We start from the raw sequence: 57,671 nt of genomic DNA on the forward strand, positions 1-57,671 counted from the left end.
CGGCGCATTTCATACCAGCCCTGCTCCAGTATTGAGCGGTTTAAACCAGATTTAGCTTTTACGTTCCGTCCATGCCGTTCTGTCGTACCTTTTGCCGATTTAGACATGTTACTGACCTTTAAGTCCTCAATGACAATCATTGCGTGGTTTTTGCTGATTTCGCTGGTGACTTTATGAAGGTAGTCTTTCCTGATATTGCCCAACGTTATTACTACAAGGGGGTTCTTTGGTCGCCGAGTTATTTCGCGGGGAGTTGTGGTGGCGCACCAATATCCATTATCCGCCAGTACATTGAGCAATAGGAAACACCTAGTTAGTTAAAAAACCGCGCCTTATATCCCCGACCTGAAGGACGGGGTTTTACGGTGCTTTGGATAAATCCACTACCAAATTCTGGTTTACTTCAACTCGAGGCGTTAAATTAACGCGTATATTAGCAGCACCATCACCGACAATTTGTCCCGTTGAAGCGACTTTACAAGTAAATGATAGTACTGGGTTTGAAAATAAACCGAAGCTTAAATACAATAAAAAACGCATTGTTTTTTTATAGCTTATCATAATGTTTTTTCTATAATTTAATTAAATAACAATTACATAAATACATAGGTAACATTAATTATTGCCTGTACTGATCCCTGTGTAGGTCTACCATTCACAGAGATGGCTCTTACTCGTAAAGGAAAAATTGCAGCAAACGAATACTCACCAACTTCAACCACTTTTTTCGAACCGTTTCTTAATTTATTACCTGCAGTATCTTGTAATTCTAAATGAAGATTTTTAGCTGAGCCCTGATTTCTATAGTATCCAGTACTATCATCAAGACCGGTGAATGTCGCTTCAATAGAAGTTGTACCAATAGGACAATTTCTTAACTCCAAATCAACGGGATACCATTTAGAGGTAGATCCAGGGATCATAAAATCGAATGTATATAGGTCGCCCATGTCCACATTGGCTGTTTTTGTGATTGTTTCACAAGGCCTTGCTATTACACTTCCATTAACAGTAATTGTTGCATCTGCAGCCATAGCGAATGAAGTATTGCAGCATAAAATAGCAAATATTACGTTTTTTACTCCTCGCCATTTATATTTCATCATTGATTCTCTTTATCTCTATTGGTACTCGAGTGTAAAAGTGGCACTGGCTTTAATTTTTCCAGCTAAGACAGGCATATCAGATGCCATTAATCGACTATAGAAAAAAACGGTGTTACTTTTTCCTGCAACTAAGGGGATCCATTTAAGTTGGTCACTACTTGGATTAATAGGAATGGGTGACCTTTCACTATCTAATATTTGTATTCCAACACCAGAAGCAGATGTTGCTATCGGATCTAACGCTAATAATGAAGGATTATTTCTATCTGAAATACCATTAAAATAGAATTTCACAGCAATCACTGATTCTCCACAAGGCTCCAGTATTATATGAAAAGGAATAAAGGGTGTTGTTTCTCCCACTTTATATAACCGCTTAACTTCATTATTTAATAAATCAATAGTTTGGTATTGTGATTCTGGTGCAACTGCACAGGTGTTATCTCTCATATAACCTGTTATTTGAATAATGCTATCGGCAGAATATGCAACATTAGGTGATAATGATAAGAAAAATAACCATAGTGTTGTCAAAATACCCTTAATATTATTAGTCATTATTTATTCCTTAATAGGATGGCACTCTGCACTATATTCAACATAAAGTTTATCTGGATCTTGTGGTGGTAATGTGTAATTTACTAAGCATTGTTGCTCTTTCTTACTACCCCAATTCACTTTTAATTGCCCTGAAGGTGATAACCCTGTTAAATAAACTTTTCCTTCATCTGCCACAATCCCAGTATTATTACCTGAATCAACGATAGCCCCGAAAGGTACTGGCTTCCCTTTATGGGTTAATGTCGTAATTGCTTTTATCCCAACATTAGGCTCAAATGTGATCGCACTAATGGCCCCACGAGTAGGAACTACGCTTTTCACCGCATTATCTATTTCAATATTGTTAGAGAATGAATTGGTATCCAATGCAATACGGTTTTCTTTATATTCAGAAACATAAGGTAAAACCGCATAACCATTACTGTCTGTCGTGATGCCACTATTGTTTTCTAATTTTATATTTTTAACTTCAGGTACTTTAACTAACACCGCTGTTTGATATATAGGCTGACTAAGTGTTATACCACCTGAGTGAGCTAAAATACTGCCACTCATACCATAATTTATTTGATGTGATGTATCGGTATAGTTATAACCTATATTGCTATTCATATAAGAACCGTTATAACTTAATGAGGCATATCCTGTTGAGTCCGATTCTTCTTCATGAGAATAACCTGTTTGAATATTGTAACTTAAGTTTTTATCTTCCAATAATGTACCGTTTAATCCGATAGTATTGTTAAAACGTTTCTTCATGTTATGCGAGGAGTTAGTACTTAAACTCGCATTTTGCCATATAGAATCATTATCAGAACGCATAAAGTTACTAAAAGGAATACTAGTATTAAATGCTAACATCTGATCTTTACTATCATTCCATGATGTTTTAGATAAGCTATAATTTAGACCTAAATTAATACCTTTAATAATAGTATTAAGGCCTATCTGTAATTGATTATCTTGTTTTTTAGAATTCCAATAACGCTGATTAGTACCAATAATATATAACGTAGATTGATCACCTATTTTTTGAGTAATATTGAGTTGTATCCTTTGCCTTTTATTATAAATAAGATCGTAGTAACTTTGTGGCAATCCACTAACTTCAACAACACCATCCTCCGTTTGTATATAATTCCCTCTCATTTTTTTATAAGTAGTCTCTGCTAAAGTATAAAAACCACTCGTCGCATATTTATAACCGGCAAGTTGCACCCTTGTGCCTAATTCATTGATAGATTTATTATAAAGAATACGTATCGATTGCCCACGGTGTGTAGAATCATCGGGTAGTATTGATCTCGCTTCGGTAATATCAAATGATAAAGCCCCAAAACGTCCAATATTTTTACCTACCCCAATACTTGCCGCTTGGTAATTTTTGGATAACTGGGTTCCTCCATAAATGGTCCAACCCGCAGGTAAGCCGTGGATCACTGATCCTTGTAAAAAATAAGGTCGCTCCTGCTCATCATTACCCGAACGGTAACTACCTACAGTCACTGAATATTTGGTATGTCCTTCCCTTTGTAATAAAGGGACTGATGAATATGGCACAGTAAAGGTTTGTGTTGAACCATCAGACTCAGTAATGGTTACCTCTAAATCGCCACTGTTACTTGTTGAATAGAGATCATCAATAACAAAAGGACCCGGTGGAAAAGAGTTACGGTAAATCACATAACCATTTTGCTGTATAGTAACCTCGGCATTAGTCCGGGCAACACCTCGAATAATCGGAGCAAAACCTCTTTGGCTATCCGGTAACATAACTTCATCAGATGACAGCTGAAAGCCTCTAAAGTTGATACTGTCGAAAACTTCACTTTGTGTGTAGCTATCACCAATAATAAGACGAGAATATAATTTATTAATACCACGTTCTATATAAGTATTCAGATGTTTCCAACTTGATTTATTAATAGAATCATAAGAATAAATAGAGTTATCGCGAAGACGCCATGGCCCAAGATTGATCCCACTTTGTAAATTGAGATGAGTAAAATGAGTATCTGGACTACCATCATTGCGAGTTTTACTACCATTTAAAATATAGGTAATAAATCCAGCCACAATACCATCATCCCATAACTCTGGTGGAATAAAGCCTCGAGACTGATTGACTAAATATACTTGAGGTATAGTGAGATTGAGCTTTTGTGAACCAACATCAAAATTTGCTGTGGCTTGATCAATTAATGAAGTAAGTGACTGACAATGTTCATCGAGCCCATTTTTCTGTTCAACATTATTTTTATCTTTATTTTGTTCATCCGTTATGAGATTTAAATTAACATTCCAACTTTTTAGCTCTGCTTTTGTGATACATGGTGATAGCTGCCCTTTATTCTCAATAAAATTGATATATTGGGTTTTTAAGAATATGTCATTTAAGTAAATATCAACCAGATAATTACCTTCAGGTACTTCTAATCCTTTCTCAAAAGAAGATAGATCAGCGACAGACTCCGGGTTATCTGATAAGAAATAGGGGTTATAATAAAACTCCTCCTCAGACTTTGAGTCAACTGAAAATAGTAGCGCAAGCATAAAAATAAATAATTTTACGTTATTTATTTTTATGCCGCTTAAGCTATTTATACCTGTTGAAAATGACATAATATCACTCTTTCAATTCTACAATATCAAATAATGATTATCTAACGTCGACGATTGTTTTTGGTGTGATGGCCCCATAATCATTAATAGTTTGAAACGAGAGTTTCCCATAAGCTGATGTTGGAATAGAGATAGACTTATCTTCAAAAGGTGGAACCATAGTGTTCTCTAATTTTTTACCACCAAGTTCTAATTCAGTCATCGTAATAAAATAAGGTGTCGGATTTTTTATAATAAGAGTGCCATTATTACGTTTAAATTGTAGTTTTTTATAATTTTCATCTGGAGATATGGTGAGATCTTTTGGTCTATAAAAGAATTTTATTTTACTAATAATCGCAAGTTGTAACATATTCTCATTAGCAAGTGATTTTTCTACAGCGGGGATAGATTTTACACTCAACCAAAATAAAGTTTCTCTATCTTTCGGTAATTTATTGTTAGTTGCATCTATAATTCTTAACGTATTCTCTTTTTTACCCTGCATAGAAAATAGAGGAGGCGTAATAACAAAAGAGTTATCTTTCTTTCCTTCGCTATTTTCTATCCAAGACTGTATTAAATAACGTTTTTCATCATTATTAATTACTGGTAATTTTGCTTGCTTTTCACCTGCAAAATAAATGACTCTAGTTGCCCCTAATGATACAGCAGCATATGCTTGGTTAATGACACATAGAGTTAAGAGCATTAAAAAAAGAAGCTTTATTTTAGAAAAAGTTAGAATACTATTCATTTTTATAATCCACTATAGCTAATCTTGGTGTATGTCTTATTAAAATAACCCACAAAAAAGTAAAAAAGCCTTATACTAAAAAATAGTATAAGGCTATATCTTATTCGTATTGGACAGCAAAGGTTGCGTTAGCGTTTGCGATACCAGGTTCAGTTGCACCTAAAGCATAATATCTTGCTTGGAATGGAATAATATTTTTTCCATCATGTAATTTAGTTGCATTACCGAATCCAGCGCCGTCAAAAGACATTGGTGCACTCTTACTATCTAAAATTTGAATACCGACATTTTTAGCACCACCAGCAGAAGAAGAAGATACTGCTAATACGTCATCTTGTCCTTCAGCAGAAACCCCTGTAAAAGCAACTTTTGCAGTACTAGCTACTTTAGAGTCACAATCATTTAATTGGATAGTAAAATTAGTATTTTCGCTAAAATCACCAGCTTTCGCTAATCTTGCAGTTCTCACTTGACCTAATTTAACTATTTGGCCATCAGATGAAGAGTCAACAGCACATGCTGCATTTACTAATTCACCTTTAAAAAATATTTCGCCACCATTTACGGTTACAGGTCCATTTCCTACAGGATCTTCAGCTGAAACAGCAAAAACAGAACCTACAGATAATGCAGAGATCACAAAAAGTTTCAAATAATTAAGTTTCATATAAATTACCTTAATTCCTAGAAAATAATAAACACATTTAATTACGATTTTTCATAGAATTTTATCTTATTTAGATAATAAGATAAAAGTTACTAAGAAATTAAATTGACATCGATATAATAATACTTAATTAAAATTTAACAATTAATTTTTTAAAATTTTTATTCTTACTTTAATTGAATGTTTTATTTTGATTATTTAATTTAGCCCTTCTAAATTAAATTTATTATAATAAGATTGGTTTATTTTAATTAAGTGTCATTACTAGTTTTTATATAATTGTTTGTTTTTTATGTTTATATAAAAAGAAATTAATTTATTTTTTATATATTAAGATAAGGAAAAGCACTTAAAATAGTTCAAATTAATTATTATAACAATAACATTAATTATTTAAGATTATTAAAAACATTATTATTAAGATAATATTTTTAGATATAGATTGCATAAAAGTAAAATAATTTAAACAAATTTTTGTTATTAATAGACTATTATAGAAAATTTACACTGAAATAAAAAAGACGGGATAACTTTTCAGTAATCCCGTCCTATTTACCTAGCATATTACAGATATTATTTACTTTGAACGGTGGTAATGTCTCGCCCAATGCTTAAATTGATGAGTAATTTCCCTTAACTCACCATTGCGCAACATACCCACTAACACCCCCAAAATGGTATATATCACGCCTAAAACCAGCATCATCACGATATCCCCTAGGATGCTTTGGAATGATAATCCCATCTGGTTAATTCCGGCCATAGCATTTACAGCCCATGTAGAAGGTAATGCAGAGGATATTGCCAATACCCAATCCGGCATAGCTTGTAATGGCCAAATAGTTCCCGAAATATAGAATACTGGTGTCGTCACAAATGCCAATGTTAAGTAAATCATCTCAACACTACGCAAGCATTCAGTGATCAACTTACCTAATCCTAATACCGCTAATAAGAATGGGAAGGTCAACATCCAAATTTGATAAAGTGGTGCTTCTTGACGATAGCCTAATACCCACGGCCATAGAGCAAAGAACACCGAAGATAAAAAGAGCCAAATCGGTATAAGTGCAGATAGCGCGCCTAAATATACCGCTAACGGAGGCTTCCCTTTTGGCGTTCCTCTGACGGCGATACTCACTCGTACACAAGCAATTAATAATGAGTGTTGCAATAACATCACTAACAAGCCTGGGAAAATAATGGCGGCAAAACTGACCCCAGGGTTATACATGGCGATAGTTTCACTTTGGATCGGTTTTAATAATATTTTTGACTGTGTCGCACTAAAACCCGCATTTTGTAAGATACGGCCGTTATAGTTATCTAATAATTGCTGATACGCCTGCATTAATTCTTGCTGAATTTGTCCACTAGCAAGGCGGTTGGTCGCATCCCCATACACAGGAACGGTAACATTTTTGCCATTAAGCAGTTTTTTTTCAAAATCTGTTGGAATGATAATAATGGCAAACAGTTCACGCATGATCATGTCATGACGAGCTTCATCTAAATTATCATATCCCTTTAAGCTTAATTTAGGTGTGGCATCTAATGAGCGGATAAGGGCATAACTGGCGGGACTATGATCTTGATTGATCACCGCCACAGGCAGATCCCACAATACAGGTTTAGCGTAGACTAAACTCATAATGCAAAGAGAAACCAATAATAACATCCACATCGGTTTTTCTAACATGCCTAATAAAACACGCTTAAATGTTTGGAAATACATCTGCATCATACGACACCTACCTGTAATTCCAATCTTTTAAAGATGCGTTTGCGAACTAAAAGCGCAATCGCAAAAGGATAAATCAACAAAAGCGTGCACACATAAAGAATACCTTGTAACGAAACTTCTCTTAAGAAGATATCAAACATAGCATTTAAGGCGTGCGTTAATGGCTCTAGATTAGAAATGATTCGAGCAGGTAATATCATCGACAGTTCAGGCACCGCCATCCCTGAAAAAGCTAAAGCGATACTCACTAGCATACCTATCATACTGTATGCGGTTATCGCACTATTGGTAAATGTAAACAACAGCAACCCAATACTTTGTGCCGCGATGATATAAAAGAACCCCACCAATATCATATAAAGCGGATTACCATTGACTTTTGCCCCTGAAAAATGCACTAACGCCGCTAACTCAATCATTAATAATGTTAAGAAAAACAGCGTATAAGGTGCCAATTTACCTATTAGGGCAAAAGTGAAAGGTTTTAGGTTTAATAGCATATTACCCCGTGATAAGGAGTAAATCGTGCAGGTGACAACAAAGAGTTGCAACATATGAATGGTTGCAGCAAATTGTTGATAGTAGATATAACTACCACTGGCATTAAACAGGCTGTCATAAGAGAGTGTTACTTTGGCTAAAGGCGGCACTGGCTTATTCATCTCTTGCGCTAAAACAGTGCGATATTGTGCATTAAGCTCGGCAATTAACCCGCTAAAATCCTGTATAGCATAGCTACCCGCAGCATAATACAACCCATTGTAATACATTCGGGTTGTCGGCTGTTTGCCTGCTAATACATCTTTTTCAAAATGGCGGGGGATCATTAAAATAGCGTAATCTTTTGCACTTCCTAGCTGCTCTAAGGCGGTTCGCGGATTTGTATCTAATGCACTTAATTTGGCATGAGAGCCTGCATTTAAATCTCGGATCAACGTTTTTGATAGTGGACTATTATCATTATTGATAACGGAAACTGGCAAGTTCAGCAAAGTACCTTCTGAAAAGTTAGCACTAATTAATGTGAATAACATTAATGGAAACAGCCAGCTTAGCCAGTGGAACACTGGGCTTCGCACTGCCATATGGGTTTCTCGTGAGAATGCGCTATTAAAACCACGCCAAGCTGCCTTTACTCTCATTATTCGCCCTTACTTATCCCAACGCCATAATGCGCTCATACCAGGACGTAGTCCTTCAATTTGTGCCGTTGGATACAGTCGAACTTCAAAGGTTTTTAAGTCGAAATCTCCTGTTGCACGCGTCGCTCTTTTCGTTGCGTAATCTCCCATAGGAGCAATATAGCGAACTTCTGCTTCCACTTCTTTATTGCCTAACGCAGGAACAGTGATGGTGATGCGATCGCCTTTGCGGATATCGGCTAAAATATCTTCACGCAAGTTATATACAAAATAGGCTTCAGGGAGACGAATTAACGTAGCTAATGGGCTATTGGCATTAAAAAGCTCACCCACTTCCGCAGGAATAGGCCCCACTTCGCCGTCAACCGGAGCTTTTACCTGTAAATCTTGCTGCTGAACTTTCAGCTCAATTAATTGCTGCTCTGCTTGTTGTAGTGCGGCTCGGTATTTCTCACGTAATTCAATACGATCACCGTTTTTCGCTTCATCTAACTCAGCTTGTGCTGCTTTGGCTTGCTGCACGGCAACATCTCGACGACTACGAGCACTATCAAGCTCATTGGCAGAGACATAACCTTTATTGGCGACCGCACTAAGACGTTGGTAATCTTTCGTTGCATTGGTGGCTTGTGCTTGCGCCTGAGATAAGATCGCTTGTAAATTACGAATGCTTTCTTCTCTTGTACCGTGAATAGAGAGATCTAATTGCGCTTGAGCTTGGGCTTTTGCCGCTTCCAGTGCAGCCACTTGAGCATTGAGTTCCGGGCTATCTAAGGTGATCATCAATTGCCCCGCTTTAACATCATCACCCCGCTCAATATGACGCTCTATAACACGTCCTTTGGCTTTAGAGGCCACAATAACTTCAGGTGCATCCACTTCACCTTGCAGTAATAAATATTGATTATGCGCGCGGAAAAGAACGGCTAATGCAATAAGTATTAGCATTAATAAAATAAGATAGATGGCTCTTTTTTTCATATAACGATTAGACCTTAATAGTGAAGTAGAACACTCACTGATAGCGTTATCTTACACAATAACTGGCTATTTCTTTAAGAATTTTGTGCGCTAGATCACTGACTCAGAGGAAGATTTTCTTTGATAGTGCGATTAAGTTATTCTTATACCAAATTTTATTACTCCATGAATAGCCTCATTTTATCTACGTTTTTTTAATTTATTAAATAAACACAGAAAGTGGTACACACAACTTATGTACGAATTTGATTTAATTTTGCTGTTATTACAGCAAATGTGCGTTTATCTCATTATTGCGTGGTTTCTCAGCAAAACGCCGCTATTTACGCCTCTTTTACAAGTGACTATCAAACTTCCACATAAATTAATGTGCTATGTGATTTTCTCCATTTTCTGCATTATGGGCACCTATTTTGGATTGCATATTAATGACTCTATTGCTAATACCCGTGCTATTGGCTCCGTATTAGGTGGATTATTAGGTGGCCCATATGTAGGCTTTCTCGTTGGCTTCACGGGTGGCTTACACCGCTATTCCCTCGGCGGAATGACAGCGTTAAGTTGTATGGTATCCACTATCGCAGAAGGATTAATTGGTGGATTAGTTCATCGTTATTATGTAAAACATGGACAAATGCACCGCATATTTAATCCTTGGACAGCGGCTACCGTCACCTTTTTTGCCGAAATAATACAGATGAGTATTATTTTATTACTCGCTCGTCCTTTTGATGAAGCACTTTCTTTAGTAAAAAATATTGCCGCTCCTATGATTGTAGCAAATACAATAGGTGCTGCGATGTTTATTAGGATATTACAAGATAGACGTGCCATTTTTGAAAAATATACCAGTGCCTTCTCCGCTCAAGCATTAAAAATTGCGGTTTGCACTGAAGGTATTTTACGTAAAGGCTTTAACCAAGATAATAGTACTCGTGTTGCAAAAGTTATCTACCAAGAATTAAAAGTCAGTGCTGTCGCCATTACGGATAGAGATAAACTACTCGCTTTTATTGGTATTGGCGCTGATCATCATTTGCCGGGTACACCGATTTCCTCAGAACAATCTAAACAAGCCATTAATAATAACGAAGTCGTGTATGCGGACGGCAATGAGACACCTTATCGATGTACCCTTTCTCCACATTGTAAATTAGGGTCGACACTGGTTATTCCTTTACGAGGAGAAAATAATCGCGTTATTGGCACCATAAAGCTCTATGAAGCAAAGAATCGCTTATTTAGCTCCATTAATAGAACCTTAGGAGAAGGGATCGCCAGTCTATTATCAGCACAAATTCTTGCCGGACAATACGAAAGAAATAAACAATCACTATTAGAATCAGAAATTAAATTACTACACGCACAAGTCAATCCCCACTTTTTATTTAATGCATTAAATACATTACAAGCCGTTATTCGTCGTGATAGTGATCAAGCAAAACAGTTAGTGCAATTTCTGTCAGCTTTTTTTCGTAAGAATTTAAAAAGACCCGAAGCGATAGTGACACTCAGTGATGAAATTGAACACGTCACGGCTTATTTACAAATTGAAAAAGCGCGCTTTCAAGAAAGTTTACAGATAGATATTCAGATACCTGAACATTTAGCCACTGCGCGCCTTCCTGCATTTTCGCTTCAGCCTATGGTTGAGAATGCAATTAAACATGGAACATCACAGTTATTAGGTATCGGAAAGATTACAATTAGAGCGCATCAAGAAGACCACTTAATAGTGATCGAAATTAGTGATAATGCAGGGCTTTATCATTCGCAAGGCGCATCACATCAGCTCGGTTTAGGAATGAGACTTGTCGATAAGCGGATTAAATTACGCTATGGTGATCTATATGGTGTACTTGTGGAGTGTCAGCCTGATAACTATACCAAAATAAAAATCTGTTTACCCTTAGAAAAAAATATGGATAACGCAGCATAACAATGAATATATTAATCGTTGATGATGAGCCGCTTGCTCGTGAAAATTTACGTTGTTTACTCGAAGAAGAAAAAGATATTCATATTATTGGTGAATGCAGTAATGCTATTGAGGCGATAGGAGAAATACATCGTAAAAAACCTGATGTGGTTTTTCTTGATATTCAAATGCCACGTATTACTGGCTTAGAAATGGTCTCAATGCTTGATCCTGAACATCGCCCTTATATTGTCTTTTTAACCGCATTTGAAGAATATGCTATTCAAGCATTCGAAGAGCACGCTTTTGATTATTTGCTCAAACCATTAGAGCAAGAGCGTTTAGCCAAAACATTAAGTCGTTTACGCCAAGGCAATAAACAAAATATTGATTTATTATCACCACCAGAAGAACGCTTAAAGTGCATTCCTTGTACTGGGCATAGCCGTATTTGGCTAATGCCAATCGATGAAGCCGTGTTTGCTACATCACGATTAAGCGGTGTCTATGTCACCAATAATCAAGGGCAAGAAGGTTTTACTGAGCTTACATTACGTACTTTAGAAACACGCACTCCGCTGGTACGTTGCCATCGTCAATATTTAGTGAATATGGATTATGTCAATGAAATTGTTTTTGGTGATAATGGACAAGCAGAACTTATTTTACATAATAATAAACAAATTCCGGTCAGTCGACGTTACCTTAAACCCTTAAAAGAAGCGATTGGCTTAATTTAATCAGTAAAAAGGAATAAGCTTGATGGAACCCATTTATATTAAAGTTTATATTAATCGCATCGAAGTTCGTGATCTTCACACCAAAAAAGAATTTTCTGTAGAACGTCATTTTACTCATAGTCGAATGTTAATTGGCGATTTTTACCCTGCTATTGAAGCGATACGAACAGCACTTACTCAAATAGGTATTAACCCATTATCCTTTTTTTGTCGAAAAAGAAATGTGGTAATTCATCCTTTAGAACGTACCGAAGATGGATTATCCCAAGTAGAAATTCGATTATTCAATGAAGTCATTGCCGGTGGGTTGAATAACAAATACAAAAAAATCGTTATTAGTGCAAAACTCACACCACTTATGGATGCAGAGGTGATTGAATTAATCAATAAATCATAACCCTACATAAAATCAGTATTTAACCATTTACAAATAAGTGTCTAAATACTTATTAAAAACCTGCTGATATTGTTTTCTAGAAAATATAATGAGTATAAACAGGTTTAATACCTAAACATTGTTCGGCTTTACTGTAAATTATTTTATTATGACTTCATTTTTAGCCATTACCAACTTATTTATATAATACTTTTTATTTAGTACTATCAAATTTAAAAACTTCACATATTATTTTTAATAATTAATTATAATCACTAAATTAACCATTAAATAAAAAGTTAATTATGGTAATTAAAATTATAAGTAGACAAATTAAAAGTTTAATTTTAGCCTAATGTAAAATTAATTTTTAAATATTATATATAGGAGATCATTATGAAAGAGAAAAATTCAGATGGAATAACACAAAAAGATGAACTCTATTCGCTAGATAAAGCTGGTATTAATTATATAGGACTTAATATAACTAAAAGCCATTTCTATGATTTAAATAATAATTTTCATCAATTAGAATCCTTTGTAAACTGGGATAATGGAAATAGCACATTGATTACTGATATTTTATTGCATCAAAAACCTAATACTGATAATAATAAAATTCCTCAACAATTAATGAACCATATTATCAATGAAAATATTTAATATATTATTTTTTGGTTTATTAATTATTAGTAATTCCTCAATAGGTGATGAATACCCTATTATCACCGATAAAATGTTAAGCTCAGGATATAACAAATTAGAGTTACAGTATGATCCTCAATTACCTTTGATTACACCTTACCCTGAAAATAAAGAGCTTGTTTATCCTCTTATTGAAAAGGCTAAAAAAAATAACAATTCTAATGATAGCTATCTTATTGCTTCCATTTTCTTTGTTGGTTGTACTAATTTAAAATATAAAATTACTCATGAAAGTGATAAAAACCAGTGCGAATTATCACGTAATTTCTTAAAAAAAACATTAGCATTGAACCCTAAACATGGAGCAGCTCTATTCTATCAAGCCGTTATTTTTGAAAATGGTTATGGTGTTGAAAAAGATATAAGCAAAGCAATTAAATACTATGACAAAGCATGTCGAATAAAAGGAAACAAAGTGATTATTGCTTGTGAAAATCTTTTTTCTATCTATTTGCATGGTAACAAAGGTGTTCCTCAAGATTTAAACAAGGCCAAAGAATATGCAAAATGGATTGCTGAAAATGGGAGCCAAAAATATCAAGAATATATAAAACGTTGGGATTACATTTTATTTTCTCTTGAATTAAGTTTAAAACTAAAAGAATGTAAAAAAAGTGGGATAAATGCATCTATATGTATCCGCAAAAGCAATAATGCACTCTTGGAATATGCCAATAAAATGTACCCAATTGAGTAATTATTTATTTCTACTTTATATAGAAAAAACCAGCCAATTTTCGTTGACTGGTTTTTCAATTTATATCATCAACTCAATTGAATACTGAGTGAATTATATTCTTATTGATTATGAGTACTACTACGGCGACGTGGTGCGTTTTCGTTATTACCGCCCTCGCTCACCATTTACCTGAACAATTTGCTTAATCCATTAGAGCAAGAGCGTTTAGCCAAAACATTAAGTCGTTTACGCCAAGGCAATAAACAAAATATTGATTTATTATCGCCACCAGAAGAACGCTTAAAGTGCATTCCTTGTACTAGGTATAGCCGTATTTAGCTAATGCCAATCGATGAAGCAGTGTTTGCTAGATCACAATTAAGCGGTGTCTATTTTTAAGCTATATTTAAAGTGTTATTTATCATTTTAATACGCTTAGCTAATATGGTTGCACAAATAAAACCAAGCAAACTAAAAGTGACCATAATACTAAATACATAGTTATATCCTTGAATGCCCTCAAAATTATCTAATAATGACCCATAGAGAGCATAAGCAAACATGGAAGGCATATAACCAATAATACATCCAAACGCCATCGCTGAACCTGCATATTGTCTTGGTGTTCCAATTTCATCCATTGGTGCAAAGAAAATAGCTCTTTGCGAGAAAATGATTGCACCGAAACCTAATGTTGCAGTCATACCTAAATAGACATTCATTGAGTCATGAGGCAACATAATGAAAATAGCCATTGCAATCGCAGATAATAAAAATGTCCATTTCAGATATATTGTTGGCGATTTTGCAACTTTGTCAGCTAAAAATCCGCCTAATGGACCACCTATCATTTTTAGTGCATATTGATTAATAATGCCATAGGCACCGATAAGGGCTATTGGTAGTGCGTAAATATCTTTTAAAAAAGGAATAAAATAAGTTAACCCACAGTAAGCAGAATAAACAAAGAAGATACTCATTGATGCTAACCATAAGTTAGGACATTTTACGACATTTTTAATCCCTTCCAAAACTTGGCGATTAGCTTCACTTGCTGAGGAGGTTTCCTTCTTATCGTCATTATCCACAATAAAATATGTAATTATACCTACTATTATTGTAGCAAGCGTATAATAAATTAATCCTGCTTGCATACCTGTTTTACCTTCACCAAATAAAACAAATATATAAAGAGCTCCCGAAGCTACTAGAACATCAACAACCCCTCGCCCAGCTTCTAGAAAACCAAACATACGTCCTTGTTCTTCTTTATTTCCTAATAAACGTACCGATTTTAGTAAAACAGGCCAATAAACAACCTCGCCGAAAAATGCCATTGCACCAAATGCAATTAAATAACCCGTAAAAGGAGGCAATGTGCTTAAATAAGCACCACATAAACCTACCCCAATTAAGCCCGCTGGTAATAAAATTTTCTTAGAGAAGCGATCGGCAATATACAATGATGAAAATAATCCGATTGTTTGAATAATGGCATAAATAGTAAAGCCAAAACCAATTTGGGTGTTAGATAATCCCCAATCTTGTTGCATTGGCACATAAAATACATCTTTCATGCTGGATAGTTTGAATATAGTCCCACCACCCAAAATAAGAAAACATAATTTTCCCCATTTATTCATGATCATATTTCCTATTTTTTATAAGCGATAGCTTCTATTTCAATTAAAACATCTTTAGGTAGACGTGAAACTTCCACACATGAACGAGCTGGGTATTTTCCTGATGTAAAAAAAGAAGAATAAATATTATTAAAAATAGGAAAATCTTTTATATCTTTAATAAAACAAGTCGTTTTAACAATATCATCCATTGATGCACCGGCAGCTTCTATAATAGCTTTTAAATTATTCATAGCTTTTAATGTTTGTATTTCAATATCATTTCCCATAACAGAACCATCATGAGTATTGAATGGGCAACAACCTGAAATATAAATATGATTTTCAACTTTAATTGCTTGTGAATAAGGACCAATAGCTTCTGGTGCTGATGTAGTATTAATAATCATGAGATCACTCCAATATTTGATAACTATTTTTATATATTAATAACAATATTTTTTTCTTAGTTCTTTTAATTTATTAACAGAAACTTGTACACAACGCTCTTGTGCGTCCATTAATGTTTTTAATGCAACAGGAGAAATTTTAGCTGGATAATAATATTCCAAGGGGTTAATTAATTGCGTATCAAAAGGTGGTGATTTAACTTCAAAGCTTCCACTTAATTCAAATACTCCCCCCGTTCCTTTATCTCTAGCAAAATGAGATGTATAGGGAAAACAGTTTTCTAAGTTAATACGTGTTACAGGCGAATGTTCAACTAATAAACGAAAACATTCATCGATATCAATACTCCCTTCACCAAGAGGCATTCCTGTAATTACCAGTGTTTCATCATCATGTGTAACAATATGATCTTTAAAATGAGTGCTATATGTATAAGGTGCTAATTTGCTCACTGTTACTATAGGATCTTCCCACGCCATCATGCCATTACCAATATCACAATGTGCACCAACCCAAATAGAATCAATATCTTTTACAATATTTAAGATTTCATCAGCCGTTTCATCTTCATGATTTTCTATTGCAAGACGTATACGATATTTTTTTAATAATGGAACAATAGACTTAATATCTTGAATAATTTTAGGGTATTGTTTCGGATTGTATTGTCCTCGACGAAACATATAAGTACGTATCACATCAGCACCAATTCCTCGAGCGATATCAATTGCTTTTGTTAATGCCTTTGGTGTTGTAAAACGTGTATCTAATTCACAATAAAGATTTTTATCTTCAATTGCCTGACGTACTTTTGCTAAATATTCAGGGCTATCACTTGTTAACACACCAAATTCTGGGTGTAATCCTTCATCAGGAATGATATTTAATTCGACCCCATCCAGCCCTAATTCAGTTGCTTTATTTATAAAATCAAAAACATCCATTACACCCTGCTGAAAAAATAGGTGATAGGACTCTGTTTCAATACCTAGTTTCATAATTTCTTCCTCGAATTCCTATACCCGTATTTAGCCATATTAAGAAAATAAAGTATGTGCTTAGGATCATAAAACTTAACTTAGTATAAAAATATTTTACTCAGTATTATCCGAGTATACTAAATATGGATTTCGACAACTTTTAACGTTAGAATTATTTAACTGTAATTATGGGTAAAATTTCTTATGGACCTTCCTACAAACCAAAAGATTACTGAAGAAGATCGGCATCTACTCCGCTCTTATATTCCTTTTCTCGATAATTTGGGGCAATTTCTCGGTGATTATTGTGAAATAGTGCTACATAGTTTTGAGGATTTACGCCATTCCGTTATCCACATAGTTAATGGACATGTTACTGGTCGTGGATTAGGTGCCCCCGTAACAAATATTGCTTTAGAAAAACTCTCAAAATTTAATCGAACAGATCAAATGTGGGAGGTTTATTTCAATACAAAAAGTGTTCGGCCATTTAAATCATCATCTACTTTAATTGTAAATAATGCAGGTACACCTATTGGTATGATTTGTATGAACTTTGCTCTCGATATGCCATTAAATGCATTAATAGATAGTTTTACTGATACAAATAATTTAAAACATGAAAATTTTTCACAAGATGTGAATAATCTTGTACAGAATCATCTAGAACCAATTAAAAAGAGAGTTTACGGAAATAAAAATATTCCAAGTAAATACAAGAATTTAGAGATAATTAAAGAATTAAATGAAAGTGGACTTTTTGAATTTTCAGCAACACATAAAATAGTATCCGCCGAATTAGGCATAAGCTCAGCAACAATTTATAAGCATTTAAGAAATTTAAGTAAGAAATAATAATAAGATTTACTTATTGTCTAGTAGGAGATGGGAGCACTCCTGTCGTCCTCTAACAGCGCCCTACTTACGGCTGCATATAAGGCGCCAAACACCATGCTCAGCATACTATAAAAAAACCAGTCCATTGTATGGACTGGTTTTTATCAATTCAGCTTAAAATTGAATAAACTTTAAGTTTCTTATTGATTATGAGTACTACTACGGCGACGTGGTGCGTTTTCGTTATTACCGCGACCACGGAAGTTACCACGCTCGCCATTACCACGGCGTGGTGGTTGATCGCCTTTACTAAAGCGACGACCACCTTGTGGCTGACCATCACGACGGCTGCTATTACGGCGCTCACGGTAAGGTTGTGCATCACCCACTAACTGCATATTCAATGGTTTATTCATAATGCGAGTACGAGTGAAGTGGCTTAATAAATCGCCTGGCATCCCTTTTGGTAACTCAATGGTTGAGTGAGAACCATATAATTTGATATTACCAATATAACGGCTACTGATATCGCCTTCGTTGGCAATAGCACCAACAATATGACGAACCTCAACCCCATCATCACGACCCACTTCAATACGATAGAGATCCATTTCACCCGCATCACGGCGCTCACGACGTGGAGAACGTTCGCGATCGTTACGGCGATCGTCACGATCGTTAAATTCACGACGAGGACGACGTACTGGATCAGGTGGCAGAATAAGTGCACGCTCACCTTGAGCCATTTTCAGTAATACCGCCGCCAATGTTTCCATATCTAACGCTTCTTCACCTTGTGGCGCTAATTTTGGTAACAATGCACGATATTGGTCAAGGTTACTTGTTTCTAACTGTTGAGCGATTTGCTGAGCAAATTTTTCCTGACGACGCTGACTAATCAACTCTGCGTTTGGTAACTCAACTTCAGGAATAGACATCTTCATCGTGCGCTCGATATTGCGCAGTAAACGGCGCTCACGATTATCAACAAATAGAATTGCACGACCCGCACGACCAGCACGGCCAGTACGGCCAATACGGTGTACATAAGACTCTGAATCCATAGGGATATCATAGTTGACAACCAAGCTGATACGGTCAACATCCAGACCACGCGCAGCAACATCCGTTGCGATAAGGATATCTAAACGGCCGTTTTTCAGACGCTCTAATGTTTGCTCACGCAGAGACTGATTCATGTCACCATTCAATGCCGCACTGTTATAGCCATTACGCTCTAAGGTTTCTGCTACTTCTAAGGTCGCATTTTTTGTACGAACGAAAATAATAGCTGCATCGAAATCTTCTGCTTCTAAGAAACGGATTAATGCTTCATTTTTACGTGCACCATAAGTCATCCAATAGCTTTGGCTAATATCTGGGCGTGTAGTTACACTGCTTTGAATACGTACTTCTTTTGGATCATTCATAAAGCGACGTGTAATACGACGGATAGCTTCTGGCATCGTCGCAGAGAATAATGCGGTCTGGTGCTCTGCTGGGATCTTACTTAAGATATTCTCAACATCTTCAATAAAGCCCATACGTAACATTTCATCAGCTTCATCTAATACTAAACCTTTTAGTTTAGATAAATCTAAGGTGCCACGGTTTAAGTGATCTAATAAACGACCCGGTGTACCCACAACAACTTGTGGCCCTTGGCGTAATGCACGTAGTTGAACGTCATAGCGTTGACCGCCATACAGAGCAACGACATTCACTTTTGGTAAATGTTTAGAAAAATCTTCAATGGCTTCGGCAACCTGAACCGCAAGTTCACGGGTTGGTGCTAACACTAAAATTTGTGGTGCTTTTAATGATTCATCTAGATTGTGTAATAACGGTAAGCTAAACGCAGCGGTTTTACCACTACCGGTTTGTGCCATACCTAGAACATCATTGCCATCTAAAAGGAAAGGAATACATTGTTGCTGAATTGGAGAAGGCTTCTCGTAGCCTAAATCATTCAGTGCAGTCAAAATAGGTGCTGATAAACCTAGATCAGCAAAAGTCATATCGGTTTCAGTAGTCATGTCACTGTGCCTCATTCATTATGGCGGCCAGTTGACATAACATACCGCATGGTTTGTCGGTCTTTATCATCTAAAATGTGAACTGGCTCAAATTATATTATTAAACGAACAAACAAGCCCTCATCCTATGCAGATGATGGCTTTCAAACTGATCAAAGAAATGTTCGTCAGCTATTGCTGGTCCGATTCCGCTAGGTCTTCTTGTTGGCCTAACAGTGCTAATTCCAACAATGCGTAGCGGTGCTCAACAAAGTTATGTGCGTTGTTGGCAACCGTCAGCTTGAATAACGCTTCAGCGCTATCCATGTCCCCCAGACTTAGGTAATATTTACCTAAATAGAAGTTAGTTTCACTAAGATGCTCAGCGAGCGAAGTGTTATCGGTTGACGTCTCATTTAGCCTTTCCATTAATGTTTTTTCACTAATGTCACCTAAATAAAACTCAACTATATTCCATCCCCATTGTCCCGTTTTATTCGCCTGTAGGTATCGCTGTCTCAGCTGTTTTTTAGCAGAATCAGAGTCTATCTCTTTTTCAACAAGATATAACCAAAGCGAACGAATGGGATCATTTGGATCGACCTGATAAAACGCCTGCAGATCATCCTGCGCCAATTTCAATCGGCCACCATAGTATAAAGCGATACCACGATTAAAACGCGCATTATTGTAAGTTGGATCAAGCTCTAAAACAGAATCAAACGCTTCATAAGCAGCATCATAATTCGCTGCTTGCGTAAAATAGATACCTAGAAAATTAAAAATTTCTAGCATATCTGGTCTCATTGACAGCGCCATTGAAAAATCATTGCGCGCCAATGCTCTTAAACCGAGACTATCATACAGCACACCACGCTCATATAAAAGCTGTGCATATTCATCTTCGGTTAATGAACGGCTCGCCAGAATTTGTTCTATACGAGCCAATATCACTTCTTGTTGTAAAGAAGGCTGTAGTGGAGTAGCAAAAATAGCATTCTTACGCCATTCTGGACTAGTGCTGCACCCGGAAATAAAGATGAAAACAGCAATAGAACAACCGCGCAGAAATGTTTTCATTTCTCACTCCCAAAGTCAGACTCTTTCAACAAAAAGCGTTTTATGACGTCCTACTTGTCAATCATAATAAGTCTCTACCGATACCTATGTCTAGATATCGGTAGTAGAATATCATTAATTTGCAGGATCTTCAGAAGAAGTTTCAGCTGCTTCCTGCTGGGTTGCTTGAGCCTCTTTCATGCTTAAGCGGATACGGCCTTGGCGGTCAATTTCCAGTACTTTCACTGGAACTTCTTGACCCATAGTCAGGTAATCACTTACTTTCTCAACGCGTTTGTCTGCGATTTGAGAAATATGCACCAGACCTTCTTTACCACCGCCGATAGCAACAAATGCACCGAAATCAACGATACGTGTTACTTTACCGTTATAGATACGGCCAACTTCGACTTCTGCCGTGATCTCTTCGATACGAGCGATAGCTTGTTTTGCTTGTTCGCCACTAGTAGCCGCAATTTTCACTGTACCATCATCTTCGATTTCGATAGTGGTACCCGTTTCTTCCGTTAATGCACGGATAACTGAACCACCCTTACCGATAACATCTTTGATCTTATCAGCATTGATTTTGATAGTATGAATACGTGGTGCAAACTCAGAAATTTCTGCACGAGGCTGGCTAATTGCACTTTCCATTACCCCTAAAATATGCAGACGTGCGCTTTTCGCTTGATTTAACGCAACTTGCATAATTTCACGAGTGATACCTTCGATTTTGATATCCATTTGTAATGCACTGACTCCGTTACGGCTACCCGCAACTTTAAAGTCCATATCACCTAAATGGTCTTCATCACCTAAAATATCAGAAAGAACAACGAAGTTTTCACCTTCTTTTACCAGACCCATTGCAATACCAGCAACAGATTCTTTAATTGGTACACCAGCATCCATCAGTGCTAAAGAAGCACCACAAACAGATGCCATTGAAGATGAACCATTGGATTCTGTAATTTCAGACACTACACGTACTGTGTATGGGAATTCTTCAATCGTTGGCATAACGGCTAATACACCACGTTTTGCTAAACGACCATGACCAATTTCACGACGTTTTGGCGAACCCATCATACCTGTTTCACCGACAGAATATGGAGGGAAGTTGTAGTGCAGTAAGAAGGTATCGGTATGCTCACCCATGATGTCATCAATGGTTTGTGCATCACGTGCAGTACCTAAAGTAGCTGTTACTAATGCTTGAGTTTCGCCACGAGTAAATAGCGCAGAGCCATGTGTACGTGGTAATAAACCTGTACGAATATCTAAAGCACGTACCATGTCTTTTTCACGACCATCGATACGAGGTTCACCCGCTAATACACGAGCACGAACAATTTTCTTCTCTAAACCAGAGAAAATTTCAATGATTTCGCCTTCGTCTAAAGACTCATCTTCTGCTAATAATGTGCTGATCACTTCATCACGAATAGCATCGATTTGCTCATAACGTTCTTGTTTTTCAGTAATACGATACGCATCACCAATACGAGTTTGTGCTAATTGAGCAATACGATCATGTAAAGATTGGTTAATAGGCTCTGGTGCCCAATCCCATTTTTCTTTACCGACTTCGGCAACTAATGCATTGATATTTTCAATCACAACTTGTTGTTGTTCATGACCAAATACCACTGCACCTAACATTTGTTCTTCTGATAATAAATCAGCTTCTGATTCAACCATCAGTACCGCACCCGCAGTACCTGCAACCACTAAGTCTAATTTACTGATTTTCAGTTCATCAACGGTTGGATTCAGCACATATTGACCATCAATAAAGCCAACACGAGCACCACCGATAGGACCATTGAAAGGTACACCTGATAATGACAGTGCTGCAGAAGCACCAATCATAGCAACGATATCTGGGTTAACTTGTGGATTAACAGAAACCACAGTCGCAACTACTTGGATTTCGTTTAAGAACCCTTCTGGGAATAGTGGGCGTAAAGGGCGGTCGATAAGACGCGCGATTAAAGTTTCACCTTCGCCAGGACGACCTTCACGACGGAAGAAACTTCCTGGAATACGGCCAGCTGCGTATGAACGCTCTTGATAGTTAACGGTGAGTGGGAAGAAGTCTTGTCCTTCTTTCACTTTTTTCTTAGCAACAACGGTAACAAAAACAGCAGTGCCGTCCATGTCAACCATTACAGCAGCCGTTGCTTGGCGAGCCATCATGCCCGTTTCTAACGTAACGGTATGTTGACCGTATTGAAATTTACGAACTGTAGGATTCAGCAAAATAATATCCTTTATCTTATTGTCGCATGATATTTAGCGACGATGAATAATCTTTTCTCCGCTACGTCCCCTCGCGACTAATGGAAATATTTAACTTAACCACGTTTAAACACTTTCATTAGCCGCGCGAATTGTCGCAACTAGAGAGACTAAATAACCATCACCACATTAAAACATAACGACTCATTTTTGAAATAGCACTTTCTTAAAAATAGCACTTTCTAGTAGAAAAGGGGCCTACGGGCCCCTTTTCATTGAAACTCACTTGATTAGCGACGCAGACCTAAACGTTCAATCAGTGCAGTATAACGAGCTACATCTTTACGTTTCAGGTAGTCCAGCAGATTACGACGGCTGGAAACTTTACGCAGCAGACCACGACGGCTGTGGTGATCTTTTTTGTGCTCTGAAAAGTGACCTTGCAGGTGGTTGATTTCTGCAGTCAGCAGTGCGATCTGAACTTCGCTTGAGCCAGTATCGTTAGCATCACGACCGAATTCAGCAACGATCTTTGCTTTCGCTTCAGTACTTAGAGACATAATAAAACTCCAATAAAAGTAAAATTTTCAGATAGCCAATCTCTAATTCAGCTATCCAACTCAGCCACCTAAACAGATAGCCGCATTATTCTACGCTTCAAACACACTTAGCGCAAGAATTGCTATTCAGGGTTATTGAGTGCCTGATAATCCACGACTAATCTTTTCGGTGCAACTAGACCATCTTTGATGATCGCAAGGCCAATAAATTTTTTCTCATCGCCTTCGGTGACTCTGACCCATTCCCCTTCATCCAAGGTGTGATTTACCCGAACCGGTTGCCCCAGTTTTAAGTAACCCGCCATAATGGCGGTTAAATGCACCACAGGGAAATGTGCAACCGCAGTATCCATAGGCAATAATAAGGCATCTAACGCAGGAAATGGTGACTCATCTTGTTGCTGAGCATCATCAATGATTGCACGCAATTGCTCAAGCGTCACCATACGCTCTTTCGGATAATCTGCGACTTCTAAACGACGTAAGAAAATCACATGGGCACCACAGTTTAATTTCTCACCCAGATCATCAATGATAGTGCGAATATAAGTACCTTTAGAACAATGAATTTCTAGTTCTAATTCATCGTCTTCCCAGCGAATAAATTGCAATTCATACACGGTAATGGGTCTTGCTTCTCGCTCAACTTCAATACCTTGTCTTGCATATTCATAAAGTGGTTTACCTTGATGCTTAAGGGCTGAATACATTGAAGGAATTTGCAATGTTTCACCACGAAAACTCTCTAACGCAGCATCGAGCGCTTGCTGGTTAAACTGTACAGGTCGTTGCTGGATCACTTGTCCATGAGCATCAGAGGTATCTGTTCTTTCACCTAATTTGGCAATCACTCGATAGCGTTTATCTGAATCCAATAAAAACTGTGAAAACTTTGTCGCTTCACCTAAACAGATAGGAAGCATACCTGTCGCTAAAGGATCTAAAGCGCCGGTATGCCCCGCTTTGCTTGCATTAAACATGCGGCGTACTTTTTGCAAAGCGTCATTCGATGAAATATCTTGAGGCTTATCAAGCAATAATACGCCGTTAATCTCACGCCCTTTACGACGACGCCCCATTACTCTTCCTCTTTATGACGGCGTTTTTCATCATCTTTGACAACATTTGACACAAGGTTAGACATACGCATACCTTCAACTAATGAATTGTCATAAGCAAATGTTAGCTCAGGAACAACACGTAAGCGCATCGCTTTACCTAATAAAGAACGAATAAAGCCTGCTGCTTCGTTAAGGGCTTTTAAGCCATTTTCTACCATTTCTTCATCGCTTTCTTCACCTGCTGATAGGTTTAAAAAGGTGACAAATACTTTGGCGTAAGCCAGATCACGTGAAATTTCAACACCGGATACGGTGGCCATTCCAATACGTGGATCTTTTACTTCGCGCTGTAAAATGATGGCGATTTCTTTTTGCATTTCCTGAGAAACACGCTGAGCACGGCTAAAATCTCTTGCCATTTTATCTCTCCCTGACAATGTCGTTATCACTCTATTGTCATTATTGATCCAATTTTAAAATCGATGATATCTAAAGAGTATACATAAAGTCACGTTTCACAACCGCTTTACGCTTTTTTTCTCTTTAGCAATAAATCTGCTCTTTAGCGTTATCTTACCCTGTTCTTTTAATGACATAAATTACTGAAAGCCAATCTATTTCGCTTATATTGAAAAATACAGAAAAGAATAAAGGGGGAATAGCATAAAGAGAGGAATAAGAAGGGAGCCATTAAGCTCCCTTCCTGTTTAAATCAGACGTACTCGATTAATCGATAGAACGTTTAATTTCGATAACTTGGAACACTTCAATCATATCGCCAACACGGACATCGTTGTAGTTTTTCACACCGATACCACATTCCATACCATTACGGACTTCGTTGACGTCATCTTTAAAGCGACGCAGTGATTCAAGCTCACCTTCGTAAATAACCACGTTATCACGTAATACGCGAATAGGATTGTTACGTTTGATATTACCTTCAACCACCATACAACCCGCGATAGCGCCGAATTTAGGTGATTTAAACACATCACGAACCTCAGCAAGACCCATGATTTCTTGTTTGTATTCAGGCTCTAACATACCGCTCATTGCTGATTTAATTTCATCAATCAAGCTATAGATAACGGAGTAGTAACGTAAATCAACACTTTCTTGTTCGATAATACGACGTGCAGAAGCATCAGCACGAACGTTGAAACCAAGAATGATAGCATCAGAAGCAGCCGCTAAAGTCGCATCTGTTTCAGTGATACCACCCACGCCAGAACCGATAATTTTCAGTTTAACTTCATCTGTAGAAAGTTTAACTAATGCATCAGTGATGGCTTCACAAGTTCCTTGAACATCCGTTTTCAGTACGATGTTCAGTTCAGAAACTTTACCTTCTTCCATGTTAGCAAACATGTTTTCCAGTTTAGATTTCTGTTGACGAGCCAGTTTCACTTCACGGAATTTACCTTGACGATATAAGGCAACTTCACGCGCTTTTTTCTCATCACGAACAACGGTTGCTTCATCACCCGCAGAAGGTACATTAGACAGACCTAAAATCTCAACAGGCATTGATGGGCCGGCAGATTGTACTTCTTTACCTAATTCGTTACGCATTGCACGAATACGACCGTATTCAAAGCCACACAGAACGATATCACCTTTATTCAAGGTACCTTCACGAACAAGGATAGTCGCAACAGGACCACGGCCTTTATCGAGGTAAGATTCGATAACAACACCGCTTGCCATACCCTCTTTTACTGCTTTCAGTTCAAGAACTTCCGCTTGTAATAAGATAGCATCCAGCAACTCGTCAATACCTAAACCTTGTTTTGCTGACACATGGATAAACTGAGTCTCACCACCCCAATCTTCTGGCAGAATGCCATATTGAGACAGCTCAGTTTTAACACGATCAGGATCAGCTTCTGGTTTATCAATTTTGTTCACGGCAACAACAACAGGCACATTTGCTGCTTTGGCGTGTTGGATAGCTTCGATAGTTTGTGGCATCACACCATCATCAGCAGCAACAACCAGAACAACGATATCCGTTACCTGAGCACCACGGGCACGCATTGAAGTAAATGCGGCGTGACCTGGAGTATCTAGGAAGGTAATTTCACCTTTGTCGGTTTTAACGTGATAAGCACCGATATGCTGAGTAATACCACCTGCTTCACCTGAAGCCACTTTCGTTGAACGAATGTAGTCGAGTAAAGAGGTTTTACCATGGTCAACGTGACCCATAATAGTCACAACAGGCGCACGAGATACAGCCATTTCATCGCTAGTATCACGGTCGTTCATCACTTGTTCTTCTAACTCGTTTTCACGACGTAAGATAACTTTGTGACCCATTTCTTCCGCAACCAGTTGTGCCGTTTCTTGGTCTAAAACTTGATTGATGGTTGCCATTGCACCCATTTTCATCATTGTTTTAATGACTTCAGAACCTTTCACTGCCATTTTGTTTGCTAAATCAGCAACTGAAATAGTCTCACCAATGACAACATCGCGGTTTACGGCAGCTGCTGGCTTATTGAAGCCTTGCTGTAATGTGCTGTTTTTACGTCCTTTGCCTTTCTTGTTAGAACGGCCAGCAGCGCGAGCTTCTTCACGATCTGCTTTTTCAGAGTGACGGTTATTTTTCTTTGGACGAGGGGCTTTTGCTGCACGACCACGGCCACGGCCACCTTCAACCTCAGCATCACTTTCATCTTCTGCATCACGCGCATAGCGAGATGTCGTCACATGATAGTCAGTACCTTCTGTTTCAGATGGCGTATCTGAAGTCCATTTTTCAGCATTTTCTTCCGCTAAGCGACGCGCTTTTTCTGCTGCAATGCGAGCTTCTTCTTCAGCTTTACGACGCTGAGCTTCTTCTGTTTTACGTTTCAGTTCAGCCTGTTCGGCTATGCGACGTGCTTTTTCCTGATCAGCCTTATCAGCTTTTGGTTTCTCGTTTTGTTTCACTTTGTCTTTTTCCGCTGCTTCGCGCTTAGCTAATTCCGCTGCTTCACGTTTTGCTTCTTCAGCTTCACGTTTTGCCTTTTCTTCAGCCTTTTTCTTGGCTTCTTCAGCTTCACGTTTTGCTTTTTCTTCAGCTTCGCGCTGTGCTTTCTCTTGTGCTTCGCGCTGTGCTTTTTCTTCTGCTTCGCGACGCGCCTTTTCTTCCGCTTCACGCTGAGCTTGCTCTGCCGCTTGTGCTTTTTCAACTGCATCACGGTTCACATAAGTGCGTTTTTTGCGGACTTCGATGGCTACTGATTTATTTTTGCCACCTGTACCAGGAACACTTAACGTACTACGCACTTTGCGCTGTAACGTTAATTTTTCTGGTTGGCTGGTTGACTCTTTATCACGGTTCAACCAAGCCAGCAAGGTTTCTTTCTCTTTTTGGGAGACAGAATCAGAGACGGTTTTCTTAATACCGGCATCAGCAAACTGCTGTACCAAACGTTCAACCGGTGTCTGAATCTCTTCTGCAAGTGATTTTACTGTTTCATCTGTCATTCTGTTCCTTCCTGCTCAGTTGTTACGCATCATTCCCAAACCAGCAGATATTACGAGCAGCCATAATGAGTTCGCCTGCGCGCTCACTATTTAAACCGTCAATATCAGTTAGGTCGTCGATACCCTGTTCGGCAAGATCTTCCAGTGTGCAGATACCACGGGCAGCTAGATCAAATGCTAAAGAACGTTCCATGCCTTCGAGAGCTAATAAGTCCTCAGCTGGCTGGTTATCGCCTAGGCTTTCTTTTTGAGCTAGTTCAATCGTTGTTAATGCCGCTTTTGCTCTTTCACGTAATGCTTCAACTGTTTCTTCATCAAGACCGTCGATAGCTAACAGTTCGTCAATCGGCACATAAACTAACTCTTCAAGGGTAGAGAAACCTTCTTCAACTAAAACAGTTGCGAAGTCTTCATCAATGTCGAGATGCTTAGTAAATATTTCAATGGCTGCGTTTGCTTCTGCCTGATGCTTAGCATTCAGTTCATCTGCAGTCATGACATTCAGTTCCCATTTGTCATCACCACGATGTTTTTTCAGTAATTGTGCTGCTAAGCGAACATTTTGACCATTACGGCCAATCGCTTGGGCAAGGTTACTGCTTTCAACAGCGACGTCCATTGTACATTTGTCTTCATCGACAACAATAGAAGCAACATCTGCCGGAGCCATTGCATTAATCACGAATTGTGCAGGATTATCATCCCACAGAACAATATCAATTCGTTCACCGCCCAGTTCACTGGAAACGGCTTGTACACGTGCACCACGCATACCAACACAAGCACCCACAGGGTCGATGCGTTTATCGTTGGTTTTTACAGCGATTTTGGCACGAGAACCTGGATCACGTGCTGCAGCTTTAATCTCAATGATCTCTTCGCCAATTTCAGGTACTTCAATGCGGAATAATTCGATCAGCATTTCAGGACGAGAACGTGTTACGAAAAGTTGTGCACCACGAGTTTCTGTACGAACATCGTATAAGACACCACGTACACGGTCACCTGGGCGGAAATTTTCACGCGGTAGCATATCTTCACGTAAGATAACGGCTTCTGCGTTATTTCCTAAATCTAGGGTGATGTTATCGCGGTTTACTTTTTTCACAACGCCCGTGATAATTTCGCCTAATTGTTCGCGGAATTGATCAACAACCATCGCTCTTTCAGCTTCACGTACTTTTTGTACGATCACTTGTTTTGCGGTCTGGGTGGTAATACGGTCGAAAGTAACAGACTCAATTTGGTCTTCAATGAAGCCGCCGAGTTCAATTTCAGGCTCTTCGTATTTAGCCGCTTCAAGTGTGATTTCACGAGTAGGCTGAGTAACTTCTTCAACCACAAGCCAACGACGGAAAGTATCAAAATCCCCCGTTTTACGATCAATGCAAACTCGTACATCAATCTCTTGCTCATATTTTTTCTTAGTCGCTGTCGCTAATGCAGTTTCCAGTGCTTCGAAAATCTTCTCACGAGGAAGAGATTTTTCGTTAGAGACCGCTTCCACAACAGCCAGAATCTCTTTGTTCATCCTAGTTGCCTCTTCAAAACTTAAAAGTGGGGTACCAGGTTAGCTTTCTGGATGTTGCTCAGTGCGAACACTTCGTCTTTACCATCCACAGTAACCGTGATCATTTCGCCAGCGACAGACTTAATAATGCCCTGCCATTTACGGCGGTTTTGCATCGCAATTCGTAATACAACGGCGACTTCTTCGCCGATAAATTGCTCATAATGCGTTGTAGTGAATAAAGGTCTTTCTAAACCAGGAGATGAGATCTCAAGGTTATAAAATGTTTGAATTGGATCTTCAACATCCAGCACAGCACTGACCTGGTGGCTAACATCAGCACAATCATCAACAGTGATACCTTCTTCACTATCAATATAGATACGCAATGTTGATACTCGACCACGAATAAACTCAAGACCAACAAATTCAAAGCCTAATGCTTCTACTGGTGCTGAAACCATCGCTGTTAATTTTTGCTCTAATGTGGACAAACCCACCCCCAAGGCATAAAAAAAGGGCTTATAGCCCAGTATTCTATTCTCTGATAACAAAAAACCCCGAAATTCGGGGCTTTATGCAACTGGACCCTGTAACTTGCCAATCGAGATAACCTCTTCTACGGCACATTCCACTCAGGATCATAATCGGTTTACAAGATGATTAATGAGAAAAGTGCTGTATTGTTAGAAGTGGTTGCGGGGGCTGGATTTGAACCAACGACCTTCGGGTTATGAGCCCGACGAGCTACCAAGCTGCTCCACCCCGCGTTCGAAAAACGTGGCAAATTTTACGCTGATAACATGCAAAACGCAAGCTATCTGGAATAATGGTGCCGAGAACGGGACTTGAACCCGTACGCCCGTTTTGTAGGCACTACCACCTCAAGGTAGCGTGTATACCAATTTCACCACCTCGGCACTTTAATGAGACTGTTTATTTAACCAAAACCCCAAACAATCTCATTTTTAACTATTACTTAGTTTACTGCGGAATATCTGTGTTTGCTGGTGCTACAGGCGCTGCTAATTGCTCAGCTTTTTTCGCTTCTTCTGCAGTCTGCTCGATAGACATCCACTTACTGTCTTCACGAACAGTTTTATTGGCACTTAAATTACCTAAAATAAGGCAAAGTACAATAAACACTGTTGCTAAAACAGCGGTCATACGGGTCATGAAATTTGCTGAACCGCTTGAACCAAATACTGTACCGGAAGCACCTGCACCAAAAGAAGCGCCCATATCAGCACCTTTACCCTGCTGTAACAGGATCAGACCAACCAGCCCTGTTGCTGCAATGATAAGAATAACAATGAGTGCTGTATACATTTGCGTTACCTATTCTATGGAACTTATCGCCTATGCGATAACCTTCGATTGCTTCACCCGCTTTAGTTCAACGACCTTACTAAGCGGGTGTGAATACTAACCAAACCTGAACTGACAAGCAAGGTTATTTTACTATAAAGTGATTAATTGAAGAAAAAAACAGCAATTAGCCAACATGTTTTACTGCATCAGCAATACGATTCGCCATCGCTGTGACTTGCTCTTCATTTTCGCCTTCAACCATCACTCGAATTAATGGTTCTGTTCCTGATTTACGTAATAAAACGCGTCCCTTACCGCCAAGCTCCGCCTCAACTTCTTTTGCGACTTGCTGAACTTCTGTTGATTGTAGAGGATCGTGATTTCCCGTAAAACGAACATTCACCAAAATTTGTGGTAATAATTTCATGCCACTGCATAGATCATGCAAGCTCATATGGTTACGAACCATTGCGCTTAATACTTGCAGACCAGCAACAATACCATCACCCGTTGTTGTCTTATCAAGTAAAATAATATGACCCGAGTTTTCCGCCCCTAAACGCCAGCCTTTTTCTTGCAATTTCTCAAGCACATAGCGGTCACCCACTTTCGCTCTCACAAAAGGAATACCAAGCTGTTTTAAGGCAATCTCTAACCCCATATTACTCATTAGTGTACCGACGGCACCACCACGTAGTTGACCTTGACGTAACGCTTCTCGCGCAATGATATAGAGAATTTGGTCACCATCTACTTTTAGGCCTTTATGATCAACCATAATAATACGGTCACCATCACCATCAAAGGCTAAACCAACGTCGGCACCCTCTTCTAACACGCGTTTTTGCAACATACGTACATCTGTTGCACCACATTCGTCATTGATATTGATGCCCGTAGGCTCACAACCAATAGTGATAACCTCAGCCCCGAGTTCACGAAAAACATTAGGCGCAATATGGTAAGTTGCACCATGGGCACAATCCACAACAACTTTTAACCCATTTAAATTATTTTCGTTAGGGAAAGTACCTTTACAAAATTCAATATAACGGCCCGCGGCATCAACAATGCGATTCGCACGCCCTAATTCTGCGGACTCTACACAAGTGATCGGTTTTTCCATTTCCGCTTCAATGGCTTCTTCTACTTCATCAGGTAGTTTTGTACCATCAATGGAGAAGAATTTGATGCCATTATCATAATAGGGATTATGAGAAGCAGAAATCACTATGCCAGCTTCTGCTCTGAAAGTACGGGTTAAATAAGCGACCGCGGGGGTTGGCATCGGGCCTGTAAATGAAGCGGATAATCCCGCAGCAGCAAGGCCTGCTTCTAGAGCCGATTCCAACATATAACCAGAAATACGAGTATCTTTACCGATAATGATTTTACGTGAGCCGTGACGTGCAAGTACTTTACCTGCAGCCCAGCCTAGCTTTAATACAAAATCAGGTGTAATAGGGCTGTCACCTACTTTTCCACGGATACCGTCTGTTCCAAAGTATTTACGTTCGCTCATTCATTATTTTCCTTTGCAGAAAGAGTCGCCTGCACGACTTTCATCGCATCTACAGTCTCTTTAACATCGTGTACACGAATAATTTGTGCCCCTTGCATTGCAGCAATAACTGCGCAAGCAACACTACCAGCAACACGCTCTTGTGGCGGAACATTGAGTAACTGTCCTACCATTGATTTACGTGACATTCCGGCGAGTATCGGTAAACCAAAGTGATGAAAATCACTTAGATGTGCTAATAATTGATAATTATGCGCTAAATTTTTACCAAAGCCGAAGCCTGGATCAAGAATAATTTGATTTTTCTCGATGCCAGCATCAATACAACGTTGAATATTCTCTGCTAGAAAAGCATCAACTTCTATCATCACATTCTTATACTGCGGCGAATGTTGCATTGTTTTAGGTAAACCTTGCATATGCATAATACAAACAGGTAACCCCGTTTTTGCAGCCGCCTGCAGTGCTCCAGGTTCGGTAAGTGAACGTATATCATTGATAATAGAGGCACCCGCTTGAGCGGACTCCGTGATCACTTGTGCTTTGGATGTATCAACAGAAATCCACACATCAAAACGTTGCTGGATAGCTTCGACCACAGGAATAACACGATGTAACTCTTCATCGACAGAAACATCACTGGCACCCGGCCTTGTTGATTCACCACCGATATCGATGATAGAAGCCCCTTCAGCAATAAGTTTAGCGGCGTGGTTAATAGCATCATTAAGAGAGTTATGCGTTCCGCCATCAGAAAATGAATCTGGCGTCACATTTAAAATGCCCATCACTTGGGGTGAAGATAAATTAAGCTCTCTTCCTCTGGCAATTAATTTCATTTCGTTGATACCTATATAAAAAAACCCCAGAAAGCCTGGGGTTTGTATTTATAGCTTACTCAATATAGAACCCGATAAGGATTAATGAGTATTGTTATCAGAAGGTGTGTCACTCTCTGATCCTGACTTATTATTTGGCTCATTCGTCACATGTGTTTGTGTCGGCTGTGCTGTAGCGGTATTTGCACCACTATTGCCATTATTGCCTTCCCAACCTGCCGGTGGACGAACTTCACGACGATTCATTAAGTCATCAATTTGAGGTGCATCAATGGTTTCATAAGTCATTAATGCATCTTTCATTGAGTGCAGAATATCTAGGTTGTCCATCAGGATTTGACGAGCACGGGTATAGTTACGATCGATGATAGCTTTAATTTCTTCGTCGATAGTACGTGCTGTTTCATCTGACATATGTTGCGCTTTAGCAACTGAACGACCTAAGAACACCTCACCGTCTTCATCAGCATACAGTAATGGCCCTAATTTTTCAGAGAAGCCCCACTGTGTCACCATGTTACGCGCAATATTGGTTGCCACTTTGATATCATTAGAAGCCCCTGTCGAAACATGTTCAGGCCCATAAATGATCTCTTCCGCTAAACGACCACCATAAAGTGTTGAAATTTGGCTTTCCAGTTTTTGACGGCTGGCACTGATTTGGTCACCTTCAGGTAAGAAGAAAGTCACACCTAATGCACGTCCACGCGGGATAATCGTCACTTTATGTACCGGATCATGTTCAGGCACTAAACGACCAATAATGGCGTGTCCCGCTTCATGATAAGCCGTTGATGCTTTTTGTTCTTCGGTCATAACCATTGAACGGCGTTCAGCACCCATCATGATCTTATCTTTTGCTTTTTCGAACTCGACCATTGAAACAACACGTTTGTTACCGCGTGCGGCAAATAGTGCAGCTTCATTAACCAAGTTTGCCAAGTCAGCACCGGAGAAACCCGGAGTACCACGAGCAAGGATCGCAGGATCAACGTCTGGTGATAATGGCACTCGGCGCATATGCACTTTCAGAATTTGCTCACGACCACGAACATCTGGTAAACCTACGACGACTTGACGGTCAAAACGACCTGGACGTAATAATGCAGGGTCTAATACGTCAGGGCGGTTAGTTGCGGCAATCACGATGATACCTTCGTTGCCTTCAAAACCATCCATTTCGACCAGCATCTGGTTCAGCGTTTGTTCACGTTCATCATGACCACCGCCAAGACCGGCACCACGTTGACGACCAACCGCATCGATTTCATCGATAAAGATGATACAAGGTGCTGCTTTTTTAGCCTGTTCAAACATATCACGAACACGAGAAGCACCGACCCCGACAAACATTTCAACGAAGTCAGAACCAGAAATAGTAAAGAAAGGTACTTTTGCTTCACCAGCAATCGCTTTTGCTAATAATGTTTTACCCGTACCAGGAGGACCAACCATTAGGATACCTTTCGGAATTTTACCACCTAATTTCTGGAAACGACCCGGATCACGTAAATACTCAACTAGCTCGCTGACTTCTTCTTTGGCCTCATCACAACCTGCAACATCAGCAAAGGTTGTTTTGATTTGGTCTTCTGTCAACATGCGAGCCTTACTCTTACCAAAAGACATCGCACCTTTACCGCCACCACCTTGCATTTGGCGCATAAAGAAGATCCAAAGACCAATCAGTAAAAGCATTGGGAACCAAGACACAAAAATTTGTGTTAGAAGGCTTTGACCCTCAATGGGTTCACCGGTCACTTTTACATTACGGTTCATTAAAGTGGTCAGCAGGTTATCATCACGCATAGGCATATACGTGCTGTACTTTGAGTTATCTGTTTTAGTTACATTAATATCATAACCACTTATGCTGACCTCGCGTAACTGGTTATTAGTTAACTCATTGATAAAGGTAGAGTAATCCACCTTACGACTATTCGAATCGCTGGGTCCGAAGCTCTGGAATAATGACATCAATACGACTGCAATGACTAACCAGAGGATCAGGTTTTTCGCCATGTCACTCAAGGGATTAACCTCATATTACAACTGTGTTAACAAATAGCTTTAGGGTACTAAAGTTTACGCCCTGTGGCTACAATATATACCTCACGAGAACGAGACCGCGAAGCGTCTGGTTTACGAACTTTCACTTTCGTAAACAGGGAGCGTATTTGCCCCAGGTACTCATCAAAGCCTTCTCCCTGAAACACTTTGACAATAAAACTTCCCCCGGGAGCCAGCACATCACGACACATATCAAGCGCTAACTCTACTAAATACATGGATCGAGGAATATCGACCGCGGGTGTTCCGCTCATGTTTGGAGCCATGTCAGACATGACAACCTGGACTTTATTATCACCTACTCTATCAAGCAATGCCTTCAATACAAGTTCATCACGAAAATCGCCTTGAAGGAAATCGACACCAACGATAGGATCCATAGGTAAAAGGTCACATGCGATGATCCTACCTTTATTTCCTAACTGCTGTACGACATATTGAGACCACCCACCCGGAGCAGCACCTAAATCGACAACGGTCATACCTGGTTTGAAAATGTTATCACTTTGCTGAATTTCTTCCAATTTAAACCAAGCTCGAGAGCGAAACCCTTTTTTCTTTGCTTGTTGAACATATTTATCACTAAAATGTTCTTGTAACCAGCGGCTAGAGCTTGCCGAACGTTTTTTATTGGCCATTGCGTTTTCCAACTATCATACACTTAGCAATCAAAAATTTTACTTCTTCACTCATTTTACCGCATCTTGACGACATTTTATGGTGATAAATGAGAGATGGCGTTAGAATAGACCGTTTTCAATCCCAACTAAGCAAAAATTAATGATGACTCTTAACAAAAAACAAATTCAACACCTGAAAGGGCTCGCTCATCATCTCAATCCTGTCGTTATGATCGGTAACAACGGGTTAACTGAAGGCGTTCTTGCAGAAATTGAAATCGCTCTGGCACATCATGAGCTTATCAAAGTCAAAATCGCAGGCGAAGATCGAGATGTTAAAAACTTGATCGTGGCAGCGATTGTGCGTGAAAGCGGTGCACAGAATGTACAAGTTATCGGAAAAATGGTTGTTCTTTATCGCCCTTCTGAAGCGCGTAAAATTATTTTACCGAAATAAAACTTATACCTTTATATAAAAATGCCATAACTAACTCTATGGCAAAAAAGGCCTTTTCAGGCCTTTTTTAATATTACCACAGGATAGCATTCTAGTTTTCTATAGAAACGTAAAATTACAAATTAAATATATTCTACGTTTAAAACTTCATACTCTACTTGGCCGCCTGGGGTGTTAATGACCACCACATCATCTAACTCTTTACCAATCAATCCACGGGCAATCGGTGAGTTGACTGAAATTAAGTTTTCTTTAATGTTTGCTTCATCATCACCAACAATGCGGTATTTTTGTTCTTCTTCAGTATCCACATTGAGTAAAGTCACCGTGGCACCAAAAATAATACGTCCATTATTTGTCATTTTAGTGATATCAATGACTTGCGCATTTGATAATTTTGCTTCAATTTCTTGAATGCGGCCTTCACAGAAACCCTGTTGTTCACGAGCTGCGTGATATTCCGCGTTTTCTTTTAAGTCGCCATGTTCCCGTGCCTCAGCAATGGCCGCGGTAATTTCTGGGCGACGAACAGTTTTTAGATATTCCAGTTCTTCGCGTAATTTTTCTGCTCCGAGAACTGTCATAGGGATCTGATTCATGTGTTAATACCTCAATACTATTCCTAATAAAAAATAGGTATCATCCTGATTTTTTATACTAACAACACAGAGAAAAGGTTCTACTTTACTCTTCTCAAGACAAAAAAAGACACAGGCAGCCTTAATGAGGGCCTGTCCCTTTATATATTCGATGAATAGAAAATAATTGTAACTTTCTACCCTTTGGGTTGGGAAGTAGTAAAAACCTCCCTTATCTAAAGCTAAACTAAATCTAACACAAGAGGCCAATGGCTTCACGTCTTATTCTCGTTTTAAAAACAGGATAAGTAATATTTTCTGATAATCAGATAATCACACGTGTTACCGTTTACTTTTGCCCTCATTGCCCTTTAGTATTAGCCTCTGGCAATCAACACTATAGCGTTAAGCTTATAGTTACGGATAGAGAAATTATGCGCTTATTACCTATATTCCGCGGAATATTTTATACCTTGAGTCTGTTAAGCTTTTCAACCCTCGCCATTCCTGTTGAAAAATATATAGAACTTTTGCCTGATGGCACTCAAGTCGGTTTAATCACCCAAACTGTTGGCGCATCCTCCCCTAACCTAACTTATAATGATAATCAATTATCTTTGCCAGCCAGCACACAAAAAGTGGTCACAGCTTTAGCCGCCCTATTGCAATTAGGGGGCGATTATCAATTTACCACCACAATGGAAACGGAAGGTAAGATAAAAAACAATCAACTAGAGGGTGATTTAATTTTCCGTTTTAGTGGTGATCCTACGCTAACTCGCCAGCAATTACGAGCAATGGTTGCCGTATTAAAACAATCCGGCGTCACAAAAATAACGGGAAATTTATTAATTGATACCTCTGCTTTCTCCAGCCATGACAAAGCGCCGGGATGGGTTTGGAATGATATGACCCAATGCTTTAGTGCCCCACCAAGTGCCGCTATTGTAGATAAAAATTGTTTTTCCGTCTTACTGCAAAGTGGTCAAAAAGAAGGTGATATCGCCACCATACGTAAAGCGTCTTTTTATCCTGTCACGGTTTTAAGCGAAGTTGAAACCTATGAAAAAGGCTCAACACGAACCCGCTTTTGCGAATTAGACGTCACGGTGAGAGATTTAAATACTTATGTGATAACAGGCTGCATTCCTAAACGTGAAGAAGCCATGCCGCTGATGTTTTCCATTCAAGATGGTGCGCACTGGGCAGGTATACTGCTAAAAGAAGAGTTACAACGTGCAGATATTGAGCTGGACGGTTATGTCAAACGCCGCTCCCAACCTAAAGCCCCTGTTACTGTTTTAGCACAAACACAATCTAAACCGTTACACACTTTATTGACGACGATGTTAAAAGAGTCTGACAATATGATTGCAGATGCCGTATTTAGAACTATTGGTCGTGAATATTATGGTGTTGCTGGCACTTGGCGTTCAGGGGCGGATGCCACTCGTGCTATTTTAAAACAAAAAGCGGGCATTGATTTAGCTAATACAATTATGGTGGATGGATCTGGGCTTTCCCGCCATAACCTGATAGCCCCCGCAACCATGATGCAAGTATTACAATATGTCGGACAACATGATAGTGAGTTAAATTTTATCAGTATGCTTCCTCTTGCCGGTCATGATGGTACATTGCAATATCGTGGTGGTTTTACTGAAGCGGGCGTCAACGGTAAAGTTTCCGCTAAAACAGGCTCACTCAAGGGAGTGTATAATCTAGCTGGCTTTATGACGACAGCCAATGGACAGAAAGTAGCATTTGTACAATTTATTTCTGCCTACTCTCCGCCTACACAAAATCGCAATGCTGGACGCGCCTATTTGGTTCGTTTTGAAACGAATTTATATAAAGATATCTATAACAATAAATAGCACTATTATTTGTTAGAAAGTAAAAACGCCTGAAAATTCAGGCGTTTTTTATGTCTCGCTATCTGTATTTCTATACGATACCGAGACAACAATACCGATAAAAAGAGAGATTAGCGTTGGTAGATAAACTCTACACCATCATCATCTTCTTCATCCCAATCTTCGTCATCGTCTTCAAGGTCAGGATTTTCAAGTTGTTCTTTATGGTAGTCATCCCACATAAAATCAACTTTTTCTTCAGCGGCTAAAGCGGTAGCAATATCTTGCTCACGTGGGGTTACTTTCAGGAATTCCATAATATCCCAACAAAGTTTTTTCACCCCTTCTTGGTTGATAGCAGCAATCATATAATAATCACCTTCCCAACCCAACGCTTCAACTATCGCTTGTGCTTTCTGTTTTGCTTCATCGGCATCAAGCAGATCCACTTTATTGAAAACTAACCAACGTGGTTTTTGTGCCAATTTATCGCTGTATTTTTCTAATTCAGAAATAATGATTTTGGCATTTTCAACGGGATCAGAACCATCAATAGGATCGATGTCGATCAAATGCAATAATACACGGCAACGTTCTAAATGTTTCAGGAACTGGATCCCAAGACCCGCGCCATCAGCAGCCCCTTCGATCAGCCCCGGTATATCCGCAACGACAAAGCTTTGATGGCTGTCCATACGCACAACACCTAAGCTAGGTACTAGTGTAGTAAATGGATAATCTGCCACTTTTGGTTTGGCTGCCGAGACGGCTCGAATAAAGGTAGATTTACCGGCATTCGGCATACCTAACATACCTACATCCGCAAGTAGCATCAGCTCTAACAGTACTTCACGTGATTCACCCGGTGTACCCATTGTGCGTTGACGTGGTGCACGATTGACTGATGATTTAAAACGCGTATTCCCTAAACCATGGAAGCCACCTTTAGCGACCATTTGTTTTTGACCATGTACCGTTAAGTCAGCAATGATCTCACCTGTAGCAAGATCACGGGCACGCGTCCCCACAGGGACATTAATAGTAATATCTTGACCACGTTTTCCCGTACAATCACGGCTTTGGCCATTTTCACCACGCTCAGCGCGGTAAGATTTAGTAAAACGGTAATCGATAAGGGTGTTGAGGTTTTCGTCTGCAACCATGTAGACATCACCACCATCACCGCCATCACCACCGTCTGGTCCCCCTTTCGGGATATATTTTTCTCGACGAAAGCTTACACAGCCGTTACCACCGTCGCCAGCGACGATTAGGATCTTGGCCTCATCAACAAATTTCATGATTTTACTCCGTATGATAGCCATTAACGTGCTGGATGGCCGAAATTACCCAGAGATGGCCTTTTTTAAATATAAAAAGCCCCGCAACAGACTGTGCAGGGCTTTTAACTCGGTGTTTAAAGGACCGGTAATTATTCAGCTTCGATGCTGATAAATTTACGATTGTTTGGACCTTTAACTTCGAATTTAACTTTTCCGTCAGCTAACGCAAACAGGGTGTGGTCACGACCACAACCAACGTTAGTACCTGCATGGAACTTAGTACCACGTTGACGAACGATGATGCTACCTGCTAATACAGCTTCACCACCGAAACGTTTTACACCTAGACGTTTTGCTTCGGAATCGCGACCGTTACGAGTCGAGCCGCCAGCCTTTTTGTGTGCCATTAATCTGCTCTCCTAAACCTTAAGCGATACCAGTGATTTTAACATCAGTAAACCACTGACGGTGGCCCTGTTGTTTACGGCTGTGTTTACGACGACGGAACTTAACAATTTTAACTTTCTCGCCGCGACCGTGAGCAACCACTTCCGCTTTAACTTTAACGCCCTCAAGGATTGGAGCGCCAATTTGAATGTTGTCGCCATCAGCGACCATCATGACAGTGTCAAACTCAATAGTTTCGCCAGTTGCTACTTCAAGCTTTTCTAAGCGAATTGTTTGACCTTCGCTGACTCGGTGTTGTTTACCACCACTTTGGAAAACCGCGTACATATAAACTCCGCTTTCCGCACACTCCCAATATGTATAATTTGAGTGCACAATTAAAATATTCACATAGGGCGCGAATTCTACGCAAATTTAGTCGCGATGACAAGTATAGATCGCAAACAACCAGCAAAAAAAAGAGTTTTTTACACAATATTTATTTCAGCCATTTTTAAAGTACAATCTAAATTATAAGAGAGTAAAATCTATGGCATGATCATTTTTTATTAATTATAACGCGCTCATTGGCGAGCCAAAGTCGAAAAACATGAATTTAGAATCTATTATAAAACTCACATCCGCTGATATGGCTGCGGTAAATGACGCAATTCTTTACCAGCTTAATTCAGATGTTTCTTTGATAAACCAGCTTGGTTACTACATCATTAGCGGTGGTGGTAAAAGGATCCGCCCAATGATCGCTGTTCTGACCGGCCGAGCTTTGGATTATCAAGGGGACAAACATATCTCTGTCGCCGCTTTAATTGAATTTATTCATACCGCAACATTATTGCACGACGATGTTGTTGATGAATCCGATATGCGTAGAGGCAAACAAACAGCTAATGCTGTGTTTGGTAATGCTGCAAGCGTGCTGGTAGGTGACTTTATTTATACACGATCTTTTCAGATGATGACGGATCTTGATTCCATGCGCGTGCTAAAGCTGATGTCTAGCGCAACCAATGTCATCGCTGAAGGTGAAGTATTACAATTAATGAATTGTAACGATCCTGACATTACTGAAGATGACTATATGCAAGTTATCTACAGTAAAACCGCCCGTTTATTTGAAGCTGCCTCTCATGCGTCAGCCATCCTCTGCGGAGCCACTCCAGAGCAAGAGAAAGCTTTCCAAGATTATGGTCGTTATCTTGGTACCGCATTCCAGCTGATTGACGATTTACTGGATTATGATGCAGATAATACCCAATTAGGTAAAAATACCGGTGACGATCTGGATGAAGGTAAACCTACTTTGCCTTTACTTCATGCCATGCACCATGGTAACGAAACAGAATCACAACTCATTCGTCAAGCCATTGAAAAAGGTAACGGCCGTCATTTACTCGACACTGTGTTAAAAACGATGAAACAGTGTGGCTCACTGGAATATACCCGCCAAAAAGCGGAAGAAGAAGCCGATAAAGCCATTGAGGCGTTAGCGATTATTCCTGATTCATCTTACAAAGATGCATTAATTGGCCTTGCGCACGTTGCTGTGCAACGACAATCGTAATTTTCATACCTAAACCCCATAAAGTATGAGAAGCCCGTCAGAGCGACTATGTCGACTCTGGGGGGCTTTTTAATTTTTGAACCACTTCTTCATTTTCTCGTTCGATCTCTTCTTGATTGTCAGCATCAATATAGCTAATTAACTTAGCGAGACCTTCTCGTAAAACAAATTTTACGATTTTTTCACGCTCTGATTTTGTTAGCTGATAATAAGCTTCCACCCAGATAAGAAAGGCATCCTGACGCTTAGATAAATATTCTGCAGGAGGCTCATGCGCCGCTAACACGCTCACCACCTCTTCAGGGAGGCTTTTAACCGAGTACTCAACGGCTTTACCTTGTACTCCACGCTTACGGCGATTTTCCCATCCTTCACGGCGTGCCATTAAATTGACCCCTTGTGGAGAATTAGGTAACCCTGCAAGCCCTACTAATTCTTTTGCTGTATACCATTCTTTTTTCATGATCTCATCTCACATTCAACTAAGAGGTTAGTCAGATATCGGTTGCGGATAACGCAATAGCGCGTTCTTTAAAGTCGCTTAATCTTTGACGATCTTTTCTAAAAAACTTCTAATACCATCCCGCAAGATCAGCTCTGTTACTGTTTTTTGTTCACCATCATTAAGTTGTTGGAATGCTTTCACCCAGATAACGAGTGGCTCCTCTTTATTTAGTTTGTAATGTGCTAATGGTTCATAAAGCTCCAGAGCAATTAAAGTTTCTTCTGGTAAACAAGAGTAATGATATTCAACGCCATTTCCTTGTTTATTAGTTCTCTTTTGTTTTAACCAAGATTCACGTTTAGCTTTTGCATTTACACCTTGTGGTGATTTAGGTAATCCACCTATACCCGTCAATTCCATTGCCGTATACCACTCTTTTTTCATTACGTTTCTCTAAAATTGTTATCAACTTCAAAAAAGAAATTATTAAGAAAAAAATCAGAAATATTTTTAGAAAAATAATGTTATTTTATTTTCTAAATAATCAGTTTAATGCTTTTAAGCATTTCTAATAAACTGTTATTTATACCACTAACACAGCATTTAATTTTATAGAAAAAGGATTAAAAATGATTTCAAGGAAATCTGATTGGCATCCTGCCGATATTATTGCCGCACTCAGAAAACGAGGCACAACACTGGCAGCCATCTCTCGCCAAGCTGGTTTAAGCTCTTCAACACTGGCTAATGCACTGTCACGCCCTTGGCCAAAAGGTGAGAAAATCATTGCTGACTTTCTAGGTGTAGCGCCTTCGGAAATTTGGCCCAGTCGTTATTTTCATCCTGAAACAGGAGAATTACTTGAACGGAAGATACGCGACAAAACCAATAATTAACTAATAATTACATATATTATAATTAATAAAAAAAACCGCTGATACACTATCAGCGGTTTTTATTTAAATTTACATTATTTTAAAGCAAAAAAGTTATTTTTTATTTATTAATAAATTCTTCGCCAAGAATTATATCTTTTTTCAATACATCCAACATGCCATTAAGAGATTGTTTTTCAAAATCACTTAATTGACCGATTGGTAGATATTCTTCAACACCATTCTTACCTAAACGAACAGGTTGTGCAAAGAAACGGGCATGTTCACCATCGCCTTCGGTATAGGTGCACTCAATAACATCTTTTTCGCCATTTAAAGCACGGATCAATGAAAGACCAAAGCGCGCAGCTGCTTGTCCCATTGATAATGTGGCTGATCCGCCACCCGCTTTAGCTTCAACAACCTCAGTCCCCGCATTTTGAATACGTTTTGTTAATGCAGCAACTTCTTCATCAGTAAATGACACACCGGCTACTTGAGATAGCAAAGGAAGAATAGTGACACCTGAGTGTCCACCAATGACCGGAACATTCGTTGTTTGTGGATCTTTGCCTTTTAATTCAGCAACAAAAGTATTCGCACGGATAATATCCAGTGTTGTCACACCAAATAGGCGTTTTTTATCATAAACACCGGCTTTTTTCAGTACTTCAGCAGCGATAGCAACCGTAGTATTGACTGGATTAGTAATGATACCAATAAGCGCCTTAGGGCAGTTTTGTGCAACTTTTTCAATAAGATTACGCACGATCCCTGCATTTACATTGAAAAGATCAGAGCGATCCATACCCGGTTTACGGGCAACACCGGCAGAAATTAAAACAACATCTGCATCTTTTAATGCAGGAGAAGGATCTTCGCCAGCAAAACCTTTTACCCTTACTTGAGTAGGTATATGACTTAAGTCCGCTGCAACACCCGGTGTAACCGGAGCGATATCATATAAAGAGAGTTCACTACCAGCTGGAAGCTGATTTTTAAGAAGAAGTGCCAGTGCCTGACCAATACCACCCGCTGCACCGAGAACTGCTACTTTCATTCTGATACTCCTTAGTTTACGAGATAGTGGAACGCCTTTGATATACTCACTATTACGCAACACACCTAGTAAAGAAAACAATTATTTAACAGCTATATTGCATAATAAGGCATTTGTAGTAAAAAATAATACTTCGGTTATTCTAAACAAATTGCTTATCTGTTAATGAGATAGCGGGCACTCTTTTGAGAAATAATTCCAATAAATATCACTAAGAGCTAAACGCGCTATCTCATATTGCATAATCATTTAAGATTATCATTTAGTTAACAAATTATTTACCTAATCAAGATTATCGCATTCAATATCGAGAAATAAAACTTTTTTGAGTTAACACACAAAAACACACATCAACCAAGAAGAGAAACAAGATTAACGGAGCTAATGTTGCATAAAAATTCACTTCTCTGCATAATGTGCGAGTTATTGATAACTCACTAAAGGTGAACTATGCGCACTCCTTCTAAGCAAGAAGACTTGGTTAAAGCATTTAAAGCCCTGCTGAAAGAAGAAAAATTCAGTTCACAAGGCGAGATTGTAACTGCATTACAAGAAGCTGGTTTTGATAATATTAACCAGTCTAAAATCTCTCGTATGCTAACAAAATTTGGCGCAGTAAGAACGCGTAATGCCAAAATGGAGATGGTTTACTGCCTGCCAACAGAACTTGGTGTACCTACAGCAAGTAGCCCATTGAAAAATTTGGTACTTGATATTGACCATAACCACTCAGTAGTGGTTATTAGAACCAGCCCCGGTGCCGCACAGCTTATTGCACGTTTATTAGATTCTTTAGGTAAAGCAGAAGGGATCCTCGGAAGTATCGCTGGTGATGACACTATTTTTTCTACACCCGCGCCAGGATTCTCAACAGAAGAACTACGAGATGCGATTTTAAACCTATTTGATCAGGAATTATAAATAGCGACTTCAGGAAAATAGGTCATAAACAGTAAGCCACTGAAATTTCAGTGGCTTACTTATTTAAATTAATATTGATCCACAGATGATTTTGGTGTGGCTAATTTCGCCAGGAGTTTTTCATGTATACCACCAAAGCCACCATTGCTCATGATCAAAATATGATCACCCGGTTTAGCTTCTTTAGCAACCATCTCCACTAATGTATCAATATCCGTGCTCCAACGAGCAGGCTGTACACACTTCTCAGCAATATCACTGACTAACCATTGAATGTTAGGTGGCTGAAATAAGAAAACTTCATCAGCACGTCCCAATGCCGGGGCGATATCATCTTTACTGATCCCCATCTTCATCGTATTAGAGCGAGGTTCTAATACCGCAATAATACGTGCTGTTCCGCCAACTTTACTACGTAGCGCTTCAAGGGTTGCTAAAATCGCCGTCGGATGATGGGCAAAGTCATCATAAACACTCACTTGATTTACTTCACCCCGTAACTCTAAACGACGACGGGCGTTAATAAATTTATTGAGTGCTGCGCATGCATCTACCGGTAATACACCAACGTGGTGAGCTGCCACAATGGCCATTAAGCCATTTTGCATATTGTGTTCACCCGAAAGTCCCCAACAAACCTCACCGACTTGCTCACCTTTATGGAACACTGCAAAGTGGCTACTGTCATTACTGATCTTTTTCGCCTGCCAATCACCCGTCTCACCGGTGTACTCTTCCTCACTCCAACATCCCATACCAATGGTCTGTTTTAAGTTCAGATCGTTATCAGGCATGATAATTTTGCCACTGCCCGGCACAATACGGACTAAATGATGAAACTGTTTTTGAATCGCCGTTAAATCATCAAAAATATCCGCGTGATCGAATTCCAGATTATTTAAGATAAGCGTACGTGGCGAGTAATGAACAAATTTAGAACGTTTATCAAAGAAAGCACTGTCATACTCATCAGCTTCAATAACAAAAAACGGGCTTTCCCCCAATTGTGCTGAAACTTGAAAGTTACCCGGCACACCACCAATTAAAAAACCAGGTTGATAACCACAATCTTCTAAAATCCAAGCCAGCATACCTGCCGTAGTCGTTTTACCATGGGTACCCGCAACGGCCAAAACCCAACGCTCAGGCAAAATATAGTCATGTAACCATTGTGGCCCTGATGTGTAAGGCAATCCTTTTTCAAGTACCGCTTCAACACAAGGATTCCCTCGAGTCATCGCATTGCCAATAATCACCATGTCAGGAGCAGGTTCTAATTGTTGTGGATCATAACCTTCGATTAGCTCAATGCCTTGATTTTCCAATAATGTGCTCATTGGAGGATAAACATTTGCATCAGAGCCAGTTACTTTATGCCCTTTCGCTCGAGCTAAGATGGCAAGACTTCCCATAAAGGTGCCACAAATACCAAGAATATGAATGTGCATGAATTTCTTTCCAATAGCATGAAGTTGGTCACTATTCTAACCATCAAAAAGCAGATTAGAAACGGATTAACCTTTGAATCATGCGATTCTTTGGATAAACTTGCCACTAATAAGGAAACTTTTTTCCTTTTTATATTTTATCCATTCACATTCAGGACCCACGTCATGAAAACATTAGGCGAATTTATCGTCGAGAAACAACAAGATTTTCCCCATGCAACTGGCGAATTAACGGCATTACTGTCAGCCATTAAGCTTGGGGCTAAAATTATTCACCGTGATATTAATAAAGCTGGGTTAGTCGATATTCTTGGCACTAACGGTGTTTCTAATGTTCAAGGTGAAGCCCAGATGAAACTGGATCTTTACGCGAATGAGAAACTAAAAGCAGCACTTAAAGCTCGTGGTGAAGTTGCGGGGATCGGTTCGGAAGAAGAAGACGATATCGTTATCTTTGAAGGTGATCGTGCGGAAAATGCCAAGTATGTGGTATTAATGGATCCATTGGATGGTTCTTCTAATATCGATGTAAACGTTTCCGTTGGTACTATTTTCTCTATTTACCACCGTATTACGCCTATTGGCCAACCTGTGACACTAGATGATTTCCTGCAACCCGGTAATCGCCAAGTTGCTGCGGGTTATGTCGTTTATGGCTCATCTACTATGTTGGTTTACACTACCGGTTGTGGTGTACATGCCTTTACTTACGATCCTTCTTTAGGGGTTTTCTGTTTATCTCACGAAAGTGTTCATTTTCCGCCTACCGGAAATATGTATTCAATCAATGAAGGTAACTACATTAAATTCCCATTAGGGGTAAAAAAATACATCAAGTATTGCCAAGAGCAGGATGCAGCGACTAACCGTCCTTATACAACTCGCTATATTGGCTCTTTGGTTGCGGATTTCCATCGTAACTTGCTCAAAGGGGGGATTTATATTTACCCAAGTACGGCAAGTCATCCAAATGGTAAATTACGCTTACTTTATGAATGCAACCCAATGGCATTCCTCGCGGAACAAGCGGGTGGTAAAGCCAGTAATGGTAAAGATCGTATTTTAGATATCAAACCAACAGAGTTGCACCAACGCATGCCATTCTTTGTGGGTACTAAAGCGATGGTCGAACAAGCAGAAGCATTTATGGCTCAATATCCAGACGAAGAATAAATTTTCTTTTTGTCAGGATATAGTTAAACCGGGCTTAATTAACGCGTCCGGTTTTTTCATCTCTCAAAATAGCTAATTCGTGTATTTGTTGCTTATTTTTACCTCAAAAGGCAACCTGTACGGCAAAAAACGGGTATTGTTAAAAACTTTTCGCTATACTACGAGCCACGTCAAATTAATTTTTCATAGGAAATTTTTTATGAGCCTGAATCATGTTCCTGCTGGTAAAGAACTACCAGAAGATATCTATGTTGTTATTGAAATTCCAGCCAATGCTGATCCAATCAAATACGAAGTTGATAAAGAAAGTGGTGCACTGTTCGTTGACCGTTTTATGTCAACAGCGATGTTCTACCCATGCAACTACGGTTACATCAACAACACATTATCTTTAGATGGTGATCCAGTAGACGTTCTGGTTCCAACTCCATACCCATTACAACCAGGTTCAGTCATTCGTTGCCGTCCTGTTGGCGTACTGAAAATGACTGATGAATCAGGTGAAGATGCAAAACTGGTTGCTGTACCACACACTAAACTAAGTAAAGAATACGATCATATTAAAGATGTGAACGATCTACCTGAATTATTAAAAGCTCAAATCAAACACTTCTTCGAACATTACAAAGATTTAGAATCTGGTAAATGGGTAAAAGTTGATGGTTGGGAAGGCGTAGAAGCGGCTAAAGCTGAAATTCTGTCTTCTTTTGAACGCGCAAAAAAATAATTCTGTGTCATTAGAATTAGCGTTGCTAAGTAATCCATTGGTTGCTTAGCAAAAATAAGCCCACTTCAAATGTGGGCTTATTTTATGATTATCTCTTTTTTATGGTTTAACCGCATAATAAGCATTACGCCACTCACCAAGGTGATCGCCATAGCGATTATCATCAATATATATACTGTCGAAATATTCCCTGTAGAGAAAAAGAGCAATCCCCCAACAATGGGCAAAATCAGTTGATTAAACAAAATAATCAGTGAGGAAATGCTAGCTAATTGTGTCACAGGAATAATTTCTATTCTTAACATCCGTAAAATATTCCCTGAAAAAACCTTACCAATAATGGATAGGGCATAAAAGAGAATAAAAGCCGTGATATCATGTTGAAAAATAACCAATAGAAAAGAACTTATTGTGATGATACAAATTGATAGAGACATTAATAATTTTCGATTTAAATAATGGGTTAGATAACCATATAAATAAGTTCCTATCACGCCACAGATCCCCGCAGAAATATCAATAAAGCCATAATATTTAATGGGTAAATTCATCGATTGGTCGATCAACGCCGCCCCACTCGACTCAATTAATCCATCAAACATATTATTGCCGATAGCAATTAAAATAGAAAAAACCAAAATAGGAGACGTAAAAATCACCACTATCCTTTTCGTCACCTGTAATGTCTCTGTTAGGCTATGTAACTGAGTGGCAGATTGGCGCTGTTTTGGTACTAGGTAAAAGAACAAAAAGAACACGGCGTTAATGAAATAAAATAGACAGGGAATAATCAGTAAATAATGGTAACCATAATCAATAAATAACATGCCGATTAATGGGCCAATGATCATGCCCAAAAAATCCATTCGAGACATTATATTAATATGATGTTCTTTATGGCGACTCATCAAGGCAATAATTTTTTCATATGAAATCAGTGTCTGTGAATTACCAATAGATATTAAGCTACCCACTAATCCAAAACTAATTGCAATAACTAAATCAGAGGAAAAATCTACTATTAATAAAAATAAACAACCGATAATTTTACAGCTATCGGAAATAACAGAAACAGGACGGACACCTAGACCATCAATATATTGACCAATAAGCGGTATTAAAAAAATACGTGGTAACCACCATAAAGCGTATGTCAATCCTGCATATTCAATGCTTGTTGTTAATTGATAAACAATAACAGGTGTCAAAAAAACCATTAGACCATCTGCACTTAATACCAAAAAAAGCATATAGAAAAAGACAATACGCATAATAGAGGTTACACCTTTTCTTTAATTAATACTTTAATAGGCTGATTATTTTCATCATAAACAATAATCGATTTTGGGGTATGATGGGTGGGCTTATGTTTCATTAACGCTTGTTGTTTAGAAACAAGAAATTGATAATAGGTTAAATCTGCTGCTATTTTATTAACACGATAAGCTTGATAATTTTTATTAGCGATTTTCCAATCAATCACGTCATGACCCGGAATATATTCTTTTTCTTCGTCCAAATAGATAACAGGTCGATTGACAGTAATGATATTCGCCATATTAAATAAGGCATGGGCAACACCACAGGGGATCACTAACTCAATATTGGGTGCCGGATCAAAAACCATTTCATCTTCATAAAATAGCGTAGGCGAATCTTCACGCATATCCACCAGCTTAATAGTGATTTTACCCGAGGTATTTCCTAAAAAAGTTAAATGATCTTCTTGCCCTAAATGTAATCCATAAGAGTCGAAATCATAAGCCTCCTGACCATGTTCAACTAGATACATAGGGGATTGTCGCGTTAATGGGACAATGCCACTCTCTTTGCCCGTATGCAGGGTCGCCATTTCACGAAATTCAACACCTAAAATAGTGGATGTAGGTAATGATTGTTTTTGAATATCGGCAATTTTCTCTCGCAACCTTACATTAATTTCATCGCCATTATCTAAGCGAATTTTACGAGTTTCAGAGTGTAAAAATCGATGTTGGCTTAACCACTGCTGTTGTATCTCAGCAACTCGATAGTAGACCAGCGCCGAAGCTTCTTCTGTCATCGGCTCATAGCCTTCAATCTCATTAATATCGATATCTTCCGGTAAATTTATCACATCATTATTAGGTGACCAGTTTAATGTTTCACTTGCTAATTGCTCGATAGTAGGTAAAAAAAGAGAGTAGCTATTTAAGGTAAAAACATTTTCTAGATGGGAAAAAGTATGAGCAACTCCAGGGGGAATAATAAGTGTTCTTGCGGATGATGGGGTTATCTCCAAACTTAATTCTGATTTAAATGTCGGTGAGTTTTTACGACAATCAATAAATTTAGCCAGTATCTTTTGTTTTTTATCACCTAAAAAGGTGAGTGTATCTTGCTGGCCAAGATGAATGCCATACTGCCCATATTTAAATTCGCTTTTACCGTGATAAACAATATTAATAGGATAGGTTGTTGCGAAAGGAATAACATAAGACTGATGTTTTCCATTATTCACTCGCCAGCGTTTAATCCAATGTAATCCGACAATATTAATATCTTTATTAAGTTCATTAATATCCTTATTCACTATTGTCTCCTTTTATTTAAAAAGCAGCCTTACGGCTGCTTATTGATTAAAGACTGACGACTTCGATATCATAACCAAGTGACTTCGCACTTTTTAGTAACGCATCTAAGCTAGTGGTGTTTAATTTTAAATACTTATCATCAGCAGGTGCATTTTTAATACCTGCAAGATAAGCTAATTTATCTAATGCTTCTGTTGCAACAGTTTTAGTTTGTAGCATCATATCCGTAAAACGACGATTGACTATATTATGTTTTACATCTTTTGGCGGATTATTATAAAGTTGAGTAATATCGTTTAATTTGTCCATAAATTACCTTATTTCGCTATTTAATAATAAGTCGTTATCTCTTTCCTTCTTAAGCAAAACTGTTTTAACACTGAAGTTATTTTTCTGTCAATCCGCTCTACCATTAATTATTTTCATATCAATTTAGATAAAAAACGAAGTAATAATTATTTATTTAAATTTTAAAATATAAATACTAATTTTAGTAAAAATAAAAAAGCTCGATATATATCGAGCTTTTTTAATCATTATTGAGTCAGCTTTCGTAAGCCTATTACTCTTCTTCGTGGCGTTTTAGCCAATCTCCACTTTTGATTTCTCGCAACCCATCAACTGGCTTTTGATAAAGATAGATCCAAGCACTACCATAAGGTGTTGATATCAACTGACGCTTGTAATCTTGATCATTTTTTTTCAGTTCATCAAGCTCCGTCAAAATGGAAGGCGTGATCCGATAAACTTCACATTCTATTTCACCATCACCTTCAACCACAGCAGGATAAAACCCTAAATCATAGAGTTTATACCCCGCTAATTTATACTCACCTAATAGCTGTGCGTAGGTCATCCAGTGATGGTTACCCTGATTTCGCCGTAAACTTCCATAAACAATAATTCGCATATAAATTAAAACTCAAATTGATAAAGCAGATCTATTGCCTGATTCATACCAGACACTGCTTGTAAATACAACCTGGGCATCAAGCGATAACGTAATGTTAACGTCGCTAGCGAATCAAATATACCCATCCCATACTTCACTTGTAAATCATCGGTTATCTTACCACTGACGACAACTTGTGAACTATCCCCTACACCTTGTGTATCTAACGCTAAATCAGAAATACCAAAGGTTTCGCCAATACGTCCTACGAGTTGTCCACTTTGTCCAACACCTAATCCTATTAGCATGGCTGTCATTTGTGCTGAATCAGAATCACCACTTGCTAATCCTTCACCTCTTAACAAGTAGGATAATGCTTCTTGTTGTGTTTTGGCCGGCTCAGAGAATATTTCCACTTTCGGCTTATCCGCAAGCCCGGTGACTTTAACCCCAGCAATGACATTATCTGCCGTATTATCAGGGTTACGTATCGCTTCAATATTTAAGTATGGCTGATCAACCGGCCCTGAGAACAAGATTTGCCCTTTACGTACTTGTAAATCTTGTCCATAAGCTTTGAATTCCCCGCGAGGAATATCCACTTGACCATTTAATCCCAACCCTTGTTTACTTTGAGCAACTTTTAATGCCCCTGTTAATCTGGCTTTCAACCCAAAGGCATCTAATGTGACATCATCGCCAATATTAATCGCCAAATTACTTTGAATAGGTATAGAAGTCTGCTTTGGTGCTATAGGTTGTAATTCTTTATCCAACATCACTTCATCAGAAGAGGCCGACACCGCAGACTCGGGTAATTCCTGCACCACGATACGAGCCCAAGGGATATCAATACGACCATCTAATTTAAGCAAATGTGGATTAGCTTCAAAAACTAAGTCTGGGTTAACATCAATACGGACCATTGGTGGTAATGACACACGCAGTTTGTTGCCATTCGCAGCCACCACGGCACGCCACTCATCTAGTTTGCGCCAGTCCGCATTCCCCGTCAGATTTAAATAACCTTCCGGTGTTTCGATTCTACCGCTTAAATCAGAAGTCGCACCATTAAAGCGAATATCGACATTCCCTTTGGTGATGTCAAATGGGATCCAGTGACCAACTACTTTTAACTGGTTAATACCAAACTGCCCAAATAGCAATGGTGATTGTGCATTCCCTCCTAAACGTAGCTGTGCCCCTACACTACCTTGCGCTATTTCACCTTTACCCAAGAAAGGCTTAATCAGATCTAATGTCAGGCTATCAATATCAACCGTACCTGATAATTGACGTGTTTTTTCTAGATCAGCAACATTGATATGGCCTTTAAAGTCACCATTACCGGCAATACTAATTAACCATTGCAAGGTCGCTTTACCATTATTGATACCCGCATTTAACGTAACTGCATCAAAATCAATAGGTAATACCGTACCATCGACATTTTGTTTTACACCAACGCCCTGACCTTTAAGGTTAACTGACGCTTTAGGTAATCCGCCTTTCGCATTCCAAGTTGCCGTAGCATCTCCCGTAAAGACACCGCGTAGCGCAGTTTCAGGAGGTAAGAATGGTTTTATCATGGCTAAATCAAAACGCGTTAAAGTGATTGCCGCACTACCACTCTCACCTACAGTGATCTCTTTAGGTACACACAGTTGTGCATTAGGATTTACCCAGCAATGTGAACCAATCGTCACTTGCTGTTTTTCCGCTAATAAATTTAGCGCCATCGCTTTATTTAAACGCCATTCGCCTACAGGCGTATCAAATGCGGTATTGTTAAGTGTGCCTTGCCACTGCTGTTTTTCTTTATCAAACGAGCCGGCTAATGTCAGGCCACCCGATACGGGTTCCCCATCCATTTTCAAGGTAAGCTTATGCTGTTTTTCTGTCCCTGCCGCATCTAGCGTTAATTGACGAATAATTAAATCAGCCTGTTTTAACTGACGTGCTGTAATTGCCAGTTTGCCACTGATCACGTCATCTGACTGAATGTCACCTTTAACCACAACTGACCCAACACTGAGCTGATCTTGCCATTTGATCCCTTGTGCATTGATATCAGCAATAATTTTCGGCTTATTAATATCACCGCGAACATTCACTTTCCCTTTAATAACGCCCGCTAACCCCGGCACTAAACCATTTAACCCCGGTGCATTGATGTTCGCATCAAGCGCCCACTGATCACCTAAGTGCCCCGCAATATCGAGATTATTTTTACCTAGAATTAAGGTTAATTGAGGAATATTCCATTGCCCCGAATCATTACCATAGGCGTTTCCTCGCGCCTTAATAAGATTATTTTTTAAATTACCATCTAAGGTAATTTCAGGCACTCGCAGTTGCCAACTTCCTCCATACAGGCTACCCGTTGTGGCAATACGTCCATCTAATTTCGCTGGCATATCGGGATATTGTTTAGCTGTATTAATACCAGAGATAGTCAATAATGCATTCCAGCTAATCGCCTTACTCCAATCTGCCACACCGGTAATATCCGCATGACCTTGTAATGCAGCTAAACGCAAACGAGTGAGTGCTATTTTCTCTTCATTCCCTTTAGCGTCTAGGGTCAATTTGGCTGGCGGGATCTCTTGTCCTTCAATATTAGAACGTAATGAAAGATCATAATTATCCGTCTGCCCATTAAGACGTAGTCGAGTATCATTAAGTTGATACTGCACATCTCCCGTTAAAGGCCAGCGCACTTTTTGGCTCTCTAAGGTTAATTTTAGTGGAAGATGTGCTTTAGCGAGCTCAGCTTGTGCATCAAGGCTTGCGGTAACAGTTCCTGTTAAAGAGAGTGCGAGTTTTAACTCATCAAGTATCGCACCTTGTAAAGACAGTGTCGCTTGCTGATCTTTAAACTCTTCCAATCCTGCCATCTCACGAAGCATCGCTTGCATATCTAGATTAACCGGCCACTGTTTATCCAGTGTAATTTGACCGTTTAAACTGACTTTGCCTTCTGGCGCATCAATACTGAGCCTAGTGAGATTAACCTGTTGACCTTGCGTATTGGCTTGAAAAGAGAGTTGATTAATAGTCACAGGCGTATCACCACTAACTTGTAACTGTTTACCTTCTATCCCCTCCACATTGATATCAACAGGAATAATAATTTCGGGTAACTGCGCTAATAAAGGCTTGGCGAAAATTGTCTTAATAGTGTCAGCTAGTGCCTGCTCTTGCTCTTGCGGTGTTTTAGGCTCCGCTTGAGGCGTCGTTGCTGCAACTTCTTTTACATCTTGCGCCATGGCGGCAACACTACCGTCTTCGGGTGTTTTCGGTAACGCCACCAACAAATCATTAATGACTGTCGGTTTTAAGGTGACTTGACGCCCTTCCCATTGTGCTGCCGTAGTAAACTCATTGAGTGATAGGGCCATATCATCAATTTGTACACGCGTATTGGCTAATGAGAGAGAGTTTAAATAGATAGGTAAAGGGGCATTAAGCTCAGTTAAAGGCTCAGAAGGGGGTGTTTCTTGTGCTGGAGGGAGTGCACTGGTATCTACATTGACGATAACATCACGTGTGCCTAAGGCCTCAACACACAGTTGTTTATCCTTCAAGCAGCTTAAATTTAAGCCTAGTGATAACTCCCCCACATTGACATCTACACCCGGCATTTGATACTCAACACCCGTTAAACGTAAATCTTGCCAACCGCCATTAACACTGTTAATGGTTAAACCTGGCACCCAACGAGCTGCACTATTAATGGCAAAATGTAGCCCTGATTGCGTCCCTAAAATCCATGCAAGAGCACCTAAAACCAGTAAAATGATGATAAGTAGCGTTAGTGTTATCCTTTTCAACCACTTCATCATAACTCAGCTCCTAACCCAATATAAAACTGTAACTTACGCTCTTCACCACTATTGACTGGAACGGCTAAATCAAACTTTACAGGCCCTACTGGAGATGCCCAACGAACCCCCGCACCCGCACCTGTTTTAAAATCACTTTTCGTAAAATCGTTAACGGCTTCACCACTATCAACAAATACAGCTCCCCACCAATTTCCAGTTACGTTATATTGGTATTCAGCAGATCCCGTTAGCATTCTTGATGCCCCTGTTAATTTACCTTTGCTATCTTCCGGTGAAATACTTTGGTATTTATAACCCCTAATACTTCTATCGCCACCAGCAAAGAAACGTAATTCGGGTGGTACTTTCTCAAATTGATTCGTTTCAATCCAGCCAAACGTCCCTCTGACCACAAAACGGTGGCCTTCCCAAGGCGTGCGTATCCACACTTGCTGAGCTTGTAGGGCGAGAAATTCAACATCAGATCCCCATATTTTATTGGAATAATCGACTGAATAACGTTGGCTATCCCCCCAATAAGGCATCATGCCACCCCGTTGGCGTACGCGACTTGCATTCGCACCAGGATAAAGCAACATGGTTGTATTGGTAACATCACCTTGGGTAAAGTGGCTCAGACTCCAGCGGGTATTAATACTGTATTGCCATCCCGTTGACATATCCCAGTTACGAGAAACGTTCAGTGTGGTGGTATCCGAACGAGTATCATTTAAATCTGTACGTTTATAGCCGCCTTGAATGCCATAATATTGTTCTAATGGGTTAACTTTTAATGGAATTTTATAATTAGCACCAATAGATTGCTCAGGCTTAGAAATACTCATATTCGATGTTAAACTATGGCCCCTAGAATTTATCCAAGGTTTATCCCACTGCATATTTAATCGAGGTCCGACATCTGTGGCAAAACCGCCCCCTAGCTCCATATAGTTACGTGAACGAGGGGTAACAACGGCATCCATTGGTAGCAAATAATTGCCTTCACTACGTGCTTTAGCGATATTAGGTGTGACAACCGCCGAATTAAACCATCCTGTGGCAGCTAAGCGTCGGTTAAACTCTGCCAAATCTTCAGAAGAGTAATATTCCCCTTCTTTAAAAGGCACAATATTTTGTAGGTAGTCTTCACGAATTTGTGAGCCAGTATAATTCACTTTACCAAAACGGTAACGTTCACCACTATTAAAGACAAAATCCCAATACGAGGCATGATTATCTAAAGAAACACCGAGCTGGCTTTTTTCCATATCTGCATCAAAGTAACCACGACGAATAGCAAGCCCTGTTAACGAGCCTTTTAATTTTTCATATTCGGCATGATTTAACACACTATCAAGAGGGGGGGTGTTTTCTTTAATCACTTTGGCATATTGTTCATCTGTTTTAGCTCCCCCTTCCAGTACAATATTGACCCCTTTTAACAGTACGGGAATACCAAGCTCAACCTTTGC

General features: G+C 39.2%; 54 protein-coding genes, 2 tRNA genes and 2 pseudogenes (1 of these 58 running past the window's edge). 15 read left to right on the plus strand and 43 right to left on the minus strand.

Annotated features, from left to right (window positions below; genetic code table 11):
- Positions 1-203, minus strand: a pseudogene (locus AACV01_RS01215) (transposase); the annotation flags it as partial.
- On the opposite strand from AACV01_RS01215, the pseudogene AACV01_RS17825 reads away from it, so the two are divergent.
- Positions 189-425: pseudogene (locus tag AACV01_RS17825) on the plus strand (transposase); the annotation flags it as partial. The pseudogenes AACV01_RS01215 and AACV01_RS17825 sit on opposite strands and share 15 nt — an antisense overlap.
- On the opposite strand, the gene AACV01_RS01225 reads toward AACV01_RS17825, so the two are convergent.
- The 9 genes from AACV01_RS01225 to AACV01_RS01265 all read right to left on the minus strand — a co-directional run bounded on the left by AACV01_RS01225 (position 361) and on the right by AACV01_RS01265 (position 9,559).
- The gene (locus AACV01_RS01225; protein ID WP_049220958.1) at positions 361-561 is read right to left on the minus strand and encodes a fimbrial protein; all 201 of its coding nucleotides are present in this window, start codon (positions 559-561) and stop codon (positions 361-363) included. The pseudogene AACV01_RS17825 and the gene AACV01_RS01225 sit on opposite strands and share 65 nt — an antisense overlap.
- A gap of 32 nt (positions 562-593) precedes the next feature.
- Positions 594-1,106: a fimbrial protein gene (locus tag AACV01_RS01230; RefSeq protein ID WP_004249593.1), complete on the minus strand. Its 513-nt coding sequence runs from the start codon at positions 1,104-1,106 to the stop codon at positions 594-596.
- A 15-nt stretch (positions 1,107-1,121) separates the two neighbouring features.
- Positions 1,122-1,664: a fimbrial protein gene (locus tag AACV01_RS01235; RefSeq protein WP_004246215.1), complete on the minus strand. Its 543-nt coding sequence runs from the start codon at positions 1,662-1,664 to the stop codon at positions 1,122-1,124.
- Between the two features lie 3 nt (positions 1,665-1,667).
- Positions 1,668-4,289 (minus strand): fimbria/pilus outer membrane usher protein, encoded by a 2,622-nt coding sequence (locus AACV01_RS01240; RefSeq protein ID WP_161682323.1) that lies wholly within the window; start codon positions 4,287-4,289, stop codon positions 1,668-1,670.
- Positions 4,290-4,326: 37 nt separating this feature from the next.
- Positions 4,327-5,025 carry a fimbrial biogenesis chaperone gene (locus tag AACV01_RS01245; RefSeq protein ID WP_046335034.1) on the minus strand — a complete coding sequence of 233 codons (699 nt, stop codon included), beginning with the start codon at positions 5,023-5,025 and terminating at the stop codon, positions 4,327-4,329.
- 100 nt (positions 5,026-5,125) lie between these two features.
- Positions 5,126-5,692, minus strand: a complete 567-nt coding sequence (fimA, locus tag AACV01_RS01250; protein WP_046335035.1) for a type 1 fimbrial major subunit FimA — start codon at positions 5,690-5,692, stop codon at positions 5,126-5,128.
- Between the two features lie 577 nt (positions 5,693-6,269).
- A complete protein-coding gene (locus AACV01_RS01255) occupies positions 6,270-7,433 on the minus strand; it encodes an ABC transporter permease (RefSeq protein ID WP_161682339.1) in 1,164 nt (387 codons plus the stop codon).
- Positions 7,433-8,578, minus strand: coding sequence for an ABC transporter permease (locus AACV01_RS01260; RefSeq protein ID WP_046334764.1), 1,146 nt, complete (start codon positions 8,576-8,578; stop codon positions 7,433-7,435). The genes AACV01_RS01255 and AACV01_RS01260 overlap by 1 nt, the downstream gene beginning before the upstream one ends.
- Before the next feature lie 9 nt (positions 8,579-8,587).
- A complete protein-coding gene (locus AACV01_RS01265) occupies positions 8,588-9,559 on the minus strand; it encodes an HlyD family secretion protein (RefSeq protein WP_004246221.1) in 972 nt (323 codons plus the stop codon).
- 235 nt (positions 9,560-9,794) lie between these two features.
- Here AACV01_RS01265 and AACV01_RS01270 point away from each other — a divergent pair, with 235 nt between their 5' ends.
- The 6 genes from AACV01_RS01270 to AACV01_RS01295 all read left to right on the plus strand — a co-directional run bounded on the left by AACV01_RS01270 (position 9,795) and on the right by AACV01_RS01295 (position 14,316).
- The gene (locus AACV01_RS01270) at positions 9,795-11,498 is read left to right on the plus strand and encodes a sensor histidine kinase (protein WP_004246222.1); all 1,704 of its coding nucleotides are present in this window, start codon (positions 9,795-9,797) and stop codon (positions 11,496-11,498) included.
- Positions 11,499-11,500: 2 nt separating this feature from the next.
- Entirely contained in the window at positions 11,501-12,217 is a 717-nt protein-coding gene (gene btsR / locus AACV01_RS01275; RefSeq protein ID WP_004246223.1) for a two-component system response regulator BtsR, read from the plus strand.
- Between the two features lie 22 nt (positions 12,218-12,239).
- Positions 12,240-12,614 (plus strand): YjaA family stress response protein, encoded by a 375-nt coding sequence (locus AACV01_RS01280; RefSeq protein WP_004246224.1) that lies wholly within the window; start codon positions 12,240-12,242, stop codon positions 12,612-12,614.
- Positions 12,615-12,989: 375 nt separating this feature from the next.
- Entirely contained in the window at positions 12,990-13,256 is a 267-nt protein-coding gene (locus AACV01_RS01285; RefSeq protein ID WP_046334740.1) for a hypothetical protein, read from the plus strand.
- On the plus strand, positions 13,243-13,995 hold the full coding sequence (locus tag AACV01_RS01290; RefSeq protein WP_046334739.1) for a tetratricopeptide repeat protein: 753 nt from the start codon (positions 13,243-13,245) through the stop codon (positions 13,993-13,995). Before AACV01_RS01285 ends, AACV01_RS01290 begins: the two co-directional genes overlap by 14 nt.
- Positions 13,996-14,175: 180 nt before the next feature.
- Positions 14,176-14,316, plus strand: a complete 141-nt coding sequence (locus tag AACV01_RS01295; protein ID WP_004246227.1) for a hypothetical protein — start codon at positions 14,176-14,178, stop codon at positions 14,314-14,316.
- 56 nt (positions 14,317-14,372) lie between these two features.
- Here the strand turns inward: AACV01_RS01295 and AACV01_RS01300 are convergent, their stop codons facing one another.
- Genes AACV01_RS01300 through AACV01_RS01310 form a run of 3 tightly spaced genes read right to left on the minus strand, consistent with a single transcriptional unit; the run spans position 14,373 to position 17,008 of the window.
- Positions 14,373-15,620 (minus strand): MFS transporter, encoded by a 1,248-nt coding sequence (locus AACV01_RS01300; protein ID WP_036919636.1) that lies wholly within the window; start codon positions 15,618-15,620, stop codon positions 14,373-14,375.
- Positions 15,621-15,631: 11 nt separating this feature from the next.
- Positions 15,632-16,009 carry a Rid family detoxifying hydrolase gene (locus AACV01_RS01305; RefSeq protein ID WP_161682325.1) on the minus strand — a complete coding sequence of 126 codons (378 nt, stop codon included), beginning with the start codon at positions 16,007-16,009 and terminating at the stop codon, positions 15,632-15,634.
- 36 nt (positions 16,010-16,045) lie between these two features.
- The gene (locus AACV01_RS01310; RefSeq protein ID WP_004249599.1) at positions 16,046-17,008 is read right to left on the minus strand and encodes a sugar phosphate isomerase/epimerase family protein; all 963 of its coding nucleotides are present in this window, start codon (positions 17,006-17,008) and stop codon (positions 16,046-16,048) included.
- Positions 17,009-17,194: 186 nt separating this feature from the next.
- On the opposite strand from AACV01_RS01310, the gene AACV01_RS01315 reads away from it, so the two are divergent.
- Positions 17,195-17,845, plus strand: coding sequence for a helix-turn-helix transcriptional regulator (locus AACV01_RS01315; protein ID WP_004246231.1), 651 nt, complete (start codon positions 17,195-17,197; stop codon positions 17,843-17,845).
- 182 nt (positions 17,846-18,027) lie between these two features.
- On the opposite strand, the gene AACV01_RS01320 is transcribed toward AACV01_RS01315, so the two are convergent.
- The 16 genes from AACV01_RS01320 to rlmE all read right to left on the minus strand — a co-directional run bounded on the left by AACV01_RS01320 (position 18,028) and on the right by rlmE (position 36,133).
- Entirely contained in the window at positions 18,028-19,863 is a 1,836-nt protein-coding gene (locus AACV01_RS01320) for a DEAD/DEAH family ATP-dependent RNA helicase (protein ID WP_004246232.1), read from the minus strand.
- A 171-nt stretch (positions 19,864-20,034) separates the two neighbouring features.
- On the minus strand, positions 20,035-20,922 hold the full coding sequence (nlpI, locus tag AACV01_RS01325; protein WP_020946629.1) for a lipoprotein NlpI: 888 nt from the start codon (positions 20,920-20,922) through the stop codon (positions 20,035-20,037).
- 114 nt (positions 20,923-21,036) lie between these two features.
- The gene (gene pnp / locus AACV01_RS01330; RefSeq protein WP_004246234.1) at positions 21,037-23,166 is read right to left on the minus strand and encodes a polyribonucleotide nucleotidyltransferase; all 2,130 of its coding nucleotides are present in this window, start codon (positions 23,164-23,166) and stop codon (positions 21,037-21,039) included.
- Between the two features lie 269 nt (positions 23,167-23,435).
- Positions 23,436-23,705 carry a 30S ribosomal protein S15 gene (rpsO, locus tag AACV01_RS01335; RefSeq protein ID WP_004253005.1) on the minus strand — a complete coding sequence of 90 codons (270 nt, stop codon included), beginning with the start codon at positions 23,703-23,705 and terminating at the stop codon, positions 23,436-23,438.
- A gap of 122 nt (positions 23,706-23,827) precedes the next feature.
- Positions 23,828-24,784, minus strand: coding sequence for a tRNA pseudouridine(55) synthase TruB (truB, locus tag AACV01_RS01340; RefSeq protein ID WP_049218748.1), 957 nt, complete (start codon positions 24,782-24,784; stop codon positions 23,828-23,830).
- Entirely contained in the window at positions 24,784-25,185 is a 402-nt protein-coding gene (rbfA, locus tag AACV01_RS01345) for a 30S ribosome-binding factor RbfA (protein ID WP_004246236.1), read from the minus strand. Before rbfA ends, truB begins: the two co-directional genes overlap by 1 nt.
- Positions 25,186-25,492: 307 nt before the next feature.
- Positions 25,493-28,243 carry a translation initiation factor IF-2 gene (gene infB / locus AACV01_RS01350; protein ID WP_046334737.1) on the minus strand — a complete coding sequence of 917 codons (2,751 nt, stop codon included), beginning with the start codon at positions 28,241-28,243 and terminating at the stop codon, positions 25,493-25,495.
- A 22-nt stretch (positions 28,244-28,265) separates the two neighbouring features.
- On the minus strand, positions 28,266-29,774 hold the full coding sequence (nusA, locus tag AACV01_RS01355; protein ID WP_004246238.1) for a transcription termination factor NusA: 1,509 nt from the start codon (positions 29,772-29,774) through the stop codon (positions 28,266-28,268).
- A 20-nt stretch (positions 29,775-29,794) separates the two neighbouring features.
- Entirely contained in the window at positions 29,795-30,247 is a 453-nt protein-coding gene (gene rimP, locus AACV01_RS01360; RefSeq protein ID WP_004253010.1) for a ribosome maturation factor RimP, read from the minus strand.
- 199 nt (positions 30,248-30,446) lie between these two features.
- A tRNA-Met gene (locus AACV01_RS01365) sits at positions 30,447-30,523 on the minus strand.
- Positions 30,524-30,583: 60 nt separating this feature from the next.
- Positions 30,584-30,673 (minus strand) — tRNA-Leu (locus AACV01_RS01370).
- A 64-nt stretch (positions 30,674-30,737) separates the two neighbouring features.
- A complete protein-coding gene (secG, locus tag AACV01_RS01375; RefSeq protein ID WP_004246240.1) occupies positions 30,738-31,082 on the minus strand; it encodes a preprotein translocase subunit SecG in 345 nt (114 codons plus the stop codon).
- Between the two features lie 166 nt (positions 31,083-31,248).
- The gene (glmM, locus tag AACV01_RS01380) at positions 31,249-32,586 is read right to left on the minus strand and encodes a phosphoglucosamine mutase (protein WP_004246241.1); all 1,338 of its coding nucleotides are present in this window, start codon (positions 32,584-32,586) and stop codon (positions 31,249-31,251) included.
- On the minus strand, positions 32,583-33,425 hold the full coding sequence (folP, locus tag AACV01_RS01385) for a dihydropteroate synthase (protein ID WP_004246242.1): 843 nt from the start codon (positions 33,423-33,425) through the stop codon (positions 32,583-32,585). The genes glmM and folP overlap by 4 nt, the downstream gene beginning before the upstream one ends.
- Before the next feature lie 81 nt (positions 33,426-33,506).
- The gene (ftsH, locus tag AACV01_RS01390; protein WP_004246243.1) at positions 33,507-35,447 is read right to left on the minus strand and encodes an ATP-dependent zinc metalloprotease FtsH; all 1,941 of its coding nucleotides are present in this window, start codon (positions 35,445-35,447) and stop codon (positions 33,507-33,509) included.
- Positions 35,448-35,503: 56 nt separating this feature from the next.
- Positions 35,504-36,133, minus strand: coding sequence for a 23S rRNA (uridine(2552)-2'-O)-methyltransferase RlmE (gene rlmE, locus AACV01_RS01395; protein WP_004246244.1), 630 nt, complete (start codon positions 36,131-36,133; stop codon positions 35,504-35,506).
- A 145-nt stretch (positions 36,134-36,278) separates the two neighbouring features.
- On the opposite strand from rlmE, the gene yhbY reads away from it, so the two are divergent.
- Positions 36,279-36,572, plus strand: coding sequence for a ribosome assembly RNA-binding protein YhbY (yhbY, locus tag AACV01_RS01400; protein ID WP_012368729.1), 294 nt, complete (start codon positions 36,279-36,281; stop codon positions 36,570-36,572).
- Between the two features lie 122 nt (positions 36,573-36,694).
- On the opposite strand, the gene greA is transcribed toward yhbY, so the two are convergent.
- The gene (gene greA, locus AACV01_RS01405; RefSeq protein ID WP_004249606.1) at positions 36,695-37,171 is read right to left on the minus strand and encodes a transcription elongation factor GreA; all 477 of its coding nucleotides are present in this window, start codon (positions 37,169-37,171) and stop codon (positions 36,695-36,697) included.
- 413 nt (positions 37,172-37,584) lie between these two features.
- Between greA and dacB the strand changes: the two genes are divergently transcribed.
- Positions 37,585-39,027, plus strand: coding sequence for a serine-type D-Ala-D-Ala carboxypeptidase (dacB, locus tag AACV01_RS01410; protein WP_004246248.1), 1,443 nt, complete (start codon positions 37,585-37,587; stop codon positions 39,025-39,027).
- 110 nt (positions 39,028-39,137) lie between these two features.
- On the opposite strand, the gene cgtA is transcribed toward dacB, so the two are convergent.
- The 3 genes from cgtA to rplU form a co-directional block, all read right to left on the minus strand.
- On the minus strand, positions 39,138-40,307 hold the full coding sequence (gene cgtA / locus AACV01_RS01415; RefSeq protein WP_004253016.1) for an Obg family GTPase CgtA: 1,170 nt from the start codon (positions 40,305-40,307) through the stop codon (positions 39,138-39,140).
- Between the two features lie 131 nt (positions 40,308-40,438).
- Positions 40,439-40,696, minus strand: a complete 258-nt coding sequence (rpmA, locus tag AACV01_RS01420; RefSeq protein ID WP_004246250.1) for a 50S ribosomal protein L27 — start codon at positions 40,694-40,696, stop codon at positions 40,439-40,441.
- 19 nt (positions 40,697-40,715) lie between these two features.
- Positions 40,716-41,024 (minus strand): 50S ribosomal protein L21, encoded by a 309-nt coding sequence (rplU, locus tag AACV01_RS01425; RefSeq protein ID WP_004246251.1) that lies wholly within the window; start codon positions 41,022-41,024, stop codon positions 40,716-40,718.
- 262 nt (positions 41,025-41,286) lie between these two features.
- On the opposite strand from rplU, the gene ispB reads away from it, so the two are divergent.
- The gene (ispB, locus tag AACV01_RS01430; RefSeq protein ID WP_004246252.1) at positions 41,287-42,258 is read left to right on the plus strand and encodes an octaprenyl diphosphate synthase; all 972 of its coding nucleotides are present in this window, start codon (positions 41,287-41,289) and stop codon (positions 42,256-42,258) included.
- Between the two features lie 46 nt (positions 42,259-42,304).
- On the opposite strand, the gene AACV01_RS01435 is transcribed toward ispB, so the two are convergent.
- Together AACV01_RS01435 and AACV01_RS01440 are read right to left on the minus strand one after the other, a co-directional pair.
- Complete coding sequence (locus AACV01_RS01435) at positions 42,305-42,721, minus strand: DNA-binding protein (RefSeq protein WP_004246253.1); 417 nt, start codon at positions 42,719-42,721, stop codon at positions 42,305-42,307.
- Positions 42,722-42,799: 78 nt separating this feature from the next.
- Positions 42,800-43,147 (minus strand): DNA-binding protein, encoded by a 348-nt coding sequence (locus AACV01_RS01440; protein ID WP_004246254.1) that lies wholly within the window; start codon positions 43,145-43,147, stop codon positions 42,800-42,802.
- Between the two features lie 185 nt (positions 43,148-43,332).
- Between AACV01_RS01440 and AACV01_RS01445 the strand changes: the two genes are divergently transcribed.
- On the plus strand, positions 43,333-43,599 hold the full coding sequence (locus tag AACV01_RS01445) for a helix-turn-helix domain-containing protein (protein ID WP_004246255.1): 267 nt from the start codon (positions 43,333-43,335) through the stop codon (positions 43,597-43,599).
- 100 nt (positions 43,600-43,699) lie between these two features.
- Here AACV01_RS01445 and mdh read toward each other — a convergent pair whose 3' ends face one another.
- Positions 43,700-44,638: a malate dehydrogenase gene (gene mdh / locus AACV01_RS01450; protein ID WP_004246256.1), complete on the minus strand. Its 939-nt coding sequence runs from the start codon at positions 44,636-44,638 to the stop codon at positions 43,700-43,702.
- 450 nt (positions 44,639-45,088) lie between these two features.
- On the opposite strand from mdh, the gene argR reads away from it, so the two are divergent.
- Positions 45,089-45,559: a transcriptional regulator ArgR gene (argR, locus tag AACV01_RS01455; RefSeq protein ID WP_004246257.1), complete on the plus strand. Its 471-nt coding sequence runs from the start codon at positions 45,089-45,091 to the stop codon at positions 45,557-45,559.
- A 68-nt stretch (positions 45,560-45,627) separates the two neighbouring features.
- On the opposite strand, the gene mpl is transcribed toward argR, so the two are convergent.
- A complete protein-coding gene (mpl, locus tag AACV01_RS01460; RefSeq protein WP_004246258.1) occupies positions 45,628-47,007 on the minus strand; it encodes a UDP-N-acetylmuramate:L-alanyl-gamma-D-glutamyl-meso-diaminopimelate ligase in 1,380 nt (459 codons plus the stop codon).
- A gap of 165 nt (positions 47,008-47,172) precedes the next feature.
- Between mpl and fbp the strand changes: the two genes are divergently transcribed.
- Entirely contained in the window at positions 47,173-48,180 is a 1,008-nt protein-coding gene (gene fbp, locus AACV01_RS01465; RefSeq protein ID WP_004249610.1) for a class 1 fructose-bisphosphatase, read from the plus strand.
- Positions 48,181-48,379: 199 nt separating this feature from the next.
- Entirely contained in the window at positions 48,380-48,907 is a 528-nt protein-coding gene (gene ppa, locus AACV01_RS01470; RefSeq protein ID WP_004246260.1) for an inorganic diphosphatase, read from the plus strand.
- Between the two features lie 77 nt (positions 48,908-48,984).
- Here the strand turns inward: ppa and AACV01_RS01475 are convergent, their stop codons facing one another.
- The 6 genes from AACV01_RS01475 to tamA all read right to left on the minus strand — a co-directional run.
- Positions 48,985-50,178, minus strand: a complete 1,194-nt coding sequence (locus AACV01_RS01475; RefSeq protein WP_004253020.1) for an MFS transporter — start codon at positions 50,176-50,178, stop codon at positions 48,985-48,987.
- An 8-nt stretch (positions 50,179-50,186) separates the two neighbouring features.
- On the minus strand, positions 50,187-51,479 hold the full coding sequence (locus tag AACV01_RS01480; protein ID WP_161682327.1) for a dTDP-4-dehydrorhamnose 3,5-epimerase family protein: 1,293 nt from the start codon (positions 51,477-51,479) through the stop codon (positions 50,187-50,189).
- Between the two features lie 46 nt (positions 51,480-51,525).
- Positions 51,526-51,789 carry an XRE family transcriptional regulator gene (locus tag AACV01_RS01485; RefSeq protein ID WP_161682329.1) on the minus strand — a complete coding sequence of 88 codons (264 nt, stop codon included), beginning with the start codon at positions 51,787-51,789 and terminating at the stop codon, positions 51,526-51,528.
- Positions 51,790-52,042: 253 nt separating this feature from the next.
- Positions 52,043-52,390 (minus strand): gamma-glutamylcyclotransferase family protein, encoded by a 348-nt coding sequence (locus AACV01_RS01490; protein WP_004246264.1) that lies wholly within the window; start codon positions 52,388-52,390, stop codon positions 52,043-52,045.
- A 5-nt stretch (positions 52,391-52,395) separates the two neighbouring features.
- Entirely contained in the window at positions 52,396-56,217 is a 3,822-nt protein-coding gene (gene tamB, locus AACV01_RS01495) for an autotransporter assembly complex protein TamB (RefSeq protein ID WP_134736541.1), read from the minus strand.
- On the minus strand, positions 56,214-57,671 hold the 3' portion of the coding sequence (gene tamA, locus AACV01_RS01500; protein WP_004246266.1) for an autotransporter assembly complex protein TamA. It continues 285 nt past the right edge of the window; 1,458 of the gene's 1,743 nt are visible here — the last part of the coding sequence; its start codon lies beyond the right edge, outside the window; the stop codon is at positions 56,214-56,216. The genes tamB and tamA overlap by 4 nt, the downstream gene beginning before the upstream one ends.

Source organism: Proteus sp. G2609 (assembly GCF_963896135.1).
GTDB lineage: Bacteria > Pseudomonadota > Gammaproteobacteria > Enterobacterales > Enterobacteriaceae > Proteus > Proteus mirabilis.

Excerpts from the sequence above, each read along its gene's own strand:
- AACV01_RS01240 (WP_161682323.1), bottom strand. The coding sequence starts at position 4,289 with ATGTCATTTTCAACAGGTATAAATAGCTTAAGCGGCATAAAAATAAAT.
- yhbY (WP_012368729.1), top strand. The coding sequence starts at position 36,279 with ATGACTCTTAACAAAAAACAAATTCAACACCTGAAAGGGCTCGCTCAT.
- AACV01_RS01225 (WP_049220958.1), bottom strand. The coding sequence starts at position 561 with ATGATAAGCTATAAAAAAACAATGCGTTTTTTATTGTATTTAAGCTTC.
- ftsH (WP_004246243.1), bottom strand. The coding sequence starts at position 35,447 with ATGGCGAAAAACCTGATCCTCTGGTTAGTCATTGCAGTCGTATTGATG.
- cgtA (WP_004253016.1), bottom strand. The coding sequence starts at position 40,307 with ATGAAATTTGTTGATGAGGCCAAGATCCTAATCGTCGCTGGCGACGGT.
- dacB (WP_004246248.1), top strand. The coding sequence starts at position 37,585 with ATGCGCTTATTACCTATATTCCGCGGAATATTTTATACCTTGAGTCTG.
- fimA (WP_046335035.1), bottom strand. The coding sequence starts at position 5,692 with ATGAAACTTAATTATTTGAAACTTTTTGTGATCTCTGCATTATCTGTA.
- AACV01_RS01485 (WP_161682329.1), bottom strand. The coding sequence starts at position 51,789 with ATGGACAAATTAAACGATATTACTCAACTTTATAATAATCCGCCAAAA.
- folP (WP_004246242.1), bottom strand. The coding sequence starts at position 33,425 with ATGAAATTAATTGCCAGAGGAAGAGAGCTTAATTTATCTTCACCCCAA.
- ispB (WP_004246252.1), top strand. The coding sequence starts at position 41,287 with ATGAATTTAGAATCTATTATAAAACTCACATCCGCTGATATGGCTGCG.
- AACV01_RS01305 (WP_161682325.1), bottom strand. The coding sequence starts at position 16,009 with ATGATTATTAATACTACATCAGCACCAGAAGCTATTGGTCCTTATTCA.
- nusA (WP_004246238.1), bottom strand. The coding sequence starts at position 29,774 with ATGAACAAAGAGATTCTGGCTGTTGTGGAAGCGGTCTCTAACGAAAAA.
- AACV01_RS01280 (WP_004246224.1), top strand. The coding sequence starts at position 12,240 with ATGGAACCCATTTATATTAAAGTTTATATTAATCGCATCGAAGTTCGT.
- AACV01_RS01475 (WP_004253020.1), bottom strand. The coding sequence starts at position 50,178 with ATGCGTATTGTCTTTTTCTATATGCTTTTTTTGGTATTAAGTGCAGAT.
- AACV01_RS01260 (WP_046334764.1), bottom strand. The coding sequence starts at position 8,578 with ATGAGAGTAAAGGCAGCTTGGCGTGGTTTTAATAGCGCATTCTCACGA.
- AACV01_RS01265 (WP_004246221.1), bottom strand. The coding sequence starts at position 9,559 with ATGAAAAAAAGAGCCATCTATCTTATTTTATTAATGCTAATACTTATT.
- AACV01_RS01230 (WP_004249593.1), bottom strand. The coding sequence starts at position 1,106 with ATGATGAAATATAAATGGCGAGGAGTAAAAAACGTAATATTTGCTATT.
- AACV01_RS01300 (WP_036919636.1), bottom strand. The coding sequence starts at position 15,620 with ATGAATAAATGGGGAAAATTATGTTTTCTTATTTTGGGTGGTGGGACT.
- AACV01_RS01445 (WP_004246255.1), top strand. The coding sequence starts at position 43,333 with ATGATTTCAAGGAAATCTGATTGGCATCCTGCCGATATTATTGCCGCA.
- truB (WP_049218748.1), bottom strand. The coding sequence starts at position 24,784 with ATGGGGCGTCGTCGTAAAGGGCGTGAGATTAACGGCGTATTATTGCTT.
- AACV01_RS01310 (WP_004249599.1), bottom strand. The coding sequence starts at position 17,008 with ATGAAACTAGGTATTGAAACAGAGTCCTATCACCTATTTTTTCAGCAG.
- AACV01_RS01255 (WP_161682339.1), bottom strand. The coding sequence starts at position 7,433 with ATGCAGATGTATTTCCAAACATTTAAGCGTGTTTTATTAGGCATGTTA.
- AACV01_RS01245 (WP_046335034.1), bottom strand. The coding sequence starts at position 5,025 with ATGAATAGTATTCTAACTTTTTCTAAAATAAAGCTTCTTTTTTTAATG.
- tamB (WP_134736541.1), bottom strand. The coding sequence starts at position 56,217 with ATGATGAAGTGGTTGAAAAGGATAACACTAACGCTACTTATCATCATT.
- rpsO (WP_004253005.1), bottom strand. The coding sequence starts at position 23,705 with ATGTCTCTAAGTACTGAAGCGAAAGCAAAGATCGTTGCTGAATTCGGT.
- AACV01_RS01320 (WP_004246232.1), bottom strand. The coding sequence starts at position 19,863 with ATGACTACTGAAACCGATATGACTTTTGCTGATCTAGGTTTATCAGCA.
- greA (WP_004249606.1), bottom strand. The coding sequence starts at position 37,171 with ATGAATCAGATCCCTATGACAGTTCTCGGAGCAGAAAAATTACGCGAA.
- mdh (WP_004246256.1), bottom strand. The coding sequence starts at position 44,638 with ATGAAAGTAGCAGTTCTCGGTGCAGCGGGTGGTATTGGTCAGGCACTG.
- infB (WP_046334737.1), bottom strand. The coding sequence starts at position 28,243 with ATGACAGATGAAACAGTAAAATCACTTGCAGAAGAGATTCAGACACCG.
- AACV01_RS01290 (WP_046334739.1), top strand. The coding sequence starts at position 13,243 with ATGAAAATATTTAATATATTATTTTTTGGTTTATTAATTATTAGTAAT.
- rplU (WP_004246251.1), bottom strand. The coding sequence starts at position 41,024 with ATGTACGCGGTTTTCCAAAGTGGTGGTAAACAACACCGAGTCAGCGAA.
- rpmA (WP_004246250.1), bottom strand. The coding sequence starts at position 40,696 with ATGGCACACAAAAAGGCTGGCGGCTCGACTCGTAACGGTCGCGATTCC.
- rlmE (WP_004246244.1), bottom strand. The coding sequence starts at position 36,133 with ATGGCCAATAAAAAACGTTCGGCAAGCTCTAGCCGCTGGTTACAAGAA.
- nlpI (WP_020946629.1), bottom strand. The coding sequence starts at position 20,922 with ATGAAAACATTTCTGCGCGGTTGTTCTATTGCTGTTTTCATCTTTATT.
- glmM (WP_004246241.1), bottom strand. The coding sequence starts at position 32,586 with ATGAGCGAACGTAAATACTTTGGAACAGACGGTATCCGTGGAAAAGTA.
- rbfA (WP_004246236.1), bottom strand. The coding sequence starts at position 25,185 with ATGGCAAGAGATTTTAGCCGTGCTCAGCGTGTTTCTCAGGAAATGCAA.
- AACV01_RS01440 (WP_004246254.1), bottom strand. The coding sequence starts at position 43,147 with ATGAAAAAAGAGTGGTATACGGCAATGGAATTGACGGGTATAGGTGGA.
- AACV01_RS01270 (WP_004246222.1), top strand. The coding sequence starts at position 9,795 with ATGTACGAATTTGATTTAATTTTGCTGTTATTACAGCAAATGTGCGTT.
- AACV01_RS01315 (WP_004246231.1), top strand. The coding sequence starts at position 17,195 with ATGGACCTTCCTACAAACCAAAAGATTACTGAAGAAGATCGGCATCTA.
- AACV01_RS01285 (WP_046334740.1), top strand. The coding sequence starts at position 12,990 with ATGAAAGAGAAAAATTCAGATGGAATAACACAAAAAGATGAACTCTAT.
- btsR (WP_004246223.1), top strand. The coding sequence starts at position 11,501 with ATGAATATATTAATCGTTGATGATGAGCCGCTTGCTCGTGAAAATTTA.
- AACV01_RS01235 (WP_004246215.1), bottom strand. The coding sequence starts at position 1,664 with ATGACTAATAATATTAAGGGTATTTTGACAACACTATGGTTATTTTTC.
- argR (WP_004246257.1), top strand. The coding sequence starts at position 45,089 with ATGCGCACTCCTTCTAAGCAAGAAGACTTGGTTAAAGCATTTAAAGCC.
- ppa (WP_004246260.1), top strand. The coding sequence starts at position 48,380 with ATGAGCCTGAATCATGTTCCTGCTGGTAAAGAACTACCAGAAGATATC.
- AACV01_RS01435 (WP_004246253.1), bottom strand. The coding sequence starts at position 42,721 with ATGAAAAAAGAATGGTATACAGCAAAAGAATTAGTAGGGCTTGCAGGG.
- mpl (WP_004246258.1), bottom strand. The coding sequence starts at position 47,007 with ATGCACATTCATATTCTTGGTATTTGTGGCACCTTTATGGGAAGTCTT.
- AACV01_RS01490 (WP_004246264.1), bottom strand. The coding sequence starts at position 52,390 with ATGCGAATTATTGTTTATGGAAGTTTACGGCGAAATCAGGGTAACCAT.
- fbp (WP_004249610.1), top strand. The coding sequence starts at position 47,173 with ATGAAAACATTAGGCGAATTTATCGTCGAGAAACAACAAGATTTTCCC.
- secG (WP_004246240.1), bottom strand. The coding sequence starts at position 31,082 with ATGTATACAGCACTCATTGTTATTCTTATCATTGCAGCAACAGGGCTG.